This window comes from Streptomyces sp. ISL-98 (genome assembly GCF_018614055.1).
GTDB lineage: Bacteria > Actinomycetota > Actinomycetes > Streptomycetales > Streptomycetaceae > Streptomyces > Streptomyces spiramyceticus.
Map to the genome: position 1 here is coordinate 1 of NZ_JAGGPB010000095.1, position 47183 is coordinate 47183.

The following is a 47183-nucleotide window of genomic DNA, read 5'->3' on the forward strand; positions in this document are numbered from 1 at the left end:
GGCCGGCCGCCCGCCTTCGACAAGGAGGTCTACCGCGACCGCAACGTGGTCGAACGATGCTTCGCACGCCTCAAGCAGTTCCGCGCGATCGCGACCAGGTTCGACAAGCTCGCCGACCGCTACCGCGCCGGAGTCGCCCTGGCCTCACTGATCCTCTGGCTCCGCGAACCAGTCCGTGATCATTTGTCAGACACTGCCTAGTGCCGTAAGACTTCCGTCATCGGATCGGCCGAGGTCGGCGCACCCTTCCTGGCGTTGAATGAGCGCATGAGACACATACTCGGCAAGCCGGTGGTCATCGGGGTGCTGCTCGTCGGAATGCTGGCGGTCGGCGTGGGCCTGTACTGGTTCCAGCCGTGGAAGCTCTGGCAGGACGAGACGGTGAAAGAGGAAGTCCCCTCGGCGGCCCCCGTTTCGGAGCCCTCGGACGCGGCCGGGCCGGAGAAAACCCCCACCGCCCCGCCCGCCCTGCGCACACTCGCCTCCGGCACCCTGATCAGCCACGAACACTCGACCAGCGGCACGGCGAAAATCCTCCAGCACCCCGACGGCACCCGCACCCTCCGCCTGGAGAACCTCGACACCAGCAACGGCCCCGACCTGCGCGTCTGGCTCACCGACGCCCCGGTGAAGGAGGGCAAGGCCGGCTGGCACGTCTTCGACGACGGCAAGTACGTCAGCCTCGGCAAGCTCAAGGGCAACAAGGGCGACCAGAATTACGCCCTGCCCGCCGACGCCGACCTGGCCGCCCTCACCAGCCTGACCATCTGGTGCGACCGCTTCGACGTCTCCTTCGGCGCGGCGAAGCTCGCGCGGGCCTGACCGGCGTACGTCTCCGGCTCCTCAGCAGTCTCCGGGTCCTCAGCCGAGGTCGTACGCCACCGGGTGCTTGGGCTCGTACAGCGGCAGCTCGGTCCCGCTCGGCAGCTTTACGGCGGCGAGCAGCCCCCAGCCCTGGTCGCGCACGGGTCCCGAGATCTCCGCCCCGCGCTGCGCGAGGTCCGCGAGCGTCTGCTCGATGTCGTCGCACATCAGGTAGAACTCGTGCTTGGGGCGCCCGCCCGTGGGGTGTACGGCGACCTCGGCCGGCGGCAGTTTGAAGATCAGCCAGCCGCCGCCCGAGTCCACCCCGGGAAAGCCGAGGACGTCGCGGATGAAGGTCCGGTCCGCGTCGGCGGCGGTGCTGTAGAGGATGACGTGGGAGCCGTTGATCATGTCTGTCTGCCTCGCTCGGGAGTCGATGTGCGCATCCGAGCACCGATGCCCGCCCCCGGGCCCGCACTGAACCGGCCGGGAGTACGGGTCACCCGTCCGGCCCGGCCCAGGTCGCCCGTACGGCCCCCGGACCGGATCCTCGAAACATGTCTGGGCAGAACCCAACCCCACCCGCTGAGCCGGCAGCGTCGGCAGCCGATGCCTATGTGTACGGCTACCCGTTGGTCTCAGGCCTGTCGGCGGTCGATGCCGCCCTGCACAAGGGATTCGGCACGCTGGGCCCCGCCCCTTTCAACCATTTCTCGCACGCCGGCCGACTGGCCTCCCCGGACGACCACTTCGTGTCCGTCAACAACGACACGGTGTACTCGGTCGCACAGCTCGACCTCTCCGGCGGGCCGCTGCTGCTCGATGTGCCGGACACCGACGGGGCGTACTGCGTGCTGCAGTTCGTCGACGCGTGGACCAACAACTTCGCCTACCTCGGCAGCAGGGCGACCGGCACCGCGAAGAGCCGCTGGCTGATCGCGCCGCCCGGCTGGCCGGGCAGCGAACCGGACGACGTGACCGGCGTGATCGATGCCCCGACGTCCGTCGTCACGCTCGTCGGCCGCAATGCGTGCGGCGGTCCGGACGACATGCCACGTGTCGCGGCGATCCAGCAGGATCTCGTACTGACGCCGCAGGACGGGGCGGAACACCGGACCGGGTTGCCCGCTGTCGACCCCGACGTGCCGGACGAGCTGCGCTTCTTCGAGCGGCTGCGGGTATGGATGGCGGACTTCCCGCCGTCGGCGGCGGACCAGGCGTACCAGGACCGCTTCCAGCCGCTGGGTCTCCTGGAGGAGGGCCCTTCGCCGTACGTGAACGCGGAACCCGCGCTCGTACGGGCGCTCAGGGAGGGGCTGGCCGCGGGCAAGGAGCGCATCGAGAACGCGTCCAAGGCGGCGGCACCGGATCAGTACTCGCAAGCGCAGGCGCGGCCCGGCGAATGGGGGATGAACCCGCACCTCTTCGACTACAACCTCGACCACCTCGGCATCGGCACGATCGACTCCACGCAGTGGCGCATCGACGACCGCGAGGCGTCGTACCTGACCCGCGCGGTCGCGGCGCGCACCGCGCTGTGGGGCAGCCACGGCTACGAGGCGGTGTCCGCGTCCACCTCCACGGACGCGGAAGGCAGGCCGCTCACGGGCGCCACGTCGTATACCGTGCGCTTCGAACAGCCGCCACCGGTCGGGTCGTTCTGGTCGATGACCATGTACGACACCCCGGACCAGCAGCTCGTCGACAACCCGATCGGCTGCTACTCGATAGGGGACCGCACACCGGGTCTGGTGTACGCCGACGACGGCTCGCTGACGATCTGCATCGGCAGGGAGCGCCCGTCCCACCCGGTCGAGGCGGCGAACTGGCTTCCGGCGCCGGAAGGCGGATTCCGTCCGATGATCCGCCTCTATACGCCCAACGATGCAGTGACCGATGGCAGTTACCGCCTGCCGACGATCCGGCCGCGCGCCGCACAACCGGGGTGACAACCCCGGCGAACGCGACCTAGGATCACCGCACGGCATCGCGTGCTGGTCACCGCCCGGGTGAGGCATGGAGGTGCCGGTGAGTTTGCCTTACGGAGGCATTCCACAGTGTCAGTCGAGTTGAATCACACCATCATTCATGCCAAGGACAACCGTGAATCCGCCGAGTTCTTCGCGCGCATCATGGGCCTTGAGACCGGGACCGAGTGGGGCCCGTTCATCCCCGTCGAACTGAGCAACGGCGTAACCCTGGACTTCGCGGCCATTCCGGCGGAGTCGATCGTCATGCAGCATTACGCGTTCCTCGTCACCGAGGACGAGTTCGACGGCATCTACCAGCGGATTCAGGACGAGGGCGTCGAGCATTACGCCGATCCGCACTTCAAGAAGCCCGGCGAGATCAACCACAATGACGGCGGGCGCGGCGTGTACTTCATGGACCCGGCCGGCCACGGCCTGGAAGCGATCACACGCCCGTACGGCGGCTTCAAAAGCTAAGCGCCTGTGTCTGAAACTGGGCCGGATCAGCTCGCGGCGTCTGGTGCGTGCGATCGCAAGGCGGCTGGAAGTCCTCGTAGCGGAGCTACTAGGGCTTTCGGCCAACGCGGCGAGCGTGCGTGCCAGGCGTCGCGAGCCCGGCCCCGGTTCAGACACAGGCACTAAGCGCCGTAGCGGCTCAGGAACATGTCCACGCCGCCCGTGACAAGGCGGTCGGTGAGGTCGTCGTCGATGTGGGTCCCGTAGGCGCCGAAGACCAGGTGCGGGAAGATCAGGAGCGCGTACAGCTGGATGATCGCGACCTCCAGGTCGGGGATCACCAGGCGCCCCTGATCGGCGAGTGCGCGCAGCGCGCCCGCGATCGCGGGGTGGTGGCCCTCGGGGCCGTGGCCCTTCCAGGCCCGGCCTAGCTCGGGGAAGCGGTGCAGTTCGGCGGCGACGAGGTTGCGCAGGGCGATGACGTCCTGGTTGCCGGTGACGGCGCTCACCCAGGTGCGGGCGGCGTCGATGAGTGCCGTACGCAGGTCGTCGGTCTCGGCGAGCCCTTCGAGCGCCGTCATTGAGGCGGTGCCGAGGGGCTCGTCGAGTGCCTCGGTGATGACCGCGGTGAACAGCGCTTCTTTGCTGCCGAAGTGGTTGTAGACGGTCACCTTGGACACGCCTGCCTCGGCGGCGATGGCGTCCATGCCGACGCCGAAGCCGTCCCGCAGGAAGAGTTCGCGGGCCGCCCGGACGATGGCCTGCCGCTTGAGTTCGGCCCGGGGGCCGCTGGGGGGCTGCTTGACGCTGTCCACGCTCATGGCCCGATCCTAACATTTGAACTGAACTGAACAGTTGAGTTCATGTGTACTGGGCCGTACAGTTCAGGTGAAGGAATCGACCGCTGCTCCTCCCGCTGCCCTGGAAGTGATCCATGTCTTCGACAACTCATCCGGCGGAACACCACCACCACCACCACGACCACCCACCCGCCACCCCGCGCCGCTGGGCGATGCTCGTACTCGTCTGCGTCGCGCAGTTCATGCTCATCCTCGACGTCACCGTCGTGAACGTCGCTCTGCCCGACATGGCGGCCGACCTCGACCTCGGGCGCGCGACCCTGACCTGGGTCGTCACGGCGTACACCCTCTGCTTCGGCGGGCTCATGCTCCTCGGCGGCCGACTCGCCGACGCGCTCGGTGCCCGCCGCACGCTCGTCGCCGGGCTCGCGGTCTTCACCGCCGCCTCGCTCGCCACCGGGCTCGCCGAAACCGCCCCCATGCTGCTCGGCGGGCGTATCGCCCAGGGCGTCGGCGCCGCGCTGCTGTCCCCGGCCGCCCTCTCCCTCGTCACCACCACCTTCCACGGCGCCGAGCGCAACAAGGCCCTCGGCGCATGGGCCGCGATCGGCGGCATCGGTTCGGCGGCAGGCGTCCTGCTCGGCGGCGCGCTGACCGACGGGCCCGGCTGGCAGTGGGTCTTCTACGTCAACGTGCCGGTCGGCGTCCTGCTTCTGGCCGCCGTCCCCACCCTCGTCCCGGCGCGCACCCCGCAACCCGCCCGCCTCGACGTCCCCGGCGCACTCCTGGTCACCGCGGGCACCGCCTCGCTCATCTACGGGCTGGTCGAGGCGGGCGACGCCGGATGGGGCGCCGGCGCGACCCTGCTGCCGCTCGTCGGCGCGGTGGCGCTGTACGCGGCCTTCGCGGCGGTCGAACGGGCGAGCAGCGCACCGCTGATGGACCTGCGGATGTTCACCCGGCGGCCGGTGCTGGCGGGCGCGTTCCTGATGCTGATCGCCACCGCGCTGCTGATCGCGTTCTTCTTCCTCGGGTCGGTCTACCTGCAGCACGCACGCGGCTTCAGTCCCCTGCGGACCGGCCTGGTGTTCCTGCCGGTGGCCGTCGCCGTCGGCATCGGCGCGCATCTCGGGTCGCAGCTCGTCGGGCGGATCGGCAGCCGTACGACCGCAGTCGGCGGCATGGTGATCGCGGCCGCCGGAACCGTCCCCCTGACCCGGCTCTCCGCCGACAGCAGCGTGTACGCCGGGCTGCTCCCCGGATTCGTCGTCGCGTCCCTGGGCATCGGCGCGGTGTTCGTCACGGCCACCACGACCGCGCTCGGCATGATCGACCCCCATGAGTCGGGCCTCGCCTCCGGAGTCGTCAACACCTTCCACGAGGTGGGCGGTTCGATCGGCGTGGCGGTCGTGTCCACGGTCGCCGCGTCCGGCATCGAGGGCGGGTTCGGGGGCGGCGGATCCGGTGGCGGCTTCACCGACGCATTCACCGTCTGCGCCGTCGCCGCGGCCGCAAGCGCGCTGGTCGCCCTCGCGCTCGTACCCCGCGGCACACCACACATGAGCGGCGGCCCGCACGTGCATTGATCGCATGAGCCGACTGAATGCACGGAACGCGCCGAACACGCTCATTCCCGTACGCACGCGCTAAGCCTCATTACATTGAGCGAACGTTGTAAGGGCCCTTCCGGGCGGGCGCGTATAAAGGTGGGCGAACATCGTGTACGAACTCGGAGGCGACACGTGACGAGTACGGCGAGTACGAGCGCGACAGAAGTGGTCAGCGCGCTGATGGTGCAGAAATTCGGGGTTGATCCTGCTGCCGTTCGCCCCGAAATCCCACTCTATGAATTGCGTATGGATTCGCTCGCCCTGGAAGAATTCCGCATCCTCATTGAGGATCAACTGGAAATCGACCTGGAGGACGCCGCGCTGACCTCGCGGAACACCGTCGGTCAGCTGGTGGACCTCGTACACAGCAAGACTCTCGGGTGACGCGGCCGACGCAGACGCCCTTCACCGCGGCGGTGACGGGCCTCGGCCTGGTCACCGCCGCAGGTGTCGGAGCCGCCGAGGCATGGCGCGGAGTCACCGAGAGCGCCGCCCCCACATCTGTGCGTCGCCAGCCGGAACTCGACGGTCTGGCCTGCGACTTCATGTACTCCATCGACGGTCTGGACACCGCGCTTCTCCTCGGTGTGGCGACCCAGCGGCTGATGGACCGGTTCTCCCAACTCGCCGTGCTGGCCGCCCGCGAAGCTGTCGCGGACGCGGGCCTCGACACCTCGGTCTGGGACGGCAGCAGGGTCGCCGTCATCATCGGGTCCGCCCATGGAGGCCTGCCCTTCTACGACGAGCAGCACGCTGTCCTGGCGGCGAAGGGCCCGCGCCGGGTCTCCCCCAAACTCGCCCCGCTGACCGTCGTCAACGGCGCGGCCAGCAGCGTCTGCATGGACCTCGGCGCCCGCGGACCGAGCTTCGCGGTCTCCACCGCGTGCTCGTCGGGCACCCTCGCCATCGGCACCGCACATCAGTTGCTGCGAGCCGGGGTCTGCGACATCGCCATCGCGGGCGGCGCCGAGTCGGTCTGTTCGAGGCTGATCATCGCCAGCGCCTGCCAAATGAGGGCGGTGTCCACGCGCCGGGAGAACCCCGCCGCGGCCTGCCGCCCGTTCGACGCCGACCGGGACGGCTTCGTCGTGGGCGAAGGCTCGGGCCTCCTCGTCATGGAGCGGCCGGAGCACGCCAGGGCGCGCGGCGCCCGCATCCGGGCGGGCATCGCGGGCTACGGGGCGTCCAGTGACGCGTACGCCGCCGTCGCACCCGACCCCGAGGGCAGGGGCATCGAGAGTGCGCTGCGTACCGCGATGTCGGACGCGGACGTCAGCGCGTCCGACATCGGCCACGTCAACGCACATGGCACATCCACCGTGGTCAACGACCTGATCGAGGCAACGGTCCTGCACAGGACGCTCGGCTCCCACCCCCTCGTCACGTCGACCAAGGCCATGACGGGCCACACCCTGGGTGCGGCCGGGGGAATCGAGACAGCCCTCACCGTCCTCGCCCTCCAGCACCAACTTGTCCCACCGACAGCCAACTTGGATTCACTCGACCCGCAGATCCCGGTCGAGGTGGTCAGCAAGGCCGCGCGGCCTGCGACGTTCGACTGCGCTGTCAAGACATCGCTCGGCTTCGGCGGCCACAACGCGGCTCTCGTCCTCACCCGTACGTAGCTAGCGAGAAGGAATGGCGCATGCCTGAGGAAACCATCCGATCCCTGTCGGTGCACGGGTTGCGCTACGCCTATCGGGTGTTGCGGAATACCGACCCCGTCACCGAACCGGTCGTGGTCCTCGGCGGCGCCCTGCAAGGAATGCTCGGCTGGCCCCAGGTGGAGGGCCGGCTGGGCCCCGTGGCGGCCGTCGTGACCGCGGACCTGCCGGGCATGGGCAGCGGGGCGCCGCTGCCGCCGGGCCCGAGCGCGGAGATCCTGTGCGACGCCGTCACCCGGATCATCGACGATCTCGACGTACCGCGCGTCAACCTCTTCGGCTTCTCGTACGGCGCCGCGCTCGCCTTCCACTGCGCGCAGAACGACCCCCGGCGGATCGCCCGGCTGATCCTCGGCGGCGTACCCACGCACATCTCGGACGAGCAGCGGGCCCATTGGCGGCGGGCCACCGACCGGCTGGACGCCGGTGACACCGACGGCTTCGCGACGATGGTGACGGACGCGCTGATGTGCCTCGATCCGCAGCGGTACGTGGCCCGGAGGGAGCTCGCCTACCGGTACGTCAAGCGGTCCATGGCCCACGCGGTCGTGCACTCGCCGCACGCGGCGGACTCCGTGTACCGCTCGCTCGGCGACCGGCCGGACTTCTCCGGCGGCCTGTCCGGGGTGCCTGCGCTGGTCTTCACCGGGGAGCACGACACGGTGACGTCGGCGGAGCGGCAACGGGCCTTCGCGGCGACCATCCAGGGGAGCCGCTTCACCACCATCCGGGACGCCGACCACTGGGTCGTGCTGGAAAAGGCCGAGGAGGTGGCAGACCTGGCTCTGCGGTTCTTCACCGACCGGCCGCTGACGCCGGCCGACTACCTGAGCCCGGTTCCGCAGCAGAGCCAGGCGCTCACCGCACCCGCCTTCGACTGATTCACCTGATTCGCCCGATTCGCCGTCGGCGGTGCCCGGACGGCGTGACCGGTGTCGGAGCCGCCTCGTTGCGTCTTTGTCCGTCACATTTCACCCAAAGGCTGGAGAAACATGCGCAACCGCAGCAACGCCTCAGTCGCCGCCTTCACCGCTGTGCTGAGCGGTGCCGTGCTCGCTGCCACCGGCGCTGCTCACGCGGTCGGCCCCGGCCACCCGAATGCGCCGGCGCACCCGCAGTCCAACCTCCGTTCGGCGGTCGAGGCGCTGGGCGATCTGGTGCAGGATCTGCCCGTTTCGGCGGACCTGACCGGCCGGGTCGGCGGACTCCCCATCGGCTGAGCCCGAGCCCCGGCGACGTACCGCACGAGGTGCTCCTGCGATCCCGCAGGAGCACTTCTCATCTCCCTCATTCACTCCAACCACTTCATTCACTACTTCTACGGACGGAGCAGTCCATGCCGAGGCAGAAGCGCCGTAAGCAGAAAGGCCGACGGCACCGCCAGGTCAACCGCACTCCGCGCCCGGTCACCAGGTCGGTCACGGCCCCGGCCGCCGCCGTACCCGACACCGGGACCGCATTCAGGTCCGTCTCCGAGGGTGGCATCGGCCGCCCCGCCGAACGCACGTGGCAGCAGCTCAAATCCCGTGCGGACACCGGCATGAGCATCGACGAGCTGAGCGCCGTCGTGGGCTACCAGCCGGCCACCATCTCCCGGCACGTGGACGGGCTGGCCGCCCACCGTCTGGCCCACCAGCGCGACGGCCGCTGGTACCCCGAGTCGGCCGGTGCACGCTGAGGGCTGACACGCACGGCGGGCGTGACGGTACGTGGCGGAAAAGTTGCGGAGGGTGGGCGACGGCGGCACGGTGGCGGTGTCCCAGTCCCCTCAGGACCCTCACGTAAGGATCTTCGTATGCGTGTTTCCCGGTCAGTCGGCCTCGTCGTTTCCTCGGTGATATGCGGGGCTCTGGCGTTCGGCCCGACCAGTGCCGCAGCGGCGGCACCGGCAGCGCTTCACCCGGAAGGCTCTTCGGCCGAAGAGGCTCCGATTCCGAACGCCGATGCGCTCACGGCCCAGACGGGCGCGGTGCAGACCATCGCCACGGTGCTGAAGCCGGTCACGGACCTGCTCAAGGCCGTCCTGACGCACGGCGAGAAGCTGCCGGAGGCAGATGCCGCCACCCACAAGAAGGCGATAGACGAGGCCCTGAAGAGCCTGGAGAAGGCCGCGCCGGCCGACAGTTCCGCGGACGCGGGTGCGGACCTCAAGGCGAAGGCGATCACCGACCTGAAGGTCAGGGCCGACGGGCTGCTGAAGTCGGCGACGGCCGGTGACGCGGCGGTCGTGGCGTCGGACATCAAGTCCGTGCTCACCGGCCTCGTCAACGTGATCTTGAGTGGCCTCCTGGGCAGCGGCCTCCCGGCCGCGGACCTCGACGGGCTGCCCAAGATGCCGAACCAGCCGAACCAGCCGAAGCAGCCCGCGGTGCAGCCCAAGCTGCCGGACGCGTAGCCGCCCACGGTGTGCGCGTCGCCTGTCTGACAAGACGACAGAAGAATTGCCCGGTCCTCCCCATGGGCGAGGACCGGGCATATTTACTTGAATTCCCCTAGGGCATTCGGGTGATGGTGAAAAGGCAACCTCATTTCCCTCGTTTCCTCGGTGGAATCAGATCGTTACCGATTCCGACGCCGACGCTATGGGTGTGAAGAACGGACTCGTGCAGCGCGAAGGACGTGGCTGTTCCCAGTCTGAACCGCTCAGCAATGGGACCCCAATTGGACCCCAGTTGGCTCTGGGCGCACGCCATGCGCATTCCTCCGAGCATGAAAGACAGGGAACGGCAAGATGCGACAGGTTTTGAACAGAAGCGTGCTCGCTGCGGCGGCTGCATCCGGGATCCTCGCCCTGACCGGCGGTTACGCCCACGCGGATGCCGGGACCGGCGGTGAGGCCTCGACCGCGCCTGCGGGCCTGCTGTCCGGCGACGAGGTCAAGGTTCCGGTCGAGGTGCCGGTGAAGGGCTGCGGCCCCCTCGACTTGGGTGGCAACAACTGCGCCGTCGACACCGACGACGCCGAGGCGAAGCCCGAGAAGCAGCCGGCGACCGGCCAGAAGCCCGCGGCCAAGCCGGAGAAGAAGCCGGCGACCGGTCAGAAGCCTGTGGCCAAGCCGGAGAAGAAGCAGCCGAAGGGCGGAACTCCGGGCGGCGAGAGGCCGGCGGACGAGGTGCCGAGCGGCGAGTGGCCGGACGAGGAGTGGCCGGCCGAGGACTGGATGGGCGACGACTGGCTGGACGACGACGAGCCGAAGGACAACAAGAACGAAGAAGAGCCGTGTGACGAGGACAAGCCCAAGCCCAAGCCCAAGCCCAAGGCCAAGCCGAAGCCGGTAGAGCCCAAGACCGAGATGCCCGCGGAGGTCCCGGCCGAGATGCCGGTCGCGGAGGTCCCGGCCGAGGCGCCTCGGGCCGCCCAGCCGCCCGCGGCCCAGCCCCAGATGGCGGACACCGGCTCCGACGAGCTCGCTGCCGCCGGTGCGGTCAGTGTGGCCCTCGTGGCCGGTGGTGTGCTGATGGCCCGTCGCGGCCGGTCGAAGCGGACCTGAGCGACCAGGGCCGGCTGACGCATTTCGATGGAGCGGGGTCTTCGGATCCCGCTCCATCGGTGCTGCGACGAGCCCTGAATTTAAACCCGGCATCCGAGTGAATCGCCAAGAAGGACGTACGGTCTCAGTTTCCCGGCGCCCAGCTTTTCGTTAGGCCTGATGTCGGTGACATCGAAGAACAGCGCCAAAGTGTCACGGAATTCGTCGGTCGAGGATTACGCCAGCCTGAAGAGGGATTATTAGGATGAAGTACAAGAACGCAGCCTCAGCCCTTGCCGTTTCGATGATTGCTGCGGGTGCGGCCGCGGGGGCGGTGTCTCCGGCCGTGGCTTCCGGCGACTCGGTCAGCCTGAGCACGCAGGGCGTCAAGCAACTGGCCGGCAACCTGAGCGCTCAGCCCCTCAACAGCCCCGTCGCGAACCCGCTCCTGCACACCGCGACCGGAACCGCCCAGAACGTCAATCAAGCCAAGGCCAAGCCGGTGAAGGGCAAGTCGGCGAAGGGCAAGCCGGCGAAGCCCGTGAAAGGCACTGTGGGCGCCAGCAAGGCCGTTCCGATGGTCGGCGGGCTGCCCATCGGACGCTGAGGGAGCCGGCCCGGCAGGGCGCCCGCAGTACGGTCGGAAGGCCGGTGTGCACGCAACGCGGCGTGCACACCGGCCTTCCGCGTGTGCAGTCCGGCTTCGCATCATGAAGATCATTCTTCCTGTGGGCCGTGCACCTGAATGGATAGACCGGAAAGCTTTCTAATGCCTGCCGATCCATTTCCGGCGCCAAATGGGTGAGACGGGATAACCAACGCCGCGGCGAGAAGTTGTTCATAGCGGCTGACACAATCTCGGCGGCCTCTCGGATCACCGCAGTTCCTCCTTGCGTTGACCCCGGGCCCGCTCGCCGATCAGCCGGGGAGACCAGCCGCTCCCGCGCATGTGAAACCCTCAGGCCCCGCAGAAGGAATTCCTGCTGCGGGGCCTGAGGGTTGTTGCCGGTGCCGCGGGCGGCCGCTGATGCAACGTGGTCACGTGCGCGGAGTGCTCACCGGCAGCAGGCAGTGCGCGGAGGCGGAGATGGTCGCCTCGTCGCAGAGGAAGGCCTTCAGATCCTCTTCGGCGACGGCCACACCCGGCGCTCCTTGCGGCCACGGGCGGGTCGTGAACATGAAGTACACGTGATCGCGCTTGCGCGCCGCGGTGGTCCACTGCTCGGGGACGAGGCACCGCGCATTGAGGTACGGCGTGGACAGGGACGCGCTGCCGTCCTCGACGAGGACCGTCATCGGCAGGCTGGACCGGGAGCCGTCGACCACGCCGCCGCCGATGGGCAGGCCGGACTGCGTGAGGAGGTGACGGACCGCTTCCTCGGCGGCCTCGGGGCCGGCCGCTCCGTCGCCGAGGGAATAGGCGAGCAGGAAAGCCATGTCGCGTCCGTCATCGACGTGTTCGCCGGCCCAGGCCATCACGGAAATGGTGCCCAAGTTGCTTTGATCAAGACGGCTTTCGCTGCTCTGGGGTGAGGTCATAGACCGGGACCTTAAGTGCCAGGAGATTGCGCGCGGCCCAGCAGTCACCCGGTCGGCCCAATCGGGAGACTCGTCAATAGCCCTTACGTGGACAGCCCATTGGGGCGTGCTTCCCGCGCGGGGCGGCCGGTGACTGGCTAGCGTGACAAACCGGACCAATCGTCGAGCAGGAGAGAGCGAAGCCATGGCCGTGCAACCAGAGGGCACACCGTGCTGGGCCGATGCGATGTTCACCGATGTGGAGAGGGCCAAGAGCTTCTACGGCGACGTACTCGGCTGGACCTTCGGTGAGAGCGCGCCGGAGTTCGGCGACTACACACAGGCGTACTCGGGCGGCAAGGCGGTGGCCGCGGTCACCCCGCCGATGCCGGGGCAGGACGCCCCGGCGGCGTGGTGCCTGTACTTCGCCTCGCCGGACGTCGCCGCCACGGCCGCGAAGATCCGTGACAGCGGGGGGCAGGTGCTGATGGATCCGATGCAGGTCGGCGACTTCGGCTCCATGCTGCTCGCGAAGGACCCGGGCGGTGCCACATTCGGCATCTGGCAGGCCGCGCAGCACGAGGGCTTCGAGAAGCGCGGCGAGCCGGGCGCGTACGCCTGGGCAGAGGTCTTCACGCGCGACCCGGACAAGGTCGACAGGTTCTTCCCCGCTGTCTTCCCGTACCGCGCGCAGCGGATGGCGGACGACGCCATCGACTTCAAGGTCTTCAACGTCGGCGACGACACCGTCCTGGGACGGATGACGATGACGGACGAATTCCCGCCGGAGATCCCGTCGTACATCCAGGTCTACTTCACCGTCGACAACTGCGACGACGCGGTGGCCAAGGCGACCGCGCGCGGCGGGGCGCTGCAGTTCGGGCCGATGGACAGCCCGTTCGGCCGGTTCGCGGCGCTCACGGACCCGGAGGGCGCCGCGTTCGCGGTGATCGACATGAAGACGACGGTGGGCGACATGCCCGAGATGGCTGACGCCTGACTGGCGGCGCGCGTAGTAGGGGAGGCGGCGGTCACGGTCGGGCCGCCACCCTCCCGCTGCCGCCTCGACTGCCGTTGACCGCCGTTGTGACCGACCGCAGAATGTTCCGATGGCGACTTCCGCGGCGGATCAGAACGTGACCCTGCGGGGCGAGCGGGAGCTGGTGCGCCGGGCCGGGCACCTGTTCGCCGGCGCGCGGCACGAGTTCATGTGCGCCGCCGCGGACCTGCTGACCTGGTCGGGCGGAGTGAACGCCGCCTTCGCCGAGGGCAATCGGCCACGTGCGACGCCCGGACTGTCGATGCGCAAGCTGTACACCCCGCAGGCGCTGGCCGACCCCGAATCCGAGCGCCGGCTCGTCAGGATCGCCGCCAGTCACGCGCAGGTACGGATCTCGGTCGCGCCGCTCGCCCACGAGGCGATCGTCATCGACCAGCGGGTCGCGATCCTCGCCGGAGCGCCGGTGCGTGGGACACGTACGTACACGGTCGTCACGTCGCCGGACGTCGTCGAGGGGATCAGGTCGCTGGTGTGCGCGGCCTGGGAGACCGCCACCGACCTGGCCGAATTCCGCCGCACGCGGCCGCCCGTACTCAACGAACAGGCCCGCGAGATCCTCCGGATGCTGAGCGCCGGGCACACCGACGAGACGGCGTCGCGGCAGCTCGGCATGTCGCTTCGCACCTACCGCAGGCGGGTCGCCGAGCTGATGACGATGCTCGGGGCCACGTCGCGCTTCCAGGCCGGGATGCGGGCCCGCGAGTTCGGCATCGGTGTCTGACGCGGGCTTTCACCAGCCGGTGTGCAGCAGGTGGTTGGTCAGGATGGCCACGGCGGCCTGCGCCGTCAGCCAGGCCCGGCGGCTGTCCGTGGGCAGCAGGGCCGCGGCGGGGAGCAGCCAGAGGGTGAAGGGCAGCCAGATCCGTTCCGTCTCGGCCTTGCTCATGCCGGACAGGTCGGCGACGGCCACGGCCAGGAGTGCGGCCAGGGTGAGGACGACCAGGCGGTGGGTGGGCCACGCCGTTGTGGTGCGCAGTCCGCGTACGGAGGCGGGCGCTGCGGCCAGGGCGCGGCGCAGGCCGGCGACTGTGGCGAGGCCGACGGCGAACGTGGTGGCGGCGAGGTTCGCCCAGATCCAGTAGGAGTACGGGCGCACGCCGCCGGCGCCTTGGTGGTAGCGCTCGACCAGCAGCCGGTACGCCTCCCACCAGTTGAACCCCGCGAGCGTGAAGGCCACCGGCACGACGAGGGCGCCCGCCAGCAGCAGCGGGAGCGGGCGGGCGGTGCGGGCGATCAGGAGTACGGCGAGGAGCGGGATCGCGACGAGGGTCAGACCGTACGAGAGGTAACAGGCGAGGCCGAAGAGGAGCCCGGCGATGAAGGCGGCGGGGGGCCGCGCTGTCCGGGTCGCCGCCAGGGCCAGGAACGCGACGGACCAGGCGGCGACCGCGGCGAAGTAGCCGTCCGCCGACGTGCCGGTCCACACCGCGGCCGGGGCCAGGACAAGGAAGGGGGCGGCGCGGCGCGCGGTGCCTTCGTCGGTGAGTGCCCGGAGCGTGACCAGAACGGCGGCCACGGCGGAGGCGGCGAGCACGATGCACCACACGCCCGCCCAGGCGCCGCCGCCCAGGCCGATGCGGTCGAGACCGACGAAGGTGAGGACGGCGGCCGGCGGGTGGCCTGCGACGTGGGTGGGCCAGTTGTCCGGAGAATCGATCAGGATGTGCTGGCCGAAGCCGGTCAGGGCCGCGCCGATGTCGTCGAATCTGTCGATGACCCGGAGGTACTCGTGCCGGGTGACGAGCCTGCCCGCGACGCCCCGCTGCCAGCCGTCGACGAGCGCCAGCGAGAAGGCCCAGGCGAGGGACGCCCCCCATGCGGTGAGCAGCAGTGCCCGCCAGGGCAGGCGCGTGGCGAGGGCCGGTCCGTACGCGACGACGGCGACGGCGACGGCGAGCGCGGCCGGGGTGCCGGGGCCGAGGTGGGGGTCCCAGGAGGCGAGCAGGGGCGGCCAGTTGACGAAGAGGGTGCGGTCGGTGTTCTGGATCGCGCGGCCTACGAGCACCGCCGCCGTGACGAGCAGGACAGCGGTGGCGGCCGCGGCCAGATCCCGGCGGCGGCCGGTGCGTTGTCCGTCGGATTCTCGGGGGTCCGGGGGGCGGACCCCGGGGAAACTCAGCACGCGGGCACGGTATGCAGGCCGCAGGCGTTTCGGGCTGTCCGGCGGTACGACGTCAGCGTTTCGTCATGGGTCGTACGCCGTTCCGGCCGGGGGTGCGGGCATAACGTCGGGCCATGGGCGACAGACGCTTCCTGGAACACCTCCCCTCGGCACCCGGTTTCTGGCGCAGCCCTGTGCGCGGGACCCGGTTCACGGCCGTGCTCGGCATCGTCCTGCTGGTCGGGCTCACGCTGATGTTCGTGACCGGCCTGCTGTCGTACGCCGCGTACAACCCGGACCTCTCACCCGCCAACGACAAGACCCCCGACAAGGGCCTGCTGGGCTTCTACCTCTTCGCCTGGCCGACCGATCCTCACTGGCTGTACCGCCTGACGCAGTGCCTGCACGTCACCGTCGGCATCGCGCTCGTGCCTGTGCTGCTGGCGAAGCTGTGGTCGGTGATCCCGAAGCTGTACGCGCTGCCGCCCGCGCGTTCGGTGGGGCGCGCGCTGGAGCGGGTGTCGTTGCTGTTGCTGGTGGGCGGCGCGCTGTTCCAGTTCATTACGGGCCTGCTCAACATCCAGCTGGAGTACATCTTTCCCGGCTCCTTCTACCGGTTGCACTTCTACGGGGCCTGGGTGTTCTTCGCCGCGGTCATCACCCATGTGGGTCTGCGCCTGCCGAAGGCCGTACGGGTCCTGCGCAAACGCGGCATCACCAAGGACGACGAGAGGGACGACGAGCTCGTGTCCCAGAACCCCGCCGCCCCGACCATCTCCCGGCGCGGCGCACTCGCCGTCGTGGGCGCCGGGTCGCTCCTCCTGCTGGCCACATCCGCCGGACGGAGCTTCGACGGGCCGCTGCGCCGGACCGCGCTGCTCACGCCGCACGGCGGTGGCGATCCCGCGTCCGGGCCGAACGGGTTCCAGATCAACAAGACGGCCGCCGCCGTGGGCATCTCGTCGGCCGACCTGGGCGACGACTGGCGGCTGACCGTCACCGGACCCGCCGGTACCGTCCGTCTCTCCCGGGCGCAGCTCCTCGCAATGGCCCAGCAGAGCGCGGCGCTGCCGATCGCCTGCGTCGAGGGCTGGTCGACCTCGGACCAGTGGTGGCGCGGTGTGCGCCTGAAGGATCTCGCCGTCCTCGCGGGTTACCGCGAGGACCGGCCGCCCGGTGTCCTGGTGCAGTCCTTTCAGCGCCAGGGGGCCTTTCGCGTGGGGGCACTGCGCGACAACCAGGTGCACGATCCGCGGTCGTTGCTGGCGCTCGCGGTCAACGGCGAGGACCTGTCGCCCGATCACGGGTATCCGGCGCGGATCATCGTCCCGGCCGCGCCCGGGGTGCTCAACACCAAGTGGGTCGAGCGGCTGAGCTTCGGAGAAGTGTCATGAGGCTGATGAGGCGCATGAGGCGCTGGTACGGGGAAGGGCCGCTGCAACTCCTGCTCCTGGTCATCACCTTCGCCCTGGCCGCATACGCGGGCGTACGGCTGCTGGACGGCGACACGCTCGCGATCGCCGCGTGGTTCGTCGGTGCGGCGCTGGTGCACGACGTGGTTCTGCTGCCGCTCTATGCGTCGGCGGATCTGGCCGTACGCAGGTCCCTGGGGGCGGAGCCGCATCTGATCAACTTCGTTCGTGTACCGGCCCTGCTGTCCGGGCTGCTCCTGCTGGTGTGGTTTCCCCTGATCACCCGTCAGGCAGAGCGCTACCGGCCCGCCTCCGGACTGTCCGCCGATCCGTTCCTGGGGCACTGGCTGCTCATCACGGCCGCGTTGTTCGCGGTGTCGGCCGCGTGGCTGTTCGGCAGGGCGCTGAGGTCTCGGCGCAGAGCTGAGCGCTGAGCTGGGGGCCGAGGCTTCGGCGCAGTGCCACGAAGGGCCGCCCGCCCGCCTCCCACTGATCGACCGGGTACCAGCCGAGCGGACGGGCGTACCGCAGCAGCGCACGGGTGCCGAGGCGGGCCCACGGGAAGGGTGCCGCGCCGGCTGTGCCGTCCGCCGTGCCGTCGGCCGTGACGCGCCCGTCGTCCACCTGGACCCGTACGCGCTCGTCGATGTCCAGCGGTGCGGTCTCCGCGATGAGCAGCCCGCCGTGGGCGAGCAGGGCCGCGGTCCGCAGGAGGAGTGCCCGCGGGTCGCCGCCTATGCCGATGTTGCCGTCGACGAGCAGCGCCGTATCCCAACTGCCCTCCTCCGGCAGCGGATCGAAGACGGAGCGCCGCAGGGCCGTGCCGCCGAGCCGCCGTGTCCGCTCGACGGCCGCGTCGCTGACGTCGATGCCGAGTGCGCGCTGCCCCCGGGCGGCCAGTGCCGCGACCAGCCGGCCCGGGCCGCACCCGATGTCCAGTACGGCTCCTTCGCAGCGGCGCAGCGCCGACAGGTCGGCGGCGTCGGCGCCCGCGCACCAGCGCTCGACGTCCAGGGGCAGCAGCCAGCCGTCCGTACGGCGCAGGAACAGCGGGCCGTGGCCGTTGCGCAGGGCGTTGGCGTACGGGCCCGTGCCCCAGGCGGCGGCGTTGCCCCCGGCGGGCGGCGGCAGGGTCGTACTCACCGGTCCGCCCGGTCGGCCGCGGTCCGGGTCAGCCGGGCGTAGGTCGCGGCGAACAGCCCGTGCGGTGCGGCGGCTGCGACGTACGCGGCATCGGCCGCCGTGTCCACGTCGCGCAGCGGCGGCAGGTCGCGCACGGTCAGCCCGGCGTCGACCAGGCGCCCGCGCTGTAGGGCGCCGGTCTCGGGCACGGACATGGGTACGCCGCGCAGGAGGCCGGGGTCCGGTGCGGCCAGGCCGAGCGCCCAGAACCCGCCGTCGTCGGCGGGGCCGAACCACGCGTCGCAACCCTGCCAGGCGGACGGGCCGAGGGCGGCGGCGAGGAGCGCGTGGCTGACCTGCGGGGTGTCCATGCCGATGAGGAGTACGGGGCCTTCGCAGGCGCCGATCGCCTCGGCGAGCCGTTCGTCGAGGCCGCCCGCGCTCTGCCGTACGACGTCGATGCCGGGCGGCAGCCAGGGCCCCGGCTGCCCGTCGAGGACGATGGCGCGGCGCAGAGCGGGCAGGGTGAGCACGGTCCGCAGCGTGTCGCTGAGCGCGGCTTCGGCCAGGAGGGCGGCCTGGGCGGGGTCGAAGGGCGGCGTCAGGCGAGTCTTGACCCGGCCGGGGACCGGTTCCTTGGCGATGACCAGCAGGGTCGTCGGCCCGTCGGGGGAGCTGCGGGCGGCGGTCATCGGGGCACCCGCGTCCGCGGCGCCGATGGCTGCCGCAGTACCGCCCGCATGTCGCGCACGGCGTGCCAGGTGCCGCGCCAGGTACCCGTGACCTTGGACTTTCCGGTGCGCGGCCGGTACGGGACGTCGGTTTCCGTGACCCGCAGTCCGGCGTCCGACGCGCGTACGACCATCTCCAGCGGGTAGCCGCTGCGGCGGTCGGTGAGGCCGAGCGCCAGCAGGTCCGCGCGGCGGGCGGCCCGCATCGGGCCGAGGTCGTGCAGGCGCAGCCCGGTGCGGTGGCGCAGCATGCGCGCGAGGGCGAGATTCCCGGCGCGGGCGTGCAGCGGCCAGGCGCCGCGTCCCTGCGGGCGGCGTCGGCCGAGCACCAAGTCGCTCTGTCCGTCGGCTACTTGGCGTACGAAATCGGGAAGCTGCGCAGGGTCGAGCGAGCCGTCGCAGTCGCAGAAACACACGTACTCGGCGTCGGCGGCGAGCAGCCCCGTGTGACAAGCCGCGCCGAATCCCCGCCGGGGCTCGTGCACGACGGCCGCTCCGAGCGAGCGGGCGAGCTCCGCGGAGCCGTCCGTGGAGCCGTTGTCGACGACGATCGCGCGCCAGCCGTCCGGGATGCGGGCCAGGACGCGGGGCAGCGCCGCGACCTCGTCCAGACAGGGGAGGACGACGTCGGCGCGAGGACCGTGGGTTGGTGTCACGCCGTTCACCCTACGGAGCTGAATCCGGCATTTCGGACTTCCAATCCTTACGAAATATGGACACCTACGAAAGCTGGACATCGCCCTGCCCTCCGGCGGCGGGGCGGGACCGGTCTCGTAGCGGCGCCGTCGCGAACTCCGCCATGCCCTCGGCGAATCCGACCTCCGGCTGCCAGCCCAGCTCGTTGCGCAGCCTGCGGGAGTCCGCCGTGACGTGCCGTACGTCCCCGAGCCGGTACTCACCCGTGACCACCGGCGCCGGGCCCCCGTGCGCGGCGGCCAGCGCGGCGGCCATCTCGCCGATGGTGTGCGGCTCGCCGCTCCCGGTGTTGTACGCCGCGTAGCCGCCGGGCTCGCGCCCCGGCAGCGCCTCCAGAACCGCCGTATTGGCCGCCGCCACGTCCCGTACGTGTACGAAGTCCCGCCGCTGGCCCCCGTCTTCGAAGACCCGGGGCGCTTCGCCGCGGGCCAGGGCGGAGCGGAAGAAGGAGGCGACGCCGGCGTACGGGGTGTCGCGGGGCATCCCGGGGCCGTACACGTTGTGGTAGCGCAGCGACACCGCGTGCCCGCCCGTCGCACGTGCCCAGGCGGAGGCGAGATACTCCTGGGCGAGTTTGGTGGCGGCGTACACATTGCGAGGGTCGGCGGGCGCGTCCTCGGCGACGAGACCCGGCGTCAACTCCGCGCTGCAGGACGGGCATTGGGGCTCGAACCGGCCCGCGTCCAGATCGGCCACCGCGCGGGGGCCCGGCCGGACCTGCCCGTGACGGGGGCAGTCGTAGTGGCCCTCGCCGTAGACCACCATCGAACCGGCGAGCGCCAGTTCGCGCACCCCGGCGTCGGCCATCGCGGCCAGGAGTACTGCGGTCCCGAGGTCGTTGCAGCCGACGTACTCCGGCGCGTCCGCGAAGTCCTTGCCCAGGCCGACCATCGCCGCCTGGTGGCAGACGGCGTCGACGCCGCGCAGGACCCCGGTCACCGCGTCCCGGTCCCGTACGTCCGCGACGACCAGCCGTGCGCCCGCCGGGGACGGGGGATGAGCCCCGCCGTGGGCCGAGGGCAGCAGCGCGTCGAGCACGACGACCTCGTGGCGGCGGGAGGTGAGTGCGTCGACGATGTGTGACCCGATGAACCCGGCTCCGCCGGTGACCAGTACGCGCATGGGCGTCACGCTAGGTGCGGGGGAGGGGTTGGATCCGCTGCCGGGGCACCGCGTCACAGGACCGTAAGGCCGGCGCGGTGCGTCACAGGACCGCAGGCAAGCGCCACACGTCACGCGTCCGCAAGGCAAGCGCGACCCGGAGGGCTGAGAGACCATGGGAGGCACCGGGCATCAAGCGGTGGGGGCGCGCGGAAGGAGGTCCTGGGATGGGTGCTGTCGAACCCGCCGCGACCGACCCCGAGCGGCCCGGGGGCAGCAGCGCGTCCGAGCCGGGTGGCCTGTTGGACGTACTCAACGTGGCCGCTGTGGTGCTGGATGCGGACGGGCGGATCGTGCTGTGGAGCCCGCAGGCCGAGCAATTGTTCGGTTACGCCGCCGAGGAAGCGCTCGGCCGGTACGCGGGGCGGGTTCTCGTACACGAACAGCACCTCGATCTGGTGCGCCGGATGTTCGCCAAGGTCATGGCCGGGCAGGACGGAAGCTGGGCGGGGGTCTTTCCCGCGCGCCACAAGGACGGCAGCACGTTGCTGGTGGAATTCCGCAACATGCGGCTGGAGGACGACCGGCGGGACCTCTACGCCCTGGGGCTGGCCACCGACCGGGCGACTCTGCGGCGGGTGGAGCGGGATCTGGCCCTGTCCACCCGGCTGATCTCGCAGTCCCCGATCGGGCTGGCGGTCGTCGACACCGACCTGCGGTTCGTCACCGTGAATCCGGCGCTGGAGCGCATCAACGGCCTGCCCGCCCGCGAGCATGTCGGACGGCGTGTCCGGGACGCTCTGCCGTTCCTGGACACCGAGGCCATCGAGGCGGCGATGGGCGAGGTGCTGGCCACCGGCATTCCGATCGTCGACAGGGAGTCCGTCGGGCGCACCCCGGCCGACCCGGACCGGGAGCGTGCCTGGTCGGTGTCCTTCTACCGGCTGGAGGCGCCGAACGGAAGGGTGCTCGGGGTGGCCACGTCGGTCGTGGACATCACCGAGCGGTACCGCGCCGCGACGGAGGCCGCCCAGGCCCGGCAACGCCTGGCGCTCGTCGCCGACGCCTCCATCCGCATCGGCACCACGCTCGACCTCGACGAGACCGCGCGCGAACTGGCCGGCGTGTCCGTACCGGAGCTGGCCGACGTGGCCGCGGTGGACGTGCTCGACAGCATCCTGAACGGCCGTTCGGGCGTCATGACCCACGAGGGGCCCGGAGTGTTCCGTGCTCTGGCCGTGGCCGCCGCGTACCCCACGGACGCCGTACGGGCGGCCGATCAGCCCGGCGAGGTCGCCATGTACGACGCCGACCGGCTGGTCACCCAGTGCGTGAACACCGGCCGCCCGGTCCGGGTGTCCCATGTGAGCGACGACGACCTGCAGTGCATCGCCCGCAGCCCAGCGGCGGCGGAACTCCTGGCCGCCGCGGGCGTGCACTCGTACCTGGCCGTACCGCTGATCGCGCGCGGCGAGGTCCTCGGCGCCCTGGACCTCAAGCGCACGCACAACCCGGAGCCCTTCAACGCCGACGACGAGCTCCTGGCGGGCGAGCTGGCCGCGCGGGCGGCCGTATGCATCGACAACGCCCGCTGGTACCAGCAGGTGCGCAGCACCGCCCTCACGCTCCAGCGCAGCCTGCTCCCCCAGCACCCGCCGGTCCGGCCCGGCCTGGAGGTCGCCTACCGCTATCTGCCCGCCCAGGCGGCCAGCGAGGTGGGCGGCGACTGGTTCGACGTCGTCTCGCTGACCAGCGACAAGACCGCGCTCGTCGTCGGCGACGTCATGGGCAGCGGCATCGGCGCTGCCGCGACGATGGGGCAGTTGCGCACCGCCACCCGCACGCTGGCCGGACTCGACCTCGACCCCGCCAAGGTCCTCCACCAGCTCGACCGCATCGCCGACGGGATGGGGCAGACCATCACCACCTGCATCTACGCCGTGTACGACCCCCACCGCGGCCAGTGCCGCATCTCCAGCGCCGGGCACCTGCCCCCCGCCCTGGTACGCCCCGGCCTGCCCCCCGAACTGCTCGAACTGCCCACCGGCGCCCCTCTCGGTGTCGGCGACGTCGCCTTCCACACCAGCACCTTCACGTTGCGCCACGGCGACCAGCTGGTCCTCTACACCGATGGCCTCGTCGAAACCCGCGACCAGGCCATCGACGAACGCCTGGCCGAGCTCCTGGCCCTCCTCGCGGTGCCCCGGGAATCCCTGGAAGAGACGTGTGACGTGCTGCTGCACTCCCTGCGCCAGCCCGGGGACCACGACGACGTGGCGCTGCTCATCGCCCGCGCCGGGGCGACGGATTCCTGACCGGGCCGTCGTTCACAGGCCGAGGCCGCCGTTCAGGTGTACGCCCGCCGCCCCCGGAGCGCCGCGCGATGATCCGGTACGCAGACCCTCACCATGATCACCGCGGAGCCGTGATCACCCGCGGAGCCGCACCAGGTGACCAGGAGAGGACCGCTGCGATGACCGGCAGACGAGATGTACTGCGGATGGGAGCCGGGGCCACAGCCGCCGGGCTGGCAGTGGGCCTGACCGGAGGGCACACCGCGGCAGCGGCCGTACGAACGCCCACGGCGGCCCGCCCCACCGGCGGGGCCGGGCCCGACCGCGCGGCCTGGCACGAGCTGCGCCGCGGTCTGAGCCGGGCGGCGGGCCTGTACGGGCCCGGCAGCAACGACTTCCACACCCTGGCGACGCCGGACAACCTGCGCTACGCCCACGTACGGCCCGCCGGCATCGTGGCGTGTGCGACGGCGAAGGACGTACAGGCAGCCGTACGGTGGGCGGCCGAGCACGGCCTGCCCCTCGCACCCCGCTCCGGCGGCCACAACTACGCCGGCTACTCCACGACCAGCGGCCTCCTCATCACCCTGCGCCGCATGAAGTCCCTGGCCGTCCGCGGCACCCGGCTGCACCTCGGGGGCGGTGCCACCAACTCCGACGTCTACGAAGCCAGATCGGCCAACCTGTACTTCCCCGGCGGCCGCTGCGGCGGCGTGGGCGTGGCCGGTCTGACGCTGGGCGGCGGCCTCGGCTTCAACGACCGCAAGTGGGGCCTGACCTGCGACCGGCTGGTGGAGACCCGCGTGGTGCTGGCCGACGGCTCACTGGTGCGGGCCGCCGACGACGAGAACCCGGACCTCTTCTGGGCCTGCCGCGGCGGCGCGGGCGGCAACTTCGGCATCAACACCGCCTTCGTCTTCGACGCCGCCCGCGTCGACGACCAGGCCGCCACGGTCTTCGACCTGTCCTTCGAGCTCAAGGCGGGCGTCCGGCTGGTGGCACTGCTCCAGGAGATCCTCGAAGCCGACCGCGCGGGCGACTTCGACGTGCGGATCGGCTTCAAGAACACGGGTGAGGGAACGGCGGCCGTCGCGCTGCTGGGCCAGCGGCTGGGCGGCGAGGACGGCCTGAGGGAGGCTCTCGCCCCGGTCCTGGAGCTCGGTCCGGTCAGGGAGTTCATCGAGCAGCGCCACTTCTGGTCCGCGCAGGACCACCTCATGGAAAAGCCCGGGGCCGGCGGAGCATCGGCGTCCAAGTCCCTTGTCCCGAACCGGTGGTTGAGACCCGGGACAGTCGAGTCCGTCATCGAATGGGTACGTCACTGGCGGCCGGGCACGACCGGCAATTCCGGTTACGTCACGCTCTTCGCCATGGGCGGGCACAGCGCGGCCCCGGGCGCGGGCGAGACGGCGTACCGGCACCGCGACGCCACGTTCGTCATCGACATCGGCACGCACTGGAAGCCGGACACGCCGCGCACGGTCGTCGAGGACCTGCTGGCCCAGACGCGCAGCATGCACCGCACGCTGAGCCGGGACCTGAAGACGTCGGCGGCGTACGTCAACTTCCCCGACCCGGATCTGGCGGACTGGCGGTCTGCGTATTACGGCGACAACTACGAACGCCTCGTCGGCGTCAAGCGGCGTTACGACCCCAGCGGCCTGTTCCACTACGACCAGGCCGTCGGCACGTAGCCGGACCGAGCCGCGCGTTACGCACACAACGCCCGCATGCAGCCGATCCGCCGGGTGACCGGCGGATCGGGGAGGGCGGGGCGGGGTACGTCAGAACGAGGCCTTGATCCGACGCGGGGCGTCGAAGATGCGGCTGATCGCCTCGACGGCGGCGGGCGGCTGGGTCATCTCAGCCTTGCCGGACGAGAGGACGTACCAGACCTGCTCCATGGACGGCGGGCCCACCGCGAGGGTGTTCAGCGCGGCCTGCATGGAGGTCGCTTCCCCGGTGCGCACCGCGTATGCGGCGGTGATGGAGCCGGTACGTCCGACACCGGCGCCGCAGTGCACGAACACCGGGCCGTCCGCCGTCTTCACGGTGTTCAGGAAGGCGGCGACCTGCTCGTTGGTGGGCGTCTGGCCGTCCCGGATCGGCATGCGCACGACCTTCAGGCCCGCCTTCTGCGGAACGGCCAGTTGCTCGGCGGTCAGCTTCTCCGCACGCAGGTCGACGACCGTCTTCACACCACGGGCCGCGAGCTCGCGGTACCCGTCCTCACCAGGGGCGGAACCCCGCCACAGCCGCTCGTCGACCGCCTTGAAGTGCTTGATCCCGGACATCTGGATGCCGGACGACTCCTTCTGGGATGCCAGTGCGTGAGCGCCGATCATGCCGAGTGTGGAGACGAGCCACAACGCCACGTAGCCGAGTACGGAGATGATCACGATCTTCGCCGTCCTGCGAATCAGCGGGCTGGTACGGGAGAGGGGGGAGATCGGGGCAAGCAGCACGAAGGGAGCAACACCTTGGGTAGGGAATGTCTGAGATGTTCCTGTGACCGTATCCCGCGCTCACCCCTCCTGGCTTCTCTTTGTGACCTAATACACAAAGCTAGCAAATCGGTCTATTAGGGCACCGGGGGTGCCTGGCCCTCGCCGAGGACCTCGGCCTGCGCCCGGTTCGCGCTGGCGTCCATCAGGCAGCCGCGCAGCCGCAGCAGGTCGTGGTCGGGCAGCGCGGGCCTGACCACGCCCGCGTACACCCCGTGTTCCAGCTTGGTCAGCTGCGCGTGCTCCGATGCGGCCGCAGTGGACCGGCGGCACGTCTCCCAGAAGTCGCGTGCGGCCAGGTCCCTGGCGACCCCGGTGTCGGCGCTGCGCACCTCGACGCGGAACACGACCGTGCTGGCCGCGGAGTCGGGCACCGGCACCTGGCGGGTCTGGACTGCGTCGGCCAGGACGAAGGTGAGCACGGTGATCATTACCGCGCCGACCAGTCCCAAGGCCGCTCTTGTGAGCGTGCGCACCGGCCGGCTGGGGGGAACGGCGGGGCGCTCGTCGATGCCGGGGATGTCCGCCCGTACGCCGCCGGGCGGGGCGGCCAGCCTCACGAGGCGGCCCGCCAGCCGCCGCTCGGCCCCGGCCCGGCCTGTCGCGCCCGCGATCTTCTGGATGAGCAGCGCGGCGGCGGAGAGAGCGACGCCTGTCGCCATAAGGACGGGTACGAAGACAAAGGTGTCGTTGGCGTTGTTCCTGTCGCCGAGGTGCCGGGTGTCCAGCCAGCGGAAGCGCTCGGGGGCGCCTTCGCGGCTCTGCTCCAGTCGCCGCTGCACCTCTTCGGCGCGTGCCTCGGTCTCGTCGAGCCGCCGTTCCAGGCGGCTGAGGCGGGACACCAGAACGGTGGCCACAAGGAAGACCTCGACGACGAGCAGCAGCAGTCCGCTGGTCACGGCGCGCTGCCACTCCCAGCGGTAGAGGTAGACGAAAAGGTAGACGGCCGTCCCTGTCGCGGCCGTGCCACCGAGGATGTAACTGACGTACTTCATGCCGCGTCCTTCGCGTCCTGTTCCGCTCCCGCGCGCACAGGTTCGACGGAGCCGTTCGTGCCGTCCACCGTCAGCTCGGTGCCCTGCGGGAACCGCTCGACCGCGTCCGGCACGCCGACGACGGTGGGCACCTTGTGCTCGCGGGCGAGCACCGCGAGGTGGGACAGCACGCTGCCGGTCTCGGCGACCAGTCCGGCCAGGTCGGGGAGCTCGGTGGCCAGCGCGGGATCGAGGGCCCGTACGACCAGCACCGGCTGTTCGGGCCGGGGGCCGTGGCCGTGCCAGGCGGTGCCGTAGCCGTACCCGCCGCCCGCGCCCTGGCCGCCGCCGCGCCCGCGGTGGCGGCCGCGGCCGACGAGACGCTCGGCGATCGGGCGGCCCTCCGGCGAGAGCCGGAAGGCGGCGGGCAGCGGTGGCGAGTCGGGCCGGGGCAGGCGCGCGTCGAGATCGGTCGGCGCCGGGGCCCCGTCCAGCAGGGCGGTCAGCTCGTGCCAGCGCAGCATGGACAGCTTCCGCAGCGCGTCGGGCCGGCCGGCGGCCTCCACCCGGGCCGCCAGTTCGCGTACCAGGCTCGCCTGCATCTCATGGACCCAGCGAATGCGCAGCCGCAGCCCTTCACGCACCGGCAGAGCCCCGACGCCGCGCGGGGCCCCGGTCCAGCCGGTACGTTCCGGCGGCCGGGCGGGGCGTTCCAGGGACGGCGGCAGCAGGGACAGCAGGACGGGGTGGCGGGCCAGCAGCTCCGCGTCCGGGATGCCGTTGGTGCGCCCCTCGGCGAGCACGGCCAGCGCCTCGCCGACGGCCGTGGCCCCGCTCCCCTGGCCGAGCAGCGACCCGGCCAGCGACTCCTGGGCGTGCAGCGACGACAGGACGTTACGGCCCCAGGTCAGGGCGGTCACGATCTGGCCGGAGAGCATCGCGCGCGGCGCGGGCAGCTGCGCCAGCTCGCGGTCGACATCGGCCATCAGATCCACCGCGAGCAGCGGCAGTGCCGTGCCGAGGCGCCCCACCCGCCAGGCCGCGGATGCCCGCCTGGCCCCGGGGACGGGGTTGATGAAGTCGAGGACGGGGTGGGCGGAGGGGATGGCGCCCAGCAGCCGCAGATCGGCCGCCGCCCGTCCGTCGACCGTCGTGACCACCGGCAGCTCCCGCAGACGGCGGCGCGACGCGGTGCCCGCGATGTCCAGCGCGAGCGTCAGCCCGTGGGACATCGGCGCCACCCACAGGTCCTCCTCCAGCGGCTGGAGCACCTCGGGGAAGGTCTCGGCGACCGGGCCGGGCCCGAGCAGCCGGGTGCCGCGCGCGGCGCGCAGGGTCATGGCGGTGATGGGGCGGGCCTGAAAGAGCCACAGACTGTTGTCGGTGTCGAAGCCGAACTCCATGTCCTGAGGACCGCCGAACACCCGCTCCGCGCGCCGGGCCAGCCGCACCAGGTGGCAGATCCGGCGGCGTCCGAGGAGCCGGTCGCGGCGGGGTTCGCGCGGTTCGGTGCCGGCCAGCCTGCCGTGGCGCGTCAGCTGGTACCGCACGCCCTGCGCCGAACCGGCCAGCAGTTGATCGGGTCCGCCCTGGACGACGCTGACCAGCATCCGGTCCTCGCGGCCCGCCACCGGGTCCGCACCGAACATCACTCCGCCCACGGCCGTGCGCAGCATGGGCTGGACCAGCACGGCCATGCCGCCGGCCGGTTCACCGACGCCGCCGGCTTCCGCGGGCGGACCGCTCCGCCGGGCGGCGGAGTCCAGGACCGTGCTCACCGCGGCCGTGAAGTTCTCCCAGCCGTGCACGTCCAGTACGGAGGCGAAAAGGCCCGCCATCGAGGAGTCGGTGGTGTCCTCGTGCGCCGAGGAGGACCGTACGACCAGGGGCCGCCCCTCCTCGCCGGCCAGCTCCCGCCACGCCGCGTGCAGCGCGCTCTCGCCGTGCGGCACGGCGGCCGTCGGCTGTGCCGCCGAGCCTGCGGGGACGATGGCGAAGCCGGGCAGCACGGGCAGCCCGGCAGCGGCGGCGCGGGCGAGGTTGGCTGCCTTGGCGCCGGTCAGCGCCGGGTTCCGGGCCTCTGCGGCCTCCAGCGGGATGACCGCCAGCCGCTCCAGGCCGCTGACCACGGCGGATCTCCTTCGGTCACTTCGAAATACGTCCTGTGCACCCACTCTGTATGCCTCGCCCCCTCTGCGCGATCGCAGAAAAGCCGCATATCTGATCTTTCTGTCCCAATGGTAGGCAATTCAAGGAACCGTGGAACTGCTCCGGGCATGCCAAGGCCAGGCAGATCGAGCGGACCGGCTGACTCAGCGGTGCTCGGGGTTGGGGAAGTCGAAGCGGCAGCCCGCGTCCCACTGCGAACGCTGATTGCCGTGGGCGGGGATGCCGCCGGAGCGCTTGATCATGGCTGCCAGGTGCATCAGGTTCCACGCCATGAAGGTGCTGTTGCGGTTGGTGAAGTCGTTCTCCGGGCCGCCCGAGCCGGCGTCCAGGTAGGACGGACCGGGCCCGGCCTCGCCGATCCAGCCCGCGTCGGCCTGCGGGGGGATGGTGTAGCCGAGGTGCTGGAGGCTGTAGAGGACGTTCATCGCGCAGTGCTTGACACCGTCCTCGTTGCCGGTGATCAGACAGCCGCCGACCCGCCCGTAATAGGCGTACTGCCCCTGCTCGTTGAGGAGAGAGGAGCACGCGTACAGCCGCTCGACGACCTGCTTCATCACGGAGCTGTTGTCGCCCAGCCAGATGGGCCCGGCGAGGACGAGGATGTCGGCCGCCATCACCTTCTCGTAGAGCGCGGGCCAGGCGTCGGTGCTCCAGCCGTGTTCGGTCATGTCCGGCCAGACGCCGGTGGCGATGTCGTGGTCGACGGCGCGGACGAGTTCGGTGGTGACGCCGTTCGCCTCCATCACCGCGCGGCTCTTGTCGATCAGGCCCTGGGTGTTGCTGACCTCCGGGGAGCGCTTGAGCGTGCAGTTGACGAACATGGCGCGCAGGTCGTCGTAGCGCGGGGCGTTGTGGGAGGCGGGGGCAGCCGTCATGCGAGCGCTCCAGGGGTGCGGATCTGGCCGGGAGCCTAGTGCCGGTGACGGGTGCGGGGCGGGAGGACGATGCGCGAGCGCGGGTGGTGTCGGCGCTGTTGGCGGTGTCCGGCCGTTACAGAGGTACGACGGTGGTTTCGGTCGCCTTCACGCTGGTCCAGACGTCCGTCCCGTCGGCGAGGCCCAGTTCGGCCGCGGCCTGCGGCGTGATCTCCGCGACGAGATCCGGTGCCCGGGCGGAGGTGATCAGGATGCGCAGGCGGCTGCCGCTGGCGGTGATCTCGCGGACCGTGCCGGGCCAGACGTTGCGGGGGCTGCCGGTGGGCTTGTCCCGGTGTACGGAGACGGCTTCCGGGGCGATGATCGCCAGCGCATCGGTGCCGGCGGGCAGCGGGAGCGGGTCCGCTACGACGAGCCTCTCGCCGCCGGGGAGTCGGAGACCGTACGCCGTGGACGTGCCGGGCCAGGCGTTGCGGCCGAGCATCCGGGCGACCCAGGGCGAACGCGGGTGGCGGGTGACCTCGGTGGGCGGGGCGTCCTGGATCGCGCGGCCGTCGTCGAGTACGAGCACGCGGTCCGCCAACGACACGGCCTCGACCGGGTCGTGAGTGACGATCAGGCAGACGCCGCCGAAGCCGGCGAGGTGCGTACGCAGGGTGTGGCGTACATGTGCGCGGGTGGTCTGGTCGAGCGCGGCCAGCGGTTCGTCGAGCAGCAGGAGGCGGGGCCGGGCGGCCAGGGCGCGGGCGAGGGCGACGCGCTGCGCCTGGCCGCCGGACACCTGGGCGGGCTTGCGGTGGGCCAGGTGTCCGACGCCGAGCCGGTCGAGCCACTGCTGGGCGCTGCGGCGGGCCTCGGCGCGGGGCACGCCGTGGGCGCGCAGGCCGTACGCGGTGTTGGCGAGGGCGGTCAGGTGCGGGAACAGCGCGCCGTCCTGCGGAACCCAGGCGACGCCGCGCCGGTGCGGCGGCAGGCCGGTGACGTCGGTGTCGCCGAGGCGGAGCGTGGCGTGGGCGCGCGGGGTGAGGCCGAGGAGGGCGCGCAGCAGGGTGGTTTTCCCGGCGCCGTTGGGGCCGACGACGGCGACGGTGGTGCCCGGTTCGGCGTCCAGGGTGAGCCGGTTGAAGCCGGTGACGTCGGCGTGCAGGGCCCACCGCTCCTGCTCGCGTGCGCCCGTGGGGCCTGTGGCCGGGGCGGTAGGGCGGCCGGGTTCCGTATCGCCCGCCGGGGGCCGGGGAGCGTACGGGCGCCCGGCCGGGACGCCTGTCCAGCGGCCGCGCAGTGCGACCAGGACGACCATGGCGATGGCGAGCAGCAGCAGCGATACGGAGGTCGCGGCCTCCGGCTGCTCCTGGAGCAGCAGGTACACCTGCAGCGGCAACGTCTGGGTGGTTCCCGGGAGGTTGCCCGCGAAGGTGATGGTCGCGCCGAACTCGCCCAGCGCCCGCGCCCAGGTGAGGGCGGCCCCGGCGACGAGACCAGGGGCGACCATCGGCATCGTCACGGTGAAGAAGACCCGCACCGGGGACGCCCCGAGAGAGGCGGCCGTCTCCTCGTAACTCGGCCGCAGTCCGCCCAGCGCCCCTTCGAGGCTGACGACGAGGAACGGCATCGAGACGAACGTCGCCGCGAGCACCGCCCCCGAGGTGTGGAACGGCAGAGTGACACCGAAGGTGTTCTCCAGCCACGGTCCGAGCAGTCCCCGGCGGCCGAACGCCAGCAGCAGCGCCACGCCGCCGACGGTCGGCGGAAGCACCATCGGCAGCAGGACGAGCGAGCGTACGAGCGCCTTGCCGGGGAAGTCCACGCGCGCCAGCAGCCAGGCGAGCGGCACCCCGAGCAGCAGCGAAAGCCCCAGCGCCCAGAAGGAGACGACGAGCGAGAGCCTCAGCGCCTCGGTCGTGCCGGGGCTGGTCAGATGGCCGCCGAGGTCGGCCCATGACGTGCGGGCGAGGACACCGATCAGCGGGAGCAGCAGAAACGCGACGGCGAGCAGCGCGGGGATCGCCAGGGCGATGGGGGTGCGGGGTCCCGGTGCGCGGCTGCGGAGGCGTTTCATCGTCTGAGTCCTGGGGCTTGTTGCACTGACGTTGTACGGACGCGGGCTTTGTACGGACGCGGGCCGGCTACGGCTGCTGGAAGTCCGCGTCCTTGAAGATCTTCTGTGCCTCGGCGGAGGACAGCCACTTCACGAACGCTTCGGCCGCGGCAGAGTTCTTGGACGTCTTCAGCGTTGCGGCCGGGTATTCGGCGATCGCGTTCTGCGCGTCGGGGATCTCGATTGCGTCGACCTTGTCGGTCGCGGTGGCGGCGTCCGTCTTGTAGACGAGCCCGGCGTCGGCCTCGCCCAGCTCGACCTTGCTGAGCACGGCGCGGACGTTCGGCTCCTGAGAGACCGGCTTCACGGTGATCTTCTGGGCGTCCAGGATCTTCTGGCTGTAGCGGCCGACCGGGACCTCGGGTGCGGCCAGCACGACCTTGAGCTTGGTGTCCGCGAGGTCCTTCAGACTGCCGACCTTCTGCGGGTTTCCCTCGCCGGTGGCGATGACCAGCCGGTTCTTGGCGATGACCGTGGGGGCGCCGGTGTCGGCCTTCAGCGCGTCCATGGTCTTGGTGTCGGCGGTGACCAGGGCGTCGGCGGGGGCGCCCTGCTTGACCTGCGCGGCGAGTTCCTGCGATCCGGCGAAGGAGAAGGTGATCTTCGTACCCGGGTGGGACTTCTCGTACGCCGCGCCTGCCGTCTTGAAGACGTCGGTCAGCGAGGCGGCGGCCAGCACGGTCAGCCCGGCCTTCGGCGTATTGGTCGCCCCAGAGTCCGTCTTGCTCCCGCTGTCGCTTTCGGTGTCGCTGCCACAGGCGGCGAGCGGAACGAGGAGGGCGGCGGTGACGGCGGCAGCGGCGGCGCGGCGCCCGGTGAAGGTGAGGGGCATGAGGGTGGGACTCCTTGGGACTGCGGCGGGCGGATGCCGCCCGAGCGGATGGTGTGAGCCGCGCCGGTGACGGGCGACGCCGCTTGACTGAGCAAGGGGTCGGGGCGGGAGGTGTGTGTCAGGTGCGGTCGATGTGCACACTGGTCGACTTCACGCGGGCGGTGGCCTGCATGCCGACCTCCAGCCCCAGTTCCTCGACGGCCTCCCGGGTCAGCAGGGACACGAGCCGGTGCGGACCGGCCTGGATCTCCACCTGGGCAGCGACGTCGCCGAGCTTCACGGCGGTGACGATGCCCGGGAAGGCGTTCCGGGCCGACGTGTACGGGGCGTCTTCCTCGCCGGGGCCGCTCTGGCCGACCTCGATGGAGAACGCGGCCAGATCACGGCCGTCGATGAGGCGCCGCCCGCTCTCGTCGCGATGGGTCGCGACACGGCCGGCGTCCGCCCAGCGGCGCGCGGTGTCGGGGCTGACGCCGAGCAGACGTGCCGCCTGTCCGATGGTGTAGGACTGCATACGCGGGAGGATAGGCGCATTTTCCTAGCACCTGCAATGTTTCGGGCGATGCTCCATGGCAGATGCGAAGCTACGTGGAGGAAGGTCCAATGGGCCCGTGCCGGGCAAAGCGCAGGACCCGGAAGACGTACGCAGGCGTAAGCAGCGACTCCGGCCGTCGTACCAGCCCGGCCACCGCGTTGGAGCGGATGCCGACCGCGTCGTCGTGCTGCGCGGCCACGGCCACCCGCTCCGTGTAGCGGTTGACGAGGTCGGTCCCGGCGGGCTTCTTCCCCGTTGTGCCGTCGTACGCGAAGTCCCGGCCCACCGCGATCGACCACGGCACACTCACCGACCGGCCGGCCGCCCGCAGGTAGTGGTGGCTGAAGGAGCGGTTGGTGGCGCCCGTCCGGTCGAGGCACGTGCCGAGGATCGCCGCCTGCTGCGCGGCGGTCGTCATGCCCTGGCCGTAGATGGGGTTGAAGCTGCAGACGGCGTCGCCGACCGGCACCCACCCGAGGGGGAAGCGGCGCATCCGCTCCATGTGGCGGCGCTGGTCGGCGGCGAACCGGTAGGCGACCGTTTCGCCGATCGGCTCCGACGCCGCCATGATGTCGGCGATCACCGGTGACTCGAAGGACTCGGCGTACGCCAGCCTCTCGGCCTCGTCGGTCGGCGGTGATTCGCCGCCCAGCCCCACCAGCGTCACGATCCACCGCTCGCCCTCCGTCGGAAGCGCGAGCGCCAGACGCTTCGAGTCCGGATTGCCGATCACCGCCGCCGCCTTCCAGTCGCGCACGGGCAGCTCGGTGCGCCGGTAGACGCGGGTCGCGTACCGGGTGTCGACCGTGACGACGGACTCCGACGGCGCTTCGTACCCCAGCGTTTTAAGCCAGCCCAGGCTCCGGGCCTGCCGGCCCGTGGCGTCGACCGTCAGCCCGCTCGCGATCGTGGAGCCGTCGTCGAGCCGGACGCCGGTGATGCGTGTGCCGGACGCGTCGGTTTCGAGTCCCTCGGCCACGGTCTCGTCGAGAAGGGTGACGTTGGGCAGCGCTTCGACCCGCCGCCGTACCGTCGCTTCGAGGAACGGGCGCGACATCGCCGGGCCGTGGAGCTCCGACGCAGGTCTGCGCATCACGCCGCCGCTCTCGTACCAGTACAGGTCGCGGCAGACATCGACGTCGACGGCTCCGCCCGCTTCGAGCTCCTCGACGATGCCGGGAAACCACCACTCCAGGTGCTGGGCACCCGCACGCAGGAGGAAATGGGGGTGTCTGCCCTGTGGTACCTGGTGGCGCCACTCGGGGCCGTTCGGCAGCTTGTCGCGGTCGATGACGACGACGTGGTCGAACCGCTCCGACAGAACCCGGGCGGCACACAGCCCGGCCATGCTCGCACCGACCACGACCGACGGCCCGCCGACCGGGCGGACGTGGGTCCGGCCCAGGTGGTGATGGCTCATGGCCGCACTGTGCCCTGTACGGGCGTTTTCATGTCGTATCGGACGCCGGGGTGGGCGGCAGGGCGGGAGGTGTGCGGCTCACCGTCCGGCCCAGCGCGGCCGCCGCCCGCGCGAACTTCATGGCGTCCACGACGGCCGCGCCGCCCAGGTCGTTGTTGAAGTAGACGTACACCTCGGCCTCGTCCGGCCAGGCGTCGGTGATGCGCCCGGCCCAGGACTTCAGCGCCTGGCGTCCGTAGCGCGGCGGCGGCTCCGTGATGCCGCCGTGGAACCGTACGTACCCCCAGGACGCCGTACGCCACAGGGGCGTCACCGGGCGGGACCACCGGTCCGCCCAGCACAGCGCGCTGCCGTGCCGCTCCAGCACCGCCCGGAGTTCGCTCTCCGCCTCCCACCACGAGGGGTGGCGCAGTTCGACGGCGACCCGGACCGTGCCGGGAAAGCAGCGCAGGCAGGTGTCCAGGCTGTCGGTGTCCTGCCGGAAGTTCGGCGGGAGTTGCAGCAGGACGGGCCCCAGCCGGTCGGCGAGGCCCTCGGCGCGGCCCATCAGCCGGCCGACCGGCTCCTCGGGGTCGCGCAGCCGCTTGAGGTGGGTGAGGTAGCGGCTGGCTTTGACGGCCATGACGAAACCCTCCGGCGTCCGCTGCCGCCAGGAGGCGAAGACTTCCGTACTGGGGAGGCGGTAGAAGGCGTTGTTGTTCTCCACAGTGGCGAACTGCCGGGCGTACTCCTCCAGCCAGAGCCGCTGCGGTTGCTTGGGCGGATAGAGGACGCCGCGCCAGTCCTTGTACTGCCACCCCGAGGTTCCGACGAGCATGGGCATGCTCCGATCTTTGCCCCAAAAAGGTAAAAAATGTCACGAAAGGTCTTCCATCTGGTGTATGGAGCGTTACTCTGATAACAGACCTGCGGGATGAGCGAGGGAGTCCAACCGGAGTAGCCGACTTTGGCGGAAGCTGTTACGCCGCTGAGGCCGACGTCGACGGTCGGGCTGAGAGGCCGGAAAGTCGCAAGACTGGAAGGCGACCCCCACTACCTGATCCGGGTAATGCCGGCGCAGGGAGCCCGTCTCGTAGGTCGTTCATGTGCAGCCCCAGGTCCTTGACCTGGGGCTTTTGCCTTGAAGAGGGCAAGGAGAGGCGAGACGCTTCGATGGCGTACGTAACAGTCACCGCCCTGAGCCATCCCGGCCTGATCCGCGACCACAACGAGGACAGCCTCGTGGCCGGCCCGTGGACGCTGTGCGGCACCGTGACCGAGAACCCGCAGACGCTTGTGTTCCCCCTCGGCACACCGCTCGTCGTGGCGGTGGCCGACGGCATGGGCGGGCAACCGGCCGGCGAGGTGGCCAGTGCGCTGGTCGTCCGCGAACTGGCGTTGCTCGGCCCGTCGCTGGACAGCGAGGAAGCCGTTCGTGACGCCCTCAAGCTGTGCAACCAGGCGGTGTACGCGTCCGCCGACCGCGATACGGCGCTGAGGACCATGGGCACCACGGTCGCGGGTGTCGTCGTACTGGCGGATTCGCTGCTCGTGTTCAACGTGGGCGACAGCAGGGTGCTCAACGCGATTCCGGACGGACTTCGCCGGGTGAGCGAGGACGACAGCCCGCCGTTGCCGCCGGGGCAGCGCACCACGTCAATCGTCACGCAGGCGCTCGGCGGCTCCCACCGGTTCAGCGCCATCACGCCGCACATCGCGACATCGCCGCTTTACCCGGGCGACCGCTACCTGGTGTGCACCGACGGCCTGACCGATCCCGTGCCGGAGAACGCGATCGACGACCTGCTGAGCCTCCACGACGAGGACGCCAGGGCCGCTTTCGAGCTGTGGAAGTCCGCGATCGAGGCGGGAGGGCCCGACAACGTCACGCTCGCGTTGATCGGTGTCGGCGATCAGTGAAAGACGCAGCCGCCGGCTTCTGCTCGGGAGCCATCCTCGTCACCGAGGCAGTCCAGTGACCGTTACGGGCACCGAAGGCGGTCAGTCCTCATCCGGGCCTTTCAGCTCCTGGAGCCGTTCGGCGATGTCGTCGGCCCACTCCTGGGCCCAGCGGCGGAGCTCGGTGACGGCGCGTTCGTCGAGACCGTACGCGGCGAACTCTCTGTCGTCGATCCACTCGGCCCCGGTGAGGCGGGCCTGAAGGTCCGTGAGATCGAACGTATCGATGGCGTGGCGGCGGCCCAGCTCTTCGAGTTCGGTACGACTCCAGCGGTCGGCGGCGGCACGTACGTCGATCAGGTCGCGGGCGAGTCCCCGGTCGTACAGCGCGCGGACCGTGGTGCCGACGACGTCCTCAAGGGAAAGGACCAGCCCGTGCTCGGTCTGCACAAGCGGCCGCCAGAGCGCTTCCTTGAGGACGTCGACCACGTACTCCCCACTGCTGTCGGCGCTGTCGGAATCGGTGACGATCAGCCGGGCGGACAGCGGATCAGCCTCCACTGCCTTTACGTGCCAACCGCGCGCCTCCAGGCCGGCACGCAGGGTGGCGGCGATGTTCTCCATCCGTTCCGGGTGCTCGGTGGCAACTTCGAGGTCATGGCCGACCCGGTCCACCAGGCCGTGGGCGTAGACGGCGTATTCGCCTGCGAGCGCCAGCGGGTAGGAAGCACCCACGGCGAGAACGTCGGCGAGCAGGCGCCGGTGCGGTTCGGCTGGCACGGTCAGCGGATGGGCCGGCCGGCACGCCGGGACCATCGCACGGCGCCGAAGGCCACATCGATCACGAAGAGCACGATGCCGATGATCAGCAGGTAGCCCAGACCTTCTGCCACCGCGCCGATGATTCCCAGTACGACGGCCACCAGGATGAGCGCCAGGAAGAGTGCTACCACCCGAAAGCCTCCTTCGTGCCGAGCTGTGCCGAGCTGTACGGGGCGCGGGCAGTCAGCGGCGCGCGAGTTGCCGTTCGCCGTTGGGCCCCGGCTTGTAGGTCATGCCGTAGTGCTGGAAGATCGACTCCTCCTGCTCGGCGGGCAGGACGTCGTCCGTGCCGATCGAAGGGGCCTTTTTCACCAGTCCCTTGGCGTAGGCGACTTTGACGTAGCCCGGCCCGAGGATTGCCTCGCCGAGAGGTACGAAGGTCAGGTGCTGCCGGGTGACCAGCCCGGTCCGGACGGTGGCCATGGCCGGCTCGTCGGTGGTGGTGTCCACATAGACCGCTTCGAGTACGCCGATCTTGTGCCCCTTTGGGTCGACGACATCGTGGTTGCGCCACTCGCGGATATCGGCTGCCTGGATCATGCCCTCTCCCTCTTGCGCGCCCTCGGCGTTTCAAGTGTGCCCCCGCCGACCGCCCACGTCGCGGTCAGTCACCCGGACGGGGCCGCGCCTGGGTGTCCCAGTCCCTGTGCGGCTGTGACAACGGCCCCGGCGTATACACACCGGGGCCGCCCTTCCGGGCGGTTGCACGTGAGAGTGAACCAACCCAAATCAATGCTACTGCCCATGGTGCGCGTCGGACGTGGCCCGAGCATCGCGTCAACCGCGTTCTTCTTCGGCCTCCATGCGCCGAATTCCTTGGTGTGTCAGCGTGACCATGGCGGGCGTATTGCCCGTGGCCCAGTCGACCGAGATCAGGTCCTCGCCCACCAGATAGGTGCAGGCGGCAGCCAGATCCTCTTGGCGGATCCCGAGATCGTGAAGCAGCTGGGCCCCCGTGACCCCCAGAAGGCGGTTGCCTTCAGTGGCCTCGTACAGAGCCTGCATGATCTTCTCGCGGTACGCCTTCCGCTCCGCCAGTGATGCCATGACTACCCCCTCTGGGGGAGAATTTCGCATTGCTCAATGCGGCGGTGAAATGCCGGGCGCCGAATGGAGCCCGCATTGATTATCGCGGAGGCCGCCGTGTTCATCCCAGACCGCTTCTACCGGCGTCTGGAAAAGTTTCCCCCTTTTAGGCGTCATCCTCGGCAATCGCCCAGCCCGGGCGGTTGGGTGAAGCCTGTCGGTGCCGTTTCGGGCGCGTCATGCTGCTGTCGGATGTGCCAATGGCGGGTCCTGGTCGCTGACGCTTCGGTGCGCTCGGCATGGACAGGGGGCCGAGGCGCCATGGACGTGAGTCGGCGGAGCCGCGGGGGGCGGTCGAGAGCTGAGACACCTCCTGGTGGGACACACCGAGCAGTCGGCAGGCGTCGCCCTGGCTTACCCGCAAATCCTCGACCAGGGTGCGAGCAGCATCCGCGACTGCCTGCTGTTCGGCGCCGTCGGCCGCCGCACGGCGGCTCCTTGCCTCCGACACGGCCTGCAGCACTGACGCGAACTCCGGAACTACCAGCTCCACTGCGATCGTGTCCGCCTGAACGCCACGCGCTTCGGCGATGGCCTCGCGCGCCAGGTCCTCGGCCTCGTCGAGGGTGCGGCACTGGGTGTGGAGGGCGGCATCCGGAATGTCGACGGCCCACCACCGGCCGATTCTGTGCAGGTGGGCCTCGTAGCCATGGCTCACGGGGACTCGGCCTCCTTGATGTCTCACAACTCGACAGCCTGCGAACGGAGCGATCAGCCGACGCACACGCCGATCAGGCACACGTGCGCCGACGATGTCGGCTCGGTCGTCGGTGTGCTGGGGAAAAGGTCCGCAAGCGGTGTGTCCGCGTCGTCGGGGCGTTCGGTGGAAGCGGGCGGCGCGGTCGTCTCGGGGGCCGGGACCGGGGGCGCGGCCGGGGCGTCGGAGGTGGTGTCGGGGCTGTCGACGGCCGTCCCCTTCGCCGACTCGGGCTTGGTGTCCGGCTTCGCGCTCAGGGGCGCTTGGGGCTGGGCCGTGGCGGCGGCCTTCGGCTGCCGGTTCGTCGTCGCGGAGGGAGTTGTGGCGTCGGCGGTGTTCTGCTGCCGGTTGGTGGTCACGGGTGGGCGAGTGCCGGGATGCCGCGAACCCCGGGTGTCCGGCTGCTCCGTCGACGAGTCGGTGTTCGCCGTACGGGGCGTGGACGTGGACGTGTTCACCGGCTCCGGCGGCGACCCCGCGTGTGTGTGGCTGGTGGACGGCCTGCTGGTCGGCAGCACGGCAACGGTCAGGGCGCCACCGACAATCGCAACCGCCGTCGCCGCAACGGCCCGACGCCGGTGCTTCTTCCACCGCGCCAGCTGCCGACGCCGCGCCGCCCGGCCCTGCCCGGTGGCGGAGGCGCCCTCGAAGCCGTCGGACGAAGCGCTGCCGGACGCATCCGCCGTCGCTTCTGTCCCGTCTGTCGCGGCTTCGGATACGCCGCTGCCGACTGGTACCGCCTCGTCCGGGAACCACGTCTCCACCGTCGTTGCGGCAGAGGCGACCGCGCCGTCGGGGCGGTGGGCAGGCGGGGCTATGTCGGGAGCGTAGGCGCCGCAGCCCGGGCACACGAGTGCCCCGTTGAGAGTCCGGCGGCACGAGGAGCAGTAGTCCATATGCGATCTTTCTGCTGACTGCGCCGCCAGGGACGCCGGCGACCTGTTCAAGTCCGCACGCGGGATCGAGCGGCCGTAACGCTAACCGCCCCCGCCGAAGGTGGTGCGCAGCCCTTGTGACGCTGCTGCGAAGATTTGCTGACGCCTCGGTACGTCGTGATGCCCCGCCGTACGTCATGCCCAGCCGTGCTCCGCGACCTCCCGCGCGCGCCGCTTTCCCGGGGCGCTGCCCAGCCGGCCCAGCAGGAAGGCGGCGGGCATCGACACGAGGACGACCGTCTGAAGTGGGAACCAGTCCAGGTGCCAGTCCGGGAAGAGAGCCAAGGGCGTGCCGGAGAAGACCGGGCCGGAGATCTGCAGACCGACGGCGCAGCCCAGGCCTCCGTACAGCGTCCAGAGCAGCCCTTTTCGCGTATAGCCGGTCCAGAAGAGGGAGTAGACCAGTGCCGGCAGCAAGCAGGAGGCCGCCACTGCCAGGGAGAGGGCCGACAGGAACAGGACGTTCCATCCCTGGACCCAGACGGCCAGTCCGATGCTCAGTGCTCCGACCCCTGCGGACGCCCAGCGTGCGGCGGCCACCTCGCGGCCCTCGCTCGTGCGCCCACGGCGCAGTACATGTGTGTACAGGTCGTGGGCGATCGCGCCCGCCGCCGCCAGGGTGATGCTCGCTACGACGGCCAGCGTGGTGAGGAAAACCGCGGAGGAGACCAGGACGACGAGCAGTGCCCCGTTCGCGTGGGTCGACGGGCCGCCCGCCAGTTCGCCGGTGAGCATCAGCAGGGTGCTGTTGCCTCCCGGATCCGCGGCCATGATCGCCGGTGCGCCGACCAACGCGGCGGCCCCGAGGCCCAACAGCCCTGTGGCGAGGCAGAAGGCGCCGACGATGGCGATGGTGTGGCGCACCGTACGGCGTGCGGCGGGTGCGTCGGGAGCCGCGCTGAGCTGCATGGCGACGTGCGGCAGGCACGCCACCCCCAGCACGATGGTGATCACCAGGCCGATGAAGTCGAGCGTGCCTTCGGGATCGGCACTGCCGGCGAACCGGAGGCCGGGACGCATATGGCCGGCGGGACGGCCGCTGCCCTGTCCGGCGGCGTTGATCAGGGCGTCGGTGCTCCAGTGGAAGCGATGGAGGAGCACCGCTGTCACAGCCACGGCCGCGCCGAGCAGCACGACCGTTTTGATCATCTGAATCACGATCGTGCCGCGCATGCCGCCGAACACCGTGGCGCAGACGACCAATATGCCGATCATGACGATGGCTGCCTGTTCGACGCCCGGACCGGGCAGTCCCAGCAGCGCTGCGGTGGTCACGCCCGCACCGGAGAGCTGTACGACGAGATAGGGGACGCAGATGCTCAAGGTCACGACGGCGACCGCGATCCTCACCGCGGGCCCGGGAGCCACCAGGGCGAATGTGTCGCCCAGGGTGTAGCCGCCGCGCTCGCGCAGGGGGTGGGCCAGCAGGAGCAGTACACCGAGCGACAGCACCGTACACAGGGCGATGAACAGGCCGTCGTAACCGAAGACAGCGACGCTTCCGGTGGTGCCGAGCACTGTGGCCGCCGACAGGTAGACACCGGCCAGTACGAAGGCCCCGCGCACGGGCGGCAGCCTGCGACCTGCTGTGTAGAAGTCGTTGACCCGGTCTCTCTCGGGGCCACTGAGGACGCAAATGAACAAGATGGGGACGATGAAGGCCAGGAAGCCCACAAGAACCAGGGCACGCGTGTCCTTGTCCAGGGCGCCGGGCGCGGCGGCGAGCAGGATCTCCGGACTCATCGGTACTCCCCCTGCCCCTGCCCGTGCTCCTGCAGGGCTTCGCCGTGTCCGTACGCACTGCCGCCTTCCGCATGGCGGTCGTACCGAGCCGCCGTCCACACCAGCAGGGAGCCCTGGAGGAGGAGTGCCGGTACGCCGATGCTGGTCTCTCCCCAGATACGGGTGGCCATGAAGTCGGCGGCGGAGCAGGCGAGGAGCAGGTGTACGACGAAGGTCGAGCCGTTGACCACGGCGAAGGACAGGCCGGGGCGAGGAGGGCGTGGGCGGTGATGGAGCCGAGGGGCGTGCGGGTGGGCCATAACGTCTCCTGCGGGCGTGGATGCGGACGGATCGCCAATGACGAATCGCCAATGACGGGTCGCCTGTGATGGATCGCCTCTTATGCGAGGCTCACCAGAGCAGCACCGGCGCCCCGGTCCGTCCATGCGCTGTGCCCGTGGTTGTTGTCCGCTCCCAACGCCCTGCGTGTGTGACTGTGCTGATGCCTATTCAGCCGTGCCGTCGGCTTCGTGGGCGGTGCCGAGTGCGGCGGCCGGTCCGAGCAGGCGGTGGGCGTCGAGCGCGAGGGTGAGTTGCACCAGATCGCGCGGGCGGGTCAGCGCGAGGCCGGTGATCTGTTCGAGGCGGCGCAGACGGTTGAGCACGGTGTTGCGATGGCAGAACATGCGCCGGGCGGCCTGGACGGCGGAGCCACCGTTCTCGATCCAGATGCCAATGGTGTCGAACAGCGTGTCGCGGTCGGCGGGTTCCAGGTCGTACAGGGGCCGGAGTACCCCGTGGGCCAGTTCGGCGGACAGGTCGGGCCGCGAGATCAGGAGACCGTCGGGCAGGCGGGAGTCGAGCCGGGCGATCTCCCCGTCGGCCCGGCAGGTACGAAGGGCGAGTCCGGCCATGTCGTGTGCTCGGGCCAGGCTTCCCAGACCCTGTACGACCGGGCTGATCCCGATGCGGAACCCGGGACCGGCATCCAGGCCGGAGGCGAGCACGTCCAGGGGGCGGTCGCCCAGGTGGGCGACGAGCACATCACGGGGCCCGCAGGTGTGCCGCAGGATCCGTATGCCGGGAACCTCCGGAGCGGTACGGGGCGCGCGGCCGTACGGCGGTGTCGCTCCGACCACCGCGACCGCGTAACGCCCGTCGAGCGGCAGATCGAGGATCGCCGCCGCGCTCCGGGCGAACCCGGGTTCGTTACGGGTCTCCAGCAGCGCGGCGAGGACCAGGCGGACGCGTTCACCGTGCCGGCTGGCGACGCCCTCGACGGCCTGCCGGTAGGCGTCGGCGACCAGGACGGCGTCGCGGTCGTTGCTCTTCCACACCAGCTCGGCGACGCGTACCAGCTGGCGCGTGTCGCCGAGTCCGTCCCCCTCCACCACGTTGATGATCCCGCTCCAGACCTCGGAGCCGGCTACACGGAAGGCGTGCAGCACTTCGTCGAGGGGGCGGCCCTGTTCCGCACGCCTGATGCCCAGCTCTCTGGTGTACCGCTCGACGTCCACGATTCTGCTCGGATCGACGCCGGCTTCCAGCCCGTGGCGGATGCCGGTGCTCACGGTCTGCCGCACGTCGGGCGGCGCGAGCACCGGGTCGGCGTAGTACGGCACCTCGGCGCGGATCTTCGCCACGACGGTGTCCGTGAATTCCGTGAATTTCGGGCCCTGCCCAAGAAGGCGTCGGCAGGCGCGGTCGAAGAGCTGGAGGGGAGTGGGATCTGCGGCGCCGACGGCTACGCCGTGACCGCGGGGGCGAACGCTGCCGGGGACGGAACTGTTGTGCATGGACCCTCCAGCTGGACGGGACGTGCGAGATCACCACGCGAGTTGCCATGTCGTACCTGCGCGGAGCGCGGCGAAGTTCCTCGACCGCCATGCTAAGCAGTTGCTTATGCAAGGGCGAGGTTTCAGTCAAACCGTGATGTTTCCGCCACGTAGGGGAAGGGCCCTGTGAACGAACCAGGCCCTGTCCGCCGGCCTAGGGAAGATCGGCAGTGATGAGCCAGGCGGCCGATTCGTACAGCACGCCGCTCGGCGTCTCGTGGGAGTCGAGGGTCGCGCGCAGGTCGGTCAGGGCGCGGTGGCGGCCGTTTTCGTCGAGGCCGTCGAGCATCCAGCCACGGAGCCCGGAGACGAACGCATACGCCTGCTCGGCGTCCGGCCCGAAGTACAAGGGGACGGACAGGTCCTCGAAGCGCGGCTCGTTGAAGCCCGCCGCCGTGAGCCGGGCCCGTACGTCGTCGGGGTCGGCCATGGAGAACGGACCCGGCGCACCGGGCGGCGGTGTGGGCAGGGTCCGGCCCGCGGCCAGAGCCGTGGTGAAGGCCAGGAACCATTCGTTGCGGGACAGCGCCTGCCACACCAGCAGCACCAGGCGGCCGCCGGGGCGCAGAGCCCGTGCGATGTGTCGGAACGCGGTCACCGGTTCGGCGAAGAACATCGCCCCGCTGCGACTGATCGCCGCGTCGGACTCCCCTTCGGGGAATGGATACGTCTGGGCGTCGGCCTGCTCGAAGCGGACGTTGCGCAGCCCTTCCCCGGCGGCCTTCTGCCGTGCCACGCGTAGCATCTCGCCCGACAGATCGACGCCGAGCACCGAGCCGCCGACAGCCAGGCGCGCGGCGGCACGGGCCGATTCGCCGGTGCCGCAGCCGATGTCGAGCACCCGCTCGCCGGCGCCGATGGCCGCGGCCTCGAGGAAACGTGGCTGGTAGCCGCGGACAGCGCGGTCGAACTGGTCGGCGTGTGCGGCCCAGTAGGCCCCTTCCTCGCCGTCCCAGGCCCGCGCCTGCTCGGCGTTCGAGGGATCGGCCCGCAAGGTCTTGCTGCTCACCACGACCACCCGCTTGTACTGCTTCAGGGACTATTTCCTCCCGGTTTACCACCTGGCCACGGTCCCGCCCTAGCCCTGCGTCACCTTCGCCAGAAAAGCGTCCAGGTTGCAGAGCATGCGGGTGATCCGCTCCTCCACGCTCAGGCTCTCCTCGTAGCGGCCGCTGCGCAGCTTGGGCTGCCGCTTGCCCCGTACGTACAGGGAGCAGGCGAGGTCGGCGCACACGTAGATGCCGACGGTATTGCCCGCGCGCCCCCGGGCGCCCGCCAGCGGGGCCACGAGGAGGGTGACGCCGGAGGAGGCGTGGCCGGTGAGGCAGAGCTGGCAGAGGCTGGACTTCACCGCGCTGGTACGGGACGCGCCGGGCACCCGCAGCGTGATCCCGAGCGGCCCGTCCGGCCGCGCCAGCACGAGGTGCGCGCGCAGTGGTGCGCCCGGGTCGACCCAGCCGAGGAAGTCCAGGTCCTGCCAGGGGAGTTCGGCGAAGTCGAGGGGGAGTTTCAGGCGGGACGCGTCGCCCTTGGTGCAGTTCACGAAGGACGAGCGGATCTGTTTGTCACTGAGCGCTTCCACGGGCGTCGACCGTACGGGCCGTACACACTGCCCGCATCCGAATATTCGCCCGGTTCGTCGCGTTCCGACGATTCACGCAGCGCGCCCCGAATCGAGTGCACGCCCAGCTGCCGGCCTTCTCCGGCCGATGAAAACGTCGCCAGGCGAAGGAACAAGCCATTGAACTGGAGCTCTGGCCGGGCCGAGTCCGAGGCCGCACACCGGGAGCACACGGTGGCGATGAACATCCGGGTCCGGCACGACACTCTCCAAACCCCTTAGCCCTAACTTGATCGATTGGGTGGTGGTCAAGCCGAATGGAGGAACGCTGGCCCTGCAATGGGCCGTCGTGATTTCCGCATTGCATCGAAGACGTCACCTCAGAGAGCAACAGTGTAGTATTCGCCCCTGCACGATTCCAGACAGGCAACCAGCGACGTCCTTTAGGAACACCATGTAGTTCTGGACCTCGACTGGCGTTGGCTTCTCCGATCTATCACCGTGCGCGATTTTATTCCTCCTGTTGACGATTTCTGCCAACTTCACGCCTACCTTTATTCGTGTCGCCTCATCACCGCGTTCGGCAATTGCCTGGTTTACGTGGACATCTATTTTCGCGATTACGTCTTCGACATCCAGAGTGGCGAACACGCTTTCCAGAACTTCGGGCTTTGCGTTAGTGAGCTGTCGAGTGAGAACCTTGGCGGACAAAACTTGCGGATTAATGGATCGATCTGCATCCCAAAGCGAAGCGTAGGCAGAGAAGAGCTTTCTTGTTTTATGAATTCTATCGCGCCCTTCCGTTCCGAAGATTTCTTCTATCCTGCCTCTAGTGTGCAGCTCAAGCAGACCTTCGGGGATTCTCCGAGTGGGAGGTTTGGCCTCGCAGATCTGGTCGATTAGCTCCGTCAATGCCGCTTTTACGAACCCCTCGAAATGCGCAACGAGCATCACCGTGCAGGATCGTGTAATTGCGTTAACGAGCTCCCTGTCATGTGCCTGCGCCGCAGCTCCTCCTGCTCCTAGTGGTTGAATCGGGGCTATGACCAGAAGGGTCTCAACTTCTCGCAGGCTATCGATGAATTCTGAGAGGGACTCGAGGTCGGAAGCAGCCATCGGCCCTCGCTATTCGGGAAGGGTGGGGAGGTCGCAGCGCACCCCTAGCTTTACGAGTCCAGCAGCAAAGGCCCGGATTCGTCCATGCATTCGACTCCGGTCGGCGGTTGCTCGGCCGATCGCTGTTTGGAAACTCTCCCTGTCGAGGAGCTCCGTCCTCAACTCGCGAATCTCTGCAGATTTACTTAGGACTGCTCCCCTGTCCGCAAATGCAAGAGGCAGCATGATCGAATCAAAGAGCGCCTTGTTGAAAGCGCCCAACTTTCCATCCTTGGACAACCTGAATGCGGACGAAGCGAAGACTTCAAAAACAGTATCGCAAGTCTCGAGGAACACGCGAATCGATTCGTCGCTAGGTTCGCCCTTGCGGTGCTTACGCATGTACGTATTGAGGAGCTGACGCAGGGGAGGCCTGTATGAACTCAAGTCTTCGTGCAGCGAGAAGAACCGGAGTGCCAACTCCTCGTAGGACATTCGGTTATTTTTGAGCCCCCCGAGGATGCGCGCGAACCTTACCTCTTCTGCCAGCTCTTTGAGGTAGGAGTTCAGCGGGCCGCGGTAGATGCAATTTCTTAGCTCTTGCGCGGCGAGCATGGCGGAACCTGTATTCAACCGCTCGAATACATCAAACTTAATGTCCGGGTGAGAATCATCGGTGATGACGATGCAGCGGACGGTCCTATTCCCAAGACGCCTTTGTTCCTTTAGTGGAAGGTCCGTATAGAACATCCCTTCAAATTCGCTAACAACTGACACACCTCTAAGTGCGAACTCGCCGTTAAGGAAGTCTTTGATGGTCTGGATGCGCTGCAATCCATCGATGACCTCATATGACCCGTCCTCATTCTCTGCGAAATAGCAAACCGGCACGGGAATGTTAAGGAGAAAGCTTTCGATTAGCCGGCTGGCCTTTGACCTGTCCCAGACGTATTTCCGTTGGTACTCGATGCTGAGGAGAAGTCGCTCACGTTGAATGTCGTCCACAAGGGTGGCCAGCGACAAGTCGTAAGGTTGGGTAACTAGGCGGCGCTCTTCAATCGGTACCTCGAGCGGCTCGGCTTGCTCGGCGGTAACGTCTTGGTCTTCCTCATCGAAGAGGGGGTCCTGATCTGATTGGGTAGACACTCGGCGCCTTCGCTCTCATCGTCTAGTGCAACTACTTAACCCTAGAACGTGTCCAGCCGCGTGTCTTCTTATTGGCTGGATTCCCGACGCAACGCCGGCTGAAGAGTCGGTGGAGCGGGTTTGGCCAGTGGCTTGCCCGGTTTGGGCTCGAGCATTATCAGGGCCCTACGCTAAGGGCTGTCCCGTAAATG

49 protein-coding genes, 1 pseudogene and 1 riboswitch are annotated in these 47183 nt (G+C 69.9%); of the genes and pseudogenes, 20 read left to right on the top strand and 30 right to left on the bottom strand.

Translation table 11 applies throughout. The annotated features are described in order from the left end of the window. On the top strand, positions 1-201 hold a 201-nt coding region (locus J7I98_RS38585; RefSeq protein ID WP_214929726.1), incomplete at its 5' end, for a transposase. A 66-nt stretch (positions 202-267) separates the two neighbouring features. Beyond that, positions 268-822 (top strand): DM13 domain-containing protein, encoded by a 555-nt coding sequence (locus J7I98_RS38590; RefSeq protein ID WP_214929727.1) that lies wholly within the window; start codon positions 268-270, stop codon positions 820-822. 39 nt (positions 823-861) lie between these two features. On the opposite strand, the gene J7I98_RS38595 is transcribed toward J7I98_RS38590, so the two are convergent. Next, the gene (locus J7I98_RS38595) at positions 862-1215 is read right to left on the bottom strand and encodes a VOC family protein (protein WP_214929728.1); all 354 of its coding nucleotides are present in this window, start codon (positions 1213-1215) and stop codon (positions 862-864) included. A 146-nt stretch (positions 1216-1361) separates the two neighbouring features. Between J7I98_RS38595 and J7I98_RS38600 the strand changes: the two genes are divergently transcribed. After that, positions 1362-2753: a DUF1254 domain-containing protein gene (locus tag J7I98_RS38600; RefSeq protein ID WP_214929729.1), complete on the top strand. Its 1392-nt coding sequence runs from the start codon at positions 1362-1364 to the stop codon at positions 2751-2753. A 108-nt stretch (positions 2754-2861) separates the two neighbouring features. After that, the gene (locus J7I98_RS38605; RefSeq protein WP_214929730.1) at positions 2862-3251 is read left to right on the top strand and encodes a VOC family protein; all 390 of its coding nucleotides are present in this window, start codon (positions 2862-2864) and stop codon (positions 3249-3251) included. A gap of 161 nt (positions 3252-3412) precedes the next feature. Here J7I98_RS38605 and J7I98_RS38610 read toward each other — a convergent pair whose 3' ends face one another. After that, complete coding sequence (locus J7I98_RS38610) at positions 3413-4051, bottom strand: TetR/AcrR family transcriptional regulator (protein ID WP_214929731.1); 639 nt, start codon at positions 4049-4051, stop codon at positions 3413-3415. 113 nt (positions 4052-4164) lie between these two features. Between J7I98_RS38610 and J7I98_RS38615 the strand changes: the two genes are divergently transcribed. The 9 genes from J7I98_RS38615 to J7I98_RS38655 all read left to right on the top strand — a co-directional run bounded on the left by J7I98_RS38615 (position 4165) and on the right by J7I98_RS38655 (position 11380). Then, the gene (locus J7I98_RS38615; protein ID WP_214929732.1) at positions 4165-5616 is read left to right on the top strand and encodes an MFS transporter; all 1452 of its coding nucleotides are present in this window, start codon (positions 4165-4167) and stop codon (positions 5614-5616) included. A 204-nt stretch (positions 5617-5820) separates the two neighbouring features. After that, positions 5821-6024, top strand: coding sequence for an acyl carrier protein (locus tag J7I98_RS38620; protein WP_214929771.1), 204 nt, complete (start codon positions 5821-5823; stop codon positions 6022-6024). Then, positions 6021-7265 carry a beta-ketoacyl synthase gene (locus J7I98_RS38625; RefSeq protein ID WP_214929733.1) on the top strand — a complete coding sequence of 415 codons (1245 nt, stop codon included), beginning with the start codon at positions 6021-6023 and terminating at the stop codon, positions 7263-7265. Before J7I98_RS38620 ends, J7I98_RS38625 begins: the two co-directional genes overlap by 4 nt. 20 nt (positions 7266-7285) lie before the next feature. Then, positions 7286-8185 (top strand): alpha/beta fold hydrolase, encoded by a 900-nt coding sequence (locus tag J7I98_RS38630; RefSeq protein ID WP_214929734.1) that lies wholly within the window; start codon positions 7286-7288, stop codon positions 8183-8185. A gap of 111 nt (positions 8186-8296) precedes the next feature. Further along, entirely contained in the window at positions 8297-8524 is a 228-nt protein-coding gene (locus tag J7I98_RS38635; protein ID WP_214929735.1) for a hypothetical protein, read from the top strand. A 116-nt stretch (positions 8525-8640) separates the two neighbouring features. Next, positions 8641-8982 carry a hypothetical protein gene (locus J7I98_RS38640; protein WP_214929736.1) on the top strand — a complete coding sequence of 114 codons (342 nt, stop codon included), beginning with the start codon at positions 8641-8643 and terminating at the stop codon, positions 8980-8982. A 117-nt stretch (positions 8983-9099) separates the two neighbouring features. Next, a complete protein-coding gene (locus J7I98_RS38645; RefSeq protein WP_214929737.1) occupies positions 9100-9699 on the top strand; it encodes a hypothetical protein in 600 nt (199 codons plus the stop codon). Between the two features lie 336 nt (positions 9700-10035). Beyond that, positions 10036-10794 carry a chaplin family protein gene (locus J7I98_RS42445; protein ID WP_214929738.1) on the top strand — a complete coding sequence of 253 codons (759 nt, stop codon included), beginning with the start codon at positions 10036-10038 and terminating at the stop codon, positions 10792-10794. 244 nt (positions 10795-11038) lie between these two features. Then, complete coding sequence (locus J7I98_RS38655) at positions 11039-11380, top strand: hypothetical protein (RefSeq protein ID WP_214929739.1); 342 nt, start codon at positions 11039-11041, stop codon at positions 11378-11380. A gap of 431 nt (positions 11381-11811) precedes the next feature. Here J7I98_RS38655 and J7I98_RS38660 read toward each other — a convergent pair whose 3' ends face one another. After that, positions 11812-12312, bottom strand: a complete 501-nt coding sequence (locus J7I98_RS38660) for a DUF5949 family protein (protein ID WP_214929740.1) — start codon at positions 12310-12312, stop codon at positions 11812-11814. Positions 12313-12496: 184 nt separating this feature from the next. Between J7I98_RS38660 and J7I98_RS38665 the strand changes: the two genes are divergently transcribed. Together J7I98_RS38665 and J7I98_RS38670 are read left to right on the top strand one after the other, a co-directional pair. Beyond that, on the top strand, positions 12497-13291 hold the full coding sequence (locus tag J7I98_RS38665; RefSeq protein WP_214929741.1) for a VOC family protein: 795 nt from the start codon (positions 12497-12499) through the stop codon (positions 13289-13291). Between the two features lie 109 nt (positions 13292-13400). Continuing rightward, on the top strand, positions 13401-14072 hold the full coding sequence (locus J7I98_RS38670; protein ID WP_214929742.1) for a LuxR C-terminal-related transcriptional regulator: 672 nt from the start codon (positions 13401-13403) through the stop codon (positions 14070-14072). 9 nt (positions 14073-14081) lie between these two features. Here J7I98_RS38670 and J7I98_RS38675 read toward each other — a convergent pair whose 3' ends face one another. Beyond that, a complete protein-coding gene (locus tag J7I98_RS38675; protein WP_214929772.1) occupies positions 14082-15470 on the bottom strand; it encodes a hypothetical protein in 1389 nt (462 codons plus the stop codon). Positions 15471-15586: 116 nt separating this feature from the next. On the opposite strand from J7I98_RS38675, the gene J7I98_RS38680 reads away from it, so the two are divergent. Then, on the top strand, positions 15587-16846 hold the full coding sequence (locus J7I98_RS38680) for a molybdopterin-dependent oxidoreductase (RefSeq protein WP_214929743.1): 1260 nt from the start codon (positions 15587-15589) through the stop codon (positions 16844-16846). 5 nt (positions 16847-16851) lie between these two features. Beyond that, complete coding sequence (locus J7I98_RS38685; protein WP_214929773.1) at positions 16852-17298, top strand: hypothetical protein; 447 nt, start codon at positions 16852-16854, stop codon at positions 17296-17298. Here J7I98_RS38685 and J7I98_RS38690 read toward each other — a convergent pair. From J7I98_RS38690 to J7I98_RS38705, 4 genes and pseudogenes are all read right to left on the bottom strand, one after another. Then, positions 17199-18007, bottom strand: a pseudogene (locus J7I98_RS38690) (class I SAM-dependent methyltransferase); the annotation flags it as partial. The gene J7I98_RS38685 and the pseudogene J7I98_RS38690 overlap by 100 nt on opposite strands. Next, positions 18004-18678, bottom strand: coding sequence for a DUF2064 domain-containing protein (locus J7I98_RS38695; RefSeq protein ID WP_214929745.1), 675 nt, complete (start codon positions 18676-18678; stop codon positions 18004-18006). The pseudogene J7I98_RS38690 and the gene J7I98_RS38695, both read right to left, overlap by 4 nt. Next, positions 18675-19373 (bottom strand): glycosyltransferase family 2 protein, encoded by a 699-nt coding sequence (locus J7I98_RS38700; protein WP_308378094.1) that lies wholly within the window; start codon positions 19371-19373, stop codon positions 18675-18677. The genes J7I98_RS38695 and J7I98_RS38700 overlap by 4 nt, the downstream gene beginning before the upstream one ends. Before the next feature lie 64 nt (positions 19374-19437). Continuing rightward, positions 19438-20535 carry an NAD(P)-dependent oxidoreductase gene (locus tag J7I98_RS38705; RefSeq protein WP_214929747.1) on the bottom strand — a complete coding sequence of 366 codons (1098 nt, stop codon included), beginning with the start codon at positions 20533-20535 and terminating at the stop codon, positions 19438-19440. 206 nt (positions 20536-20741) lie between these two features. Here J7I98_RS38705 and J7I98_RS38710 point away from each other — a divergent pair, with 206 nt between their 5' ends. Both J7I98_RS38710 and J7I98_RS38715 read left to right on the top strand, forming a co-directional pair. Next, positions 20742-22829 (top strand): SpoIIE family protein phosphatase, encoded by a 2088-nt coding sequence (locus J7I98_RS38710; RefSeq protein ID WP_214929748.1) that lies wholly within the window; start codon positions 20742-20744, stop codon positions 22827-22829. A 158-nt stretch (positions 22830-22987) separates the two neighbouring features. Beyond that, on the top strand, positions 22988-24502 hold the full coding sequence (locus J7I98_RS38715) for an FAD-binding oxidoreductase (protein WP_214929749.1): 1515 nt from the start codon (positions 22988-22990) through the stop codon (positions 24500-24502). 90 nt (positions 24503-24592) lie between these two features. Here J7I98_RS38715 and J7I98_RS38720 read toward each other — a convergent pair whose 3' ends face one another. The 9 genes from J7I98_RS38720 to J7I98_RS38760 form a co-directional block, all read right to left on the bottom strand. Next, positions 24593-25273, bottom strand: a complete 681-nt coding sequence (locus J7I98_RS38720; protein ID WP_308378095.1) for a dual specificity protein phosphatase family protein — start codon at positions 25271-25273, stop codon at positions 24593-24595. Between the two features lie 116 nt (positions 25274-25389). Then, a complete protein-coding gene (locus J7I98_RS38725) occupies positions 25390-26307 on the bottom strand; it encodes a hypothetical protein (protein ID WP_214929750.1) in 918 nt (305 codons plus the stop codon). Next, positions 26304-28415: a PEP/pyruvate-binding domain-containing protein gene (locus tag J7I98_RS38730; RefSeq protein ID WP_308378096.1), complete on the bottom strand. Its 2112-nt coding sequence runs from the start codon at positions 28413-28415 to the stop codon at positions 26304-26306. The genes J7I98_RS38725 and J7I98_RS38730 overlap by 4 nt, the downstream gene beginning before the upstream one ends. A gap of 183 nt (positions 28416-28598) precedes the next feature. Beyond that, the gene (locus tag J7I98_RS38735; RefSeq protein ID WP_214929752.1) at positions 28599-29330 is read right to left on the bottom strand and encodes a flavodoxin family protein; all 732 of its coding nucleotides are present in this window, start codon (positions 29328-29330) and stop codon (positions 28599-28601) included. A gap of 115 nt (positions 29331-29445) precedes the next feature. Then, the gene (locus J7I98_RS38740) at positions 29446-31389 is read right to left on the bottom strand and encodes an ABC transporter permease (protein ID WP_214929753.1); all 1944 of its coding nucleotides are present in this window, start codon (positions 31387-31389) and stop codon (positions 29446-29448) included. Between the two features lie 67 nt (positions 31390-31456). Further along, positions 31457-32260, bottom strand: coding sequence for a molybdate ABC transporter substrate-binding protein (modA, locus tag J7I98_RS38745; RefSeq protein ID WP_214929754.1), 804 nt, complete (start codon positions 32258-32260; stop codon positions 31457-31459). A gap of 118 nt (positions 32261-32378) precedes the next feature. Further along, a complete protein-coding gene (locus tag J7I98_RS38750) occupies positions 32379-32774 on the bottom strand; it encodes a molybdopterin-binding protein (protein WP_069775198.1) in 396 nt (131 codons plus the stop codon). Positions 32775-32844: 70 nt separating this feature from the next. Further along, positions 32845-34215 (bottom strand): NAD(P)/FAD-dependent oxidoreductase, encoded by a 1371-nt coding sequence (locus J7I98_RS38755; protein ID WP_214929755.1) that lies wholly within the window; start codon positions 34213-34215, stop codon positions 32845-32847. A 28-nt stretch (positions 34216-34243) separates the two neighbouring features. Beyond that, a complete protein-coding gene (locus J7I98_RS38760; RefSeq protein WP_214929756.1) occupies positions 34244-35038 on the bottom strand; it encodes a DUF72 domain-containing protein in 795 nt (264 codons plus the stop codon). A gap of 86 nt (positions 35039-35124) precedes the next feature. Continuing rightward, positions 35125-35295, top strand: a riboswitch (TPP riboswitch). A gap of 72 nt (positions 35296-35367) precedes the next feature. Between J7I98_RS38760 and J7I98_RS38765 the strand changes: the two genes are divergently transcribed. After that, a complete protein-coding gene (locus J7I98_RS38765; RefSeq protein ID WP_214929757.1) occupies positions 35368-36114 on the top strand; it encodes a PP2C family serine/threonine-protein phosphatase in 747 nt (248 codons plus the stop codon). Positions 36115-36195: 81 nt separating this feature from the next. Here the strand turns inward: J7I98_RS38765 and J7I98_RS38770 are convergent, their stop codons facing one another. The 13 genes from J7I98_RS38770 to J7I98_RS38830 form a co-directional block, all read right to left on the bottom strand. Further along, positions 36196-36909, bottom strand: coding sequence for a hypothetical protein (locus J7I98_RS38770; protein ID WP_214929758.1), 714 nt, complete (start codon positions 36907-36909; stop codon positions 36196-36198). Next, positions 36876-37046 (bottom strand): hypothetical protein, encoded by a 171-nt coding sequence (locus tag J7I98_RS38775; protein WP_214929759.1) that lies wholly within the window; start codon positions 37044-37046, stop codon positions 36876-36878. The genes J7I98_RS38770 and J7I98_RS38775 overlap by 34 nt, the downstream gene beginning before the upstream one ends. Before the next feature lie 52 nt (positions 37047-37098). Beyond that, positions 37099-37455, bottom strand: a complete 357-nt coding sequence (locus J7I98_RS38780) for a PRC-barrel domain-containing protein (RefSeq protein ID WP_214929760.1) — start codon at positions 37453-37455, stop codon at positions 37099-37101. 237 nt (positions 37456-37692) lie between these two features. Continuing rightward, positions 37693-37962, bottom strand: coding sequence for a hypothetical protein (locus J7I98_RS38785; RefSeq protein ID WP_214929761.1), 270 nt, complete (start codon positions 37960-37962; stop codon positions 37693-37695). Positions 37963-38107: 145 nt separating this feature from the next. Continuing rightward, positions 38108-38659 carry a hypothetical protein gene (locus tag J7I98_RS38790; protein ID WP_214929762.1) on the bottom strand — a complete coding sequence of 184 codons (552 nt, stop codon included), beginning with the start codon at positions 38657-38659 and terminating at the stop codon, positions 38108-38110. A gap of 53 nt (positions 38660-38712) precedes the next feature. Then, positions 38713-39594, bottom strand: a complete 882-nt coding sequence (locus J7I98_RS38795; protein WP_214929763.1) for a hypothetical protein — start codon at positions 39592-39594, stop codon at positions 38713-38715. Between the two features lie 174 nt (positions 39595-39768). Then, complete coding sequence (locus J7I98_RS38800; RefSeq protein WP_214929764.1) at positions 39769-41376, bottom strand: cation acetate symporter; 1608 nt, start codon at positions 41374-41376, stop codon at positions 39769-39771. Next, positions 41373-41675, bottom strand: coding sequence for a hypothetical protein (locus J7I98_RS38805; protein ID WP_214929765.1), 303 nt, complete (start codon positions 41673-41675; stop codon positions 41373-41375). The genes J7I98_RS38800 and J7I98_RS38805 overlap by 4 nt, the downstream gene beginning before the upstream one ends. Positions 41676-41861: 186 nt before the next feature. Next, on the bottom strand, positions 41862-43151 hold the full coding sequence (locus J7I98_RS38810; RefSeq protein WP_214929766.1) for a CdaR family transcriptional regulator: 1290 nt from the start codon (positions 43149-43151) through the stop codon (positions 41862-41864). A gap of 193 nt (positions 43152-43344) precedes the next feature. Further along, positions 43345-44199, bottom strand: a complete 855-nt coding sequence (locus tag J7I98_RS38815) for a class I SAM-dependent methyltransferase (RefSeq protein ID WP_214929767.1) — start codon at positions 44197-44199, stop codon at positions 43345-43347. 69 nt (positions 44200-44268) lie between these two features. After that, entirely contained in the window at positions 44269-44772 is a 504-nt protein-coding gene (locus J7I98_RS38820; RefSeq protein ID WP_214929768.1) for an FBP domain-containing protein, read from the bottom strand. Between the two features lie 354 nt (positions 44773-45126). Then, the gene (locus J7I98_RS38825) at positions 45127-45867 is read right to left on the bottom strand and encodes an MAE_28990/MAE_18760 family HEPN-like nuclease (RefSeq protein WP_214929769.1); all 741 of its coding nucleotides are present in this window, start codon (positions 45865-45867) and stop codon (positions 45127-45129) included. A gap of 9 nt (positions 45868-45876) precedes the next feature. Beyond that, the gene (locus tag J7I98_RS38830; protein ID WP_214929770.1) at positions 45877-46992 is read right to left on the bottom strand and encodes a DUF262 domain-containing protein; all 1116 of its coding nucleotides are present in this window, start codon (positions 46990-46992) and stop codon (positions 45877-45879) included. Positions 46993-47183: the final 191 nt, after the last annotated feature.

Excerpts from the sequence above, each read along its gene's own strand:
- J7I98_RS38590 (WP_214929727.1), top strand. The coding sequence starts at position 268 with ATGAGACACATACTCGGCAAGCCGGTGGTCATCGGGGTGCTGCTCGTC.
- J7I98_RS38595 (WP_214929728.1), bottom strand. The coding sequence starts at position 1,215 with ATGATCAACGGCTCCCACGTCATCCTCTACAGCACCGCCGCCGACGCG.
- J7I98_RS38600 (WP_214929729.1), top strand. The coding sequence starts at position 1,362 with ATGTCTGGGCAGAACCCAACCCCACCCGCTGAGCCGGCAGCGTCGGCA.
- J7I98_RS38610 (WP_214929731.1), bottom strand. The coding sequence starts at position 4,051 with ATGAGCGTGGACAGCGTCAAGCAGCCCCCCAGCGGCCCCCGGGCCGAA.
- J7I98_RS38615 (WP_214929732.1), top strand. The coding sequence starts at position 4,165 with ATGTCTTCGACAACTCATCCGGCGGAACACCACCACCACCACCACGAC.
- J7I98_RS38620 (WP_214929771.1), top strand. The coding sequence starts at position 5,821 with ATGGTGCAGAAATTCGGGGTTGATCCTGCTGCCGTTCGCCCCGAAATC.
- J7I98_RS38630 (WP_214929734.1), top strand. The coding sequence starts at position 7,286 with ATGCCTGAGGAAACCATCCGATCCCTGTCGGTGCACGGGTTGCGCTAC.
- J7I98_RS38635 (WP_214929735.1), top strand. The coding sequence starts at position 8,297 with ATGCGCAACCGCAGCAACGCCTCAGTCGCCGCCTTCACCGCTGTGCTG.
- J7I98_RS38640 (WP_214929736.1), top strand. The coding sequence starts at position 8,641 with ATGCCGAGGCAGAAGCGCCGTAAGCAGAAAGGCCGACGGCACCGCCAG.
- J7I98_RS38645 (WP_214929737.1), top strand. The coding sequence starts at position 9,100 with ATGCGTGTTTCCCGGTCAGTCGGCCTCGTCGTTTCCTCGGTGATATGC.
- J7I98_RS42445 (WP_214929738.1), top strand. The coding sequence starts at position 10,036 with ATGCGACAGGTTTTGAACAGAAGCGTGCTCGCTGCGGCGGCTGCATCC.
- J7I98_RS38655 (WP_214929739.1), top strand. The coding sequence starts at position 11,039 with ATGAAGTACAAGAACGCAGCCTCAGCCCTTGCCGTTTCGATGATTGCT.
- J7I98_RS38660 (WP_214929740.1), bottom strand. The coding sequence starts at position 12,312 with ATGACCTCACCCCAGAGCAGCGAAAGCCGTCTTGATCAAAGCAACTTG.
- J7I98_RS38665 (WP_214929741.1), top strand. The coding sequence starts at position 12,497 with ATGGCCGTGCAACCAGAGGGCACACCGTGCTGGGCCGATGCGATGTTC.
- J7I98_RS38670 (WP_214929742.1), top strand. The coding sequence starts at position 13,401 with ATGGCGACTTCCGCGGCGGATCAGAACGTGACCCTGCGGGGCGAGCGG.
- J7I98_RS38680 (WP_214929743.1), top strand. The coding sequence starts at position 15,587 with ATGGGCGACAGACGCTTCCTGGAACACCTCCCCTCGGCACCCGGTTTC.
- J7I98_RS38685 (WP_214929773.1), top strand. The coding sequence starts at position 16,852 with ATGAGGCGCATGAGGCGCTGGTACGGGGAAGGGCCGCTGCAACTCCTG.
- J7I98_RS38695 (WP_214929745.1), bottom strand. The coding sequence starts at position 18,678 with ATGACCGCCGCCCGCAGCTCCCCCGACGGGCCGACGACCCTGCTGGTC.
- J7I98_RS38705 (WP_214929747.1), bottom strand. The coding sequence starts at position 20,535 with ATGCGCGTACTGGTCACCGGCGGAGCCGGGTTCATCGGGTCACACATC.
- J7I98_RS38710 (WP_214929748.1), top strand. The coding sequence starts at position 20,742 with ATGGGTGCTGTCGAACCCGCCGCGACCGACCCCGAGCGGCCCGGGGGC.
- J7I98_RS38715 (WP_214929749.1), top strand. The coding sequence starts at position 22,988 with ATGACCGGCAGACGAGATGTACTGCGGATGGGAGCCGGGGCCACAGCC.
- J7I98_RS38725 (WP_214929750.1), bottom strand. The coding sequence starts at position 26,307 with ATGAAGTACGTCAGTTACATCCTCGGTGGCACGGCCGCGACAGGGACG.
- J7I98_RS38735 (WP_214929752.1), bottom strand. The coding sequence starts at position 29,330 with ATGACGGCTGCCCCCGCCTCCCACAACGCCCCGCGCTACGACGACCTG.
- J7I98_RS38740 (WP_214929753.1), bottom strand. The coding sequence starts at position 31,389 with ATGAAACGCCTCCGCAGCCGCGCACCGGGACCCCGCACCCCCATCGCC.
- modA (WP_214929754.1), bottom strand. The coding sequence starts at position 32,260 with ATGCCCCTCACCTTCACCGGGCGCCGCGCCGCCGCTGCCGCCGTCACC.
- J7I98_RS38750 (WP_069775198.1), bottom strand. The coding sequence starts at position 32,774 with ATGCAGTCCTACACCATCGGACAGGCGGCACGTCTGCTCGGCGTCAGC.
- J7I98_RS38755 (WP_214929755.1), bottom strand. The coding sequence starts at position 34,215 with ATGAGCCATCACCACCTGGGCCGGACCCACGTCCGCCCGGTCGGCGGG.
- J7I98_RS38760 (WP_214929756.1), bottom strand. The coding sequence starts at position 35,038 with ATGCCCATGCTCGTCGGAACCTCGGGGTGGCAGTACAAGGACTGGCGC.
- J7I98_RS38765 (WP_214929757.1), top strand. The coding sequence starts at position 35,368 with ATGGCGTACGTAACAGTCACCGCCCTGAGCCATCCCGGCCTGATCCGC.
- J7I98_RS38770 (WP_214929758.1), bottom strand. The coding sequence starts at position 36,909 with ATGGTCCCGGCGTGCCGGCCGGCCCATCCGCTGACCGTGCCAGCCGAA.
- J7I98_RS38780 (WP_214929760.1), bottom strand. The coding sequence starts at position 37,455 with ATGATCCAGGCAGCCGATATCCGCGAGTGGCGCAACCACGATGTCGTC.
- J7I98_RS38785 (WP_214929761.1), bottom strand. The coding sequence starts at position 37,962 with ATGGCATCACTGGCGGAGCGGAAGGCGTACCGCGAGAAGATCATGCAG.
- J7I98_RS38795 (WP_214929763.1), bottom strand. The coding sequence starts at position 39,594 with ATGGACTACTGCTCCTCGTGCCGCCGGACTCTCAACGGGGCACTCGTG.
- J7I98_RS38800 (WP_214929764.1), bottom strand. The coding sequence starts at position 41,376 with ATGAGTCCGGAGATCCTGCTCGCCGCCGCGCCCGGCGCCCTGGACAAG.
- J7I98_RS38805 (WP_214929765.1), bottom strand. The coding sequence starts at position 41,675 with ATGGCCCACCCGCACGCCCCTCGGCTCCATCACCGCCCACGCCCTCCT.
- J7I98_RS38810 (WP_214929766.1), bottom strand. The coding sequence starts at position 43,151 with ATGCACAACAGTTCCGTCCCCGGCAGCGTTCGCCCCCGCGGTCACGGC.
- J7I98_RS38825 (WP_214929769.1), bottom strand. The coding sequence starts at position 45,867 with ATGGCTGCTTCCGACCTCGAGTCCCTCTCAGAATTCATCGATAGCCTG.